This window comes from Verrucomicrobiota bacterium, from assembly GCA_016871535.1.
Classification (GTDB): Bacteria; Verrucomicrobiota; Verrucomicrobiia; order Limisphaerales; family SIBE01; genus VHCZ01.
Map to the genome: position 1 here is coordinate 1 of VHCZ01000008.1, position 57,671 is coordinate 57,671.

Genomic DNA, 57,671 nt, shown 5'->3' on the forward strand with positions numbered 1-57,671 from the left:
GAAAACCACGCTGGAAGAGCAGCTCAAAGCTCTGTTCCGCCAGGTCCGAAAACAGTCCACACTATGATGAGTCAGCCGAACCAAAACTCAGATCCCCTTCGGTAAGCTTTTCCCATGAGTCAACGCGCGTCCAACAACAGCGCCCAATCACCTGCATCGGGCGCGTGTGGAGAAAACCATGCGCCTTCGGTCCTCTGCGCCACAGGCGGCAAATCACGCCAGGTGCCCAGGCGCGGATTGAATCAGCGAGCGCAATAGTTTCCGGCAGCGAGCGTGAATTTCGCCGAGCCGCTCTTCGGCAAATACGCCACGTAGCGGCGGCCAGCCTCGGCGAGGAGCAACGTGTTCTCTCCGGCCAGTTCGTCGCGCGGCTCGAGCTGCCACCACGGGAAGCTCGTGAAAAAAGTGACTGGCTCCTTCCGCGATCTGGGTAGGGACGGATTTCACTCCGTCCCTGACTTTTGTCTCCGGTCCGGGCGAAGAGTCAGGGACGCGGCGGAACGCGTCCTTACCAGGGATTGGTTTGCCCAATAGCAGCGGCGTGAGGCTGATGCCGTCGAGCGGCTTCTGGCTCGCCATCGAAATACCCGCAAGGTCCGCAAGCGTCGGCAAGAGATCAATGGCCCCGGCAATTTGCGGCACGCGCGTTCCCGCCGGAATGCGGCCCGGCCAGCGAATGAGAAACGGTGAACGCACGCCGCCTTCGTCGGTCGAGCCTTTGCGGCCTTTCATGCCGCCGTTCCAGCGCCAACTGTTCGGGCCGTTATCGCTGAAATAAATCACGATGGTGTGGTCGGCCAGCTTCAGTTCGTCGAGGCGCTGCAAGATGCGGCCGACGTTCCAGTCGATGTTCTCGCACATCGCAAGCGCGGCGCGCGTGAAGTCCAGATCTTCCTGGCCGGCGTCGTGGCTGCGCTTTTTCAAATCGGCCTTGGCGAATTTCTGGTAGAAGCGATCGGGAACCTGCATGGGCGAGTGCGGCGTGTTGTAAGGCACATAACAGAAGAACGGGCGATCCTTGCTTTTCTCGATGAATTGGATCGCGTGATCGGTCAGGTCGTCCGTGATGTAGCCCTTGCCTTTCGCCGGCTTTCCGTTGTGGTCCATGGGCGGATCGAAATAGCTGCCCCAATGACCGGAGGTGAAGCCGTAGTATTCGTCGAAGCCGCGGGCGTTGGGATGATACGGCCATTGCGTGCCGTTGTGCCATTTGCCAAACGCGCCGGTCGCGTAACCGGCGGCCTTGAACGTGTCGCCGATGGTCCTTTCGTCGAGATCCAGGCGCTCGCCGCCGGTCGAGACGCCGCGCACGCCGCCGCGCGGGTGATAGCGGCCCGTGAAGAATTCCGCGCGCGTCGGCGAACACACCGGACACACATAGAATCGATCGAAGATCGCGCCGGTCCTGGCGAGCGAATCGATGTTCGGCGTGGACAGATTGGAATTGCCGTTCACGCTCAAATCGCCCCAGCCCTGGTCGTCCGCGAGGATGACAACGATGTTCGGGCGGCGAACGGAGGCGGTGGCAGTGGCTGCCTCCGAGCAGACCCCAGTGGCGAGCAAGATACAGAAGAAGGCGAGTTTCGATTTCATGGTAATCTTCGCTGCAGCTTCTCGGTGAATGTGAATCGTTCCCCGGTGTTTTCCTCGAAAAGCAACTCGGAGGCGGCTTCGGCGGCAGCCACCGAAACCAGCGGAGCCTGGGCAGTAGAAGCCACGAAACACACGAACGACACGAAAAGCGATGTGGTTGGAGAGAACGATCTATTCATCTAGCCGGCCTTCCGCCTCAAATCTCCTGCTCTCGTGTGTTTCGCGACAATCCAACAGATTTTTGCTTTCCTGGCAAACTTTCAGGCACAGACCTTGAACTTGAAACCTTAAACTTTGAACTCCCAGCGCGGCAGCGCGGCATTCAATCGGGCTCTCGCTTTTCTGCGGCGTCAGGCGCGCTGGGTGAGGCAGCCCTTCCGGAAACGAGGTAGCTCTTCCCCGCAGAAACTCTGGGGTCTCGGATCCGCCGGCAGAAATAAGATGGAAAACGGCGTCGGTCCTTGGAGCGATTGGCTCCGAAGCCAGCGGCTCATCTGGCTACGTCGAAATTGTTGACGCTTCTTGATCGGGCTTATTGGGGTCCGCTTCGATCCGAGATGGCACATCTGGTAAGCGCCGTTTTGGTTGCCAGGGCTATTTCGAGAGTCGGCCTCCAAAACACCACGGAAGCACGGTTGAGCCACCGAGACTTCGGCGCGGTGGTGTTATCGTCGGCCTCGCTCAAGGCCCGCCGCACCACATGCGGGAGGTTCACGTCGAGCCGCCGCTTGAGAACACATCCGGTCGCGCCGCTCCTTAACGTGTCGATGATCGCGCCCACGCCGATTTGATCGGACACGAGCACGACCGGCACGCGGGGACATTTCTTGCGGGCGATGGCCAGCGCCGTGAAACCGCCCAGGCCGGGGATTCCGTAATCGGAAAGGATCAAATCCGGCGGGTGATGTTCGCTCTCATAAACGTAGCGCCGGCGGGTTTGCACGCGCTTGAAGCGAAACGCCAGCCCGCCGCCGCGCAACGCCGCCAGAATCAAGTCCACGTCCCGCGCGACATCCTCCACGAACAAAATCCGAATCGCCTTTTTCATAATCTGCTTCGGTCTATTTGAATTCGTGCGTGCTGACTCATTGCTCGGGCTCGCGCTTTGGCATGGGAAAGCGCCGAAAGAAGCAAACTGGCCAGCACAGCGATGATCGCGATCACGACCAACAGTTCGATCAGCGTAAAGCCTAACCGACAGCTCCGTTTCATGCGCATGGCATTACTCAGATCACGACTCCTCCGGCAACTCAGGAAATGAGTAATCCCTCAGCCAGAATGATTCAGACCGATGGGGAGCGCACGCGCCCTCGCGTGCTGTGGTCGGCGCCCTCGCCGACCACAATGGTGCCATCGAGCAAGTCACCATCGAAGGGACCATCTGACGCGGTCCTTCCGACTGGCGAGGCGCCAGTCGGAACACGCGAGGGCGCGTGCGCTCCCCAGAGTTCCAACTGGATCGTTCCGGCTCTGTGAAGGAGTACGGGGTCATGGCGCCTTCGTTTCGATCAGCGTCAACAGCGCGATTCGACTTCGCACTTGCTCCAGGTTAAGGTGATCGGCATGGCCAGACCCGATTCCGATCCCGTGGATTCGGACAAATCGCTCCGCCAGTTCTTCGATCACCTGAGCGTGGAGCGAGCGGCGTCGGTTTACACGCAGCGGAATTATCGCCAGGCGCTGGCCGAATTCTGCCGGTGGTTCCAGGAAGAGCGCCAGGCGCCGCCGTCCTGGCCGAGCCTCCAACGCGATGATTTTCGAGCTTACCTCCGATTCCTGGGCCGGAATAACCTGAGCCGGGCCGCGATTCAACTGCGATTCTCCGCGCTGCGTTCCTTCTACAAATTCCTGGTGCGCCGCGGCGGGGCGGAGACTTCGCCGATCAAAAACATCGCGCTGCCGAAATTGGAAAAACGGCTGCCCCGATTCCTGACCGCGTCGCAGATGCTGGATTTGCTCAAGGCGCCGCTCCTGGAACTTGATCTGTTGAAGCGAGCTTCGGATCAGCCCGTCGCTGAGACCCCGTTTCTCCGCGACGTGGCGCTGCTGGAAACGATTTACTCGTGCGGCCTGCGCGTCAGCGAACTGTGCGGGCTGCGGGCCGAGGACATCGATTGGGCCGGACAAGTCGTTCGCGTGCGCGGCAAAGGCAAGAAAGAGCGCGTCATCCCGATTGGCAAACCCGCGCTGACCGCGATCCAGCTTTACTGGAAGCAGCTTTCCGTGCCGCCGATCGGGGCGGTGCCGGTCTTTCTGACCGATGAGGAGAAGTTGAAGCCAATGTATCCGAGATTAGTCCAGCTTCGCCTCAAGCGTTATTTGGAGATTGCCAAACTGGATCCGGGTTTGACGCCGCACAAACTCCGCCACAGCTACGCCACGCATATGCTGGATGCCGGCGCGGACTTGCGCAGTGTGCAGGAATTGCTCGGTCATGCGCACCTGGTGACGACGCAGGTCTATACGCACGTGACGACCGAACGCCTGAAGAAAGCCTACGACGAGGCGCATCCCCGGGCCTGAGCGGCGCCGATGGTGTGTTTTCATTCGAGGCGAAGGCCCGAAGGGCGCCGAAGGGCCGGGGGATTCATGGGAAGCCCCCACGGTTCCCAACCATGCACACGGCCCATGAACCGAGCACTGCGCGGACCGCAGCCTTTAGGCTGCTTCCGGCCGCGCTCTGGAGTTCGGCGTTGAAGCGGCCTAAAGGCCACGGTCCGAGCCGGCGATTCATGGGAAGCCAAGACGGTTGTTGGATCGCTCGTTGAGACCGAGTAACTACACGGTGCAGTGTCCAGCTCTTACTGTAAGGCTGTCCGGTGCCGGCACGAAACTCTTTCTCCGTTCCCTCCGTTGTCTCCTGTTATTTAACTCGAACCGCCGTTCTCAATGCGGCACGCCGTGGGCGTGTTGCCAGGCGTGAAGGACGTGGCCAACGATCTCGTCCAGTCCCACACCGTGCTTCACTTGCGCGAACACGAATGGCCCGCTGCCGCGCATCTTTTTGGAATCGCGTTCCATCACGCCCAGGTCTGCGCCCACGGCGCTGGCCAGATCCGTCTTGTTGATGACGAGAAGGTCGGACTGCGTGATGCCCGGCCCCCCTTTGCGCGGAATCTTGTCCCCGCCCGCCACGTCGATCACGTAGATGGTGTAATCGGCGAGTTCGCGGCTGAAGCACGCCGCCAGGTTATCGCCGCCGGATTCGAGCAGGAGGACGTCCGGACGGAACTTCTGATGCAGTTCCTCCAAGGCCAGCAAGTTGGCCGAGATGTCCTCGCGAATGGCCGTGTGCGGACAACCGCCGGTTTCAACGGCGCGAATTCGCTGGGCGTCCAGGGCTTGATGCCGAATCAGGAATTCGCCGTCCTCCTTGGTGAAGATGTCGTTGGTCACAGCGGCGATGTTCAAGCGGTCGCGCAGCTTGAGGCAGAGTTGGAGCATGAGCGCGGTTTTTCCGCTTCCGACCGGGCCGCCGACGCCAACGGTGAACGCCCTCCGATGAAAATCGCGGTCCAGCGGCAGGTCCCGCTCATGAAAATGGCCGGGATGATCCGGGTGTTCGGGAGGATGGCCCTTGCCATGGTGGTCTCCGAAATGAAGCAGTAGAGTGGATTTCATTTTAGTCCTGTGACACGGAATTAGTCAGCTTTGAAAGAGTCGCGAATAAAGTCGATCCTGCGTTCCTTGCCAAAGATCGAGCAGTGGTGAAGTCTGGGCAATATCATCGAGCGCAAGCCGCTCGCATTGCGTGCGGATGGCTTCGGCGTGGGACGAAAGCTGAAGCTGGATCGCCTGTGCGTCCATGGGGCCGACGACGTTCAGCCGCACGGCTGCGGCGAGCAATGAGCGCAGGTGGCTGAAGAAGAAAAGCCGCGTGGCGAGTTCGCGGTTGAGGCCAAGCCGGTTTGTCACGGCGCCAAATACAGGGGCGTAGTGGAAGTAACGTAGGGCAGGCTTCCAGCCTGCCCAATTGAGCGAAGGGTCGTTGGAAGTCGTTTGAGACTGCAGGGCAGACATCCTCGAAACCGGCTGAGTGGGCATCTTTGTTCCGTCGTTCTGGCGGCAAGATGCCGCCAGAACCGGCAGGCTGGAAGCCTGCCCTACGTTCACGATCCGCTCGACCGCAGTGAAGAAGGCTTTGCCCTGCAGACGGCTTGCGCGGTTGGCGACGTGATTCGTCGTGAACGCGTCGCACAGTTCATCAAATTCCTCCAGCCGCTCCGGCTCGGCGTGCGCCGTGGCGACGAAAGGCAGGGAACTGTGGCCGAGCTGGCGCAAACTGGCTTCGAGAAAAGAGACAAGCTCCACACGGTTCCGCACTTCGCCATGCTGCCAGGCCGCTTCCAGTCCCGCGGAATGCGCAAACGAGCCGGTCGGAAAGGCCGAATCCGCCAGTTGCCACACGAGCCAGTCATTCCGTCCCGATGCGGACGTGAGAAAGCGTTGATCGATCGCGGATTGTTGAGTCAATGCCTCCATACTTCGCTGCTACACCAAAACGATTCAATCGATGGGGAGCGCACGCGCCCTCGCGTGCCGAGGTCGGCGCCCTCGCCGACCTCGGGCTTCCGTCCGAAACCGCCATTGCAGGACCTAACCGTTCCAACGACGTATCGACCGGCGAGGCGCCGGTCGATACACGCGAGGGCGCGTGTGCTCCCCAATTTCGATTGCACAGACACGGCTAAGTCAGAAGAGGAAATACCTCTGCGCGAGCGCTAACACGTTGGCCGGTTCGCACGCGAGCAGCTCGCCGTCCGCGCGGACTTCGTAGGTTTCCGGATCCACGGCGATTTCCGGCGTGGCGTTGTTCCATTTCAGATCTTTCTTGCCGATCTTGCGGCAGCCTTTGACGGCTTCGATGCGCTTCGTCAGGCCATAGCTTCGGGCGGTTCCTTTGCTCAGGCAAGACTGGCTGACGAAAGCGATGGAACACGGCCCCGAGGCTCGGCCGAAGCTCCCGAACATCGGGCGCATGAAAACAGGCTGCGGCGTCGGAATCGACGCATTGGGATCGCCCATTTGCGACCAGGCAATGACGCCGCCCTTGATGACCATCTCCGGTTTGGCCCCGAAGAACGCGGGCTTCCACAACACCAGATCAGCCAACTTACCCACTTCGATTGAGCCGATGAGGTGGCTCATGCCGTGGGCGATGGCCGGATTGATGGTGTATTTCGAGAGATACCGTTTGACCCGGAGATTGTCGTTTTCGCCTCGTTCGCCGGGCAAGCGTCCGCGCTGACGCTTCATCTTGTCCGCCGTCTGCCAGGTGCGAGTAATCACCTCGCCGATTCGGCCCATGGCCTGGCTGTCGCTGCTCATCATGCTGATCGCGCCCAGGTCGTGCAGGATGTCCTCGGCAGCGATGGTTTCGCCGCGGATGCGGCTCTCGGCGAACGCGACGTCTTCGGGCAAGTTCGGATCGAGGTGATGACAGACCATCAGCATGTCGAGATGTTCGTCGATAGTGTTCACCGTGTACGGGCGCGTCGGGTTGGTGGAGCTGGGCAGCACGTTCGGTTCGCCGCAGATGCGGATGATGTCCGGCGCGTGCCCGCCGCCTGCGCCCTCCGAATGATACGTATGGATGGTGCGCCCCTTGAAGGCGGCAATCGTGCCTTCGACAAATGTGGATTCGTTCAAGGTGTCCGTGTGGATGGTCACCTGGACGTCGTGTTCGTCCGCGACGCCCAGGCAACAATCGATTGCCGCCGGCGTCGTGCCCCAATCTTCGTGCAACTTCAGACCGATGGCGCCGGCTTCGATTTGTTCGGGGAGACCGGCGGGCAAGGCGGTGTTGCCTTTGCCGGTGAACCCGAAATTGAGCGGCAAATCGTCCACGGCTTGCAGCATCATCCGGAGATTGAACGAACCGGGCGTACACGTCGTCGCGCACGTGCCGACGGCTGGCCCGGTCCCGCCGCCGACCATTGTGGTCAGTCCGGCTGCGATGGCTTCATGCGCTTGCTGCGGGCAGATGAAGTGAATGTGTGCATCCAGGCCTCCGGCGGTGAGGATCAACCCTTCGCCGGCGATGACTTCAGTAGTGACGCCGACGATCATTCCAGGGGTGACGCCTGACATGACATCCGGGTTGCCGGCTTTGCCGATGCCGCTAATCAAGCCGTTCTTGATGCCGATGTCGGCCTTGTAGATGGCGGTGTGGTCCACGACGAGCGCGTTGGTGATGACGCAATCCAGCGCGTCCTGGTCACCCACGCCGGCGGCCTGGCCCATGCCTTCCCGAATGACTTTGCCGCCTCCGAATTTGCATTCGTCGCCATAAGTGGTGTGGTCCTTTTCAATTTCCAAAACCAGGGAAGTGTCGCCCAACCGGACTTTGTCGCCCGTGGTCGGGCCGAACATTTCGGCGTAATGCCGCCGTTTCATTTTGTGAGGCATGGGACGTTAAATGGGTTAAAAAAGGTTAAATCGTTAAATCGGTGAGATCTGATCGAGCGCACTTAAGCCGGAACGATTCTGTTGGAACTGGAGAGCACACGCGCCCTCGCGTGTGGCGACTGGCGCCTCGCCAGTCGGATCGTCGTTGAAACCATTGCACTGAATGGGATGGTTCAGTTCGATGGAATAGAGTCGGCGAGGGCGCCGACTCCAGCACGCGCGGCGCGTGCGCTCCCCATCTGATCTGAATCTCCGACGGTGGACAATTTCATGATTTCGTCGTGGCGAATCCCTTCTGTTTTGCCCGTGCCAATGCGGCCTTTCGACCTGCCTCTGAGATCTGGCCACTGGCAAGATTGTTTCCGCCGCGGATGATTTTTTCGCCGGCGATGTCCACGAGCTTCACCGTTTTGGTTTCGCCGGGCTCGAATCGGACGGCCGTGCCGGCAGGGATATCGAGGCGTTTGCCGTAGGCTTTGGCGCGATCGAACTCCAGAAAGGCGTTCGTCTCAATGAAATGGTAATGGCTGCCGACCTGAATGGGACGATCGCCAAGATTTGTCACGGGCAACTCGACCGTCGCGCGGCCGGCGTTGAGTTCGATTTCCCCTTCGAGTGGAGCGCAAGCGCCGGGGACGGCGAATACTTCCTCCCTACGAACCCACCCACTCCCAGCCCCTCCCAGGAGGGGAGCCACGATTGTCGCGCCTGCTTCAGCTTCCCCTCCTGGGAGGGGTGACGGGGTGGGTTCGTTAAGCGGAAGTTCGTCCTTGAATCTGGACATATCCGGCACAGGCAGAAAACTGCCGTGCAGGGCCAGCGCTAGATTGCCATGTTCGCTTGCGATGGGGTGATGCACGGTGACGAGTTTGGTGCCGTCCGGGAACGTGCCTTCCACCTGCACCTCGTGAATCATTTCCGGCACACCGGACATAACCTGGTTGCGGCCAAGCAACTGCCGGCCCAGGTTCATGAGTTCGGCGACGCGTTTGCCTTCGCGGATGAATTCGAGCAAGACGGCGGCGATCAGCGCAACGGCTTCCGGATGGTTCAGGCGCAGACCGCGGGCGAGGCGTTTCTGTGCGAGAAAACCGGCGTTGTGCAACATCAACTTTTCGATTTCGCGGGGGGATAAGTGCATTTTGTAATGGGTTGAATCGTTAAATGGGTCAAGTGGTTAAATGAGTGGAAGAGATTGAACGGTTTGCGCCAGCCAAATGCACGGCGGCCTTTTGCCCAATTTAGCTTATTTAACTCTCATACCCATTTAACCTTCTCGCGCTTTGTCACCACTTTCTGGCGAAGGGATCATCGCCGAGGAGTTCAGCGACGGGAAGGAGGTGGCGATGAAGTTCGCGTGCGACTTCTTCGACTCGATTTCCAGCGACCCGGAAGACGCCGCCGTCCTGCGCGGGACTGGCGCTGAAAACCACCGTTCCACCGCGAGGGACGGGTTGCCCGGAAACGCTCTCCAGTATTTGGGCCGCGATGCGACGAACGGGCGCGCCGAGAACCAGCAACAGCGCGAAGCAGTTGAAACGGCCCGTGCGATGCCGGCTCTCGAGAGAGCCCTCGGCGGAGTCGAGCAGCAATGAGTCCAGGAAGAGGGGTCTTCCGCGTCGGATGGTTTGTGCGGCGCGCTTCTCAATTCTCTGAACGGCATCGAAATCGGTTGCTTCTCCCTCACCCGAACCCTCTCCCGCTGGGAGAGGGGCAATGGGCGCTGTTTCTGCGAGCGCAGAGGACACGATTTCCTCCCTCAGCGGGGGAGGATCAAGGTGAGGGACAAGCTCTGGCACTCCCCGAGAGGTTCGTTTTTGAATGCTCCAGACTTCATTTCGGCTTTGAAAGCGCTGGAACGCCCAGCGCTCGCCGCGCGCGACGCGGCCAGAACAAAACCAGTCCACAAGCACAAGACCCGCGTCAGGACCAAGGTGAAACTCCTGGCGCTGGCTGTAAGTGGAATGAGCGAACGGCTGCGCCGGGTCGGGCGCAAACACCAAAAACGATCCGGCTTCCAACGTAGCCTGGGTTACGTGACCGCAGGGGCGGCAGCTCGGATTGCGGTAGATTTTTGTCGAGGCTTGCGTGCCGACAAAGCATCGGGCGCTCGCTCCAAGTCGCAGGTCAAGGCGCGTCTGGTCGCCAGCAACCAGGCCGCCGCCGAAACTGCTTGCGAAGGCCCAGACGCTTCGGCCCCGCGTCCGAGGCGTCAAGAGTTTGAGTGGACTCGTGGCGAAGGCGGAAGTGACGGCGCTTTCTCCGGCGACCTGCGTGACTTCGAGCACGGCGTGCCCGGCCGTGCCTCGGTAGATGTCGGTCGGCGCGATCATGGCTCACGGTCGTAAGGATCTCCATGGTTTCGAAAACGACTGCTCACACCGCGTGAAAAAGGTAGGGCGAGTCCGTCTCGGCGAGCCGCTCCGCGCGCTTGAAATACGTTCAGACCGGCTCGCTGAGGACAGGCTCGCCCTACCTGGTTCGCGGGAAAGTGCCCGGGCGCCGGGCACAGCGAAAAGCGCTAACCCATCCCTCATACGGTCAGGTGTTGCTTGACGATGTCGTCATTGAGTTCGGAAACGGGACCGTTAGCGACGATGGAACCGCGGTCCATGATGTAGAAGCTGTCGCCGACCTCCAGGCAGAAATCAAGATATTGCTCGACGAGGAGAATCCCCATTTTCCCTTCAGCGCGGACTTTATCGATCGCTTCTCCGAGAGCTTCCTTGACGCCGCGGTCGAAGCCGTTCGAACGGAGCTTTTTAATTGTCTCGCCGATGTGATCGATAATGTTGGGCTGGATGCCTTCGGTCGGTTCATCCAGGAGCAACACCTTCGGATTCGTCAGCAACGCGCGGCCAATCGCAAGCTGCTGCTGCTGGCCGCCGCTGAGCACGCCGCCCTTGCGCTGGAGCATTTCTTTCAGGACGGGAAACAATTCGAGCACGCGATCCATTTCTCCGTTGATTTTCCTTCCTTGAGCAATAGCGCCGATGCGCAGGTTTTCTCGGACCGTGAGGTTCGGAAAGATGTCGCGTCCCTGCGGCACGTAGCCGAGTCCGTGGCGGGCGCGATGCTCCGGCTTCAGGCCGACGAGTTTGGTGTCGCCGAGCTTCACGGAACCGGAATCGGTTTGAACGACGCCCGCGATGGCTTTGAGGGTGGTTGTTTTGCCGACGCCGTTGCGGCCCATAAGGCAGACGACCTGGCCCGGCGGCACGGTCAGGCTGACGTTGCGCAAGATGCGTGAGCCGTCGTAACTGACGCTGAGGTTGGTGAGGGAGAGCATTTTGTTCAGTAATCAGTAATCAGTGTTTAGTATTCAGTGGTTTGCGGTCGGGTGTTGGCTATGGGGGATTGGTTATTGGCTTTCTGGTCTTTCAATCAGCGGTCGGTGGCAGTCTGCAGTCGGTTGCGGCGGCTCGCCAATTGATGCGGCGCGTCCAGGAATGATCGCCAATCGCCAATTGCCAATGACGGAGCCCGGGGGACTGAAAACTGACCGCTGAATACTGATTACTGATTACCGAATTCACGCGGCCTCCGCCTTCTTCTTCCTCCCCAGATATACCTCAACCACGCGTTCGTCGCTTTGCACCTGGTCCACGGTGCCTTCACAAAGAACGCTGCCCTCGTGGAGCACCGTGACCTTGCGCGCGATTTGGCGGACGAACGTCATGTCGTGCTCGATGACGACCACGCTGTGCTTGGGAACCAGGCTCATGAGCAGTTCGCCGGTGCGCGCGGTTTCTTCGTCGGTCATGCCGGCGGTGGGTTCGTCCACGAGCAGCAACTTCGGGTTCTGGGCGAGCAACATGCCAATTTCGAGCCACTGCTTCTGGCCGTGCGCAAGGTTCCCCGCGATCCAATCCGCTTTGTCCGCGAGGCCGACTGTGTTCAGAATCTCCTGAATTTGATCGCGCTGCGCCGAGGTGACGCGCGAGAACAACGCCGCGAAAACGCCGCGGTTGCCTTGGAGCGAAAGGAGAATGTTCTCGAAAACGGTGTGATCCGTGTAAACGGACGGCGTCTGGAATTTGCGCCCAATGCCCAGCCGGTTGATCTGGTATTCGTTAAGGCGCGTCAGATCCGTATCCTTCTCGAATTCGATTTTGCCGGAATCCGGCTTGCTCCGGCCCGTGATCAGGTCCAGCAAAGTGGTTTTGCCCGCGCCATTCGGGCCGATGACGGTGCGCAACTCGCCGCGGTCCATGTAGAAATTCAGGTCGCGGATGGCTTGAAAGCCATCGAACGTCTTGTTGGCGCCTTCGATTGCGAGGATGAATTCGGGTTTCACGGGAGATCCTCCGTGGCCACCGGCCCGTTGGGCGCCTCGGTTTTCGCTGACAATGCCGGAGAGGAACGCGGCAACCAGCGCTGCTTCAAGGCGCGGAATTGTTCCGGCAGACCGGCGATTCCTTTGGGCGTGAAGAGCGTGACGAACACAAACAAGCCGCCCAGAATGAAGAGCCAGTATTCCGGCCAAGAATGGGTGGTGTAGCTCTTGAGCCAGTTCACGCCCAGAGCGCCCAGAATCGGACCCACGAGCGAGTTGCGCCCTCCCACCGCGACCCAGACCACCGCTTCCAACGATTTGTCGGGGGACATTTCGCTGGGGTTGATAATGCCGACTTGCGGAACGTAAAGCGCGCCGGCGACGCCTGAAATGATGGCGGCGAACACAAAGATGAAGAGCTTGAAATTCGCCGTCGCGTAACCGGAAAAGAGCACGCGATTCTCGCTGTCCCGGATCGCGCGCTGGATTTTGCCGAACCGGGTGGAAGTGATCCAGCGGCACAGAAGATACGTCGCCAGGAGCAGCAGACCCGACGCGATATACAAGGCGCGTTTGGTCCCGGGCGCATTGAGATCGTGGCCGAGCACATCTTTGAAATCGGTGAATCCATTGTTGCCGCCGAACGTGAAGTCGTTGCGAAAAAACATCAGACACGCGGCGTAAGTGAGCGCCTGGGTCAGGATCGAGAAATAGACGCCTTTGATGCGCGCGCGAAAGGCGAGAACGCCGAAGACCAGCGCGACCAGCGCAGGCACCCAGATCACGGCGCCCGCAGCGAAGGTGAAGTTCTGAAATGGAATGAACCAGGGCGGCAACCCGCCGGTTTCCGGAAAACGCTTGTCGAATTCGAGAAACACCATGTAGTCCGGCAGCCGGCTCTTGTAAACGCCGCGCTCGCCGATCATGAGGATCAAGTGCATGCCCATCGCATAACCGCCGAGCGCGAAAAACAGGCATTGCCCCAGGCTGAGGAGGCCGGTGTAACCCCAGAGAATGCCGACGCCCAGCGCCACCACGGCGTAGCACAGGTATTTTCCATACAACGAAATGGCGAAGCTGCTGACGTGGAAAGCGCTTTCCTTGGGCACGAACGCGTTCAGGCAAGGCAGGACGACCAGGCCGATCAAGGCCAGCAGCGTCAGCCAGAGTAGTTCGCGTTTGGGCAGGGGCATTGGATTTGTGATTTATGATTTATGATTTTTTCCAAAGTTCATCACCCCGATTCGCCAATCACCCAATCGCCAATCGCCAATCGCCAATTGCCCATAGCCACTCACAAATCGTAAATCATAAATCATAAATGCCCTCCTACCCTTCCAGACCGCGGGTCCGCGTGACGAACAATCCCGCGGGCCGCCATTGCAGGAACAGGATGATCGCGACCAGCACGGTGATCTTGCCCAGCACGGCGCCCATGAACGGTTGCAGCATTTGATCCGTGGTGCCGACGCCCCAGGAGGCGCAGACCGTTCCCGCCAAGTTGCCCACGCCCCCCAGGACGACGATCATGAAACAATCCACGATGTAGGATTGGCCAAGCTGCGGGCCGATGTTCCCGATCAACGAAAGGCACGCGCCCGCCAGTCCCGCCAACCCGGACCCGAACGCGAAGGTGATCATGTTCATGCGGTCCGTTCGCACGCCGACGCACGCCGCCATGTTGCGGTTTTGCATCACCGCCCGGATTTGCAGGCCGATCGCGGTTTTATTCATCAGCAAATAAGTCGCGACCACGATGAGAACGCCGAAGAGGATCAGGAACACTCGATTGTAAGCGAAGAGAATGTCCCAGGCCTCGTACGTCCCTTTCAGGCAGCCTGGCGAGATCACGGAGACGTTCGCGGCGCCGAAGATGCGGCGGAACGCCTGCTGCAAAATGAGGCTGACACCCCACGTCGCCAGGAGCGATTCCAACGGGCGGGCGTAGAGAAAGCGTATGATGCCGCGCTCCAACATCAGGCCAATCGCTCCCGCGGAAAGGAAACCCGTGACCAGCGCGAGCGGGAAATACCAATCGAAGAAGGCGAGCGGTTGCAGCTTGTCGTCTAGAAAGAAGCGTTGCGTCACGAAAGCCGCGTAGGCGCCGACCATGATCATTTCGCCGTGGGCCATATTGATGATGCCCATCAAACCAAACGTGATCGCCAGCCCCAGCGCCGCCACGAGCAACACCGCGCCGAGGCTGAGGCCGCGAAAGATGCGTCCCACCGTTTCGCCCCAGAACATGTAAGTTTCGATCTTTGCCAGGGAGGCGCCGGCGGCCTTCACGGTCTCGGCGTCGTATTTCTTCGGGTCGGCCTTGGCTTCAGCCAGAATTCTTTTCAGCAAGGTGGGCGCGCTGATCGACCTCAGTTCGCCAAGCGTCTCGATGCCTTTGCGCCGAGTCGGCGCGTCCTCGCTGGCCAACTGCGTGATCGCGACGGCCTCCTGCAACGCTTTGCGCACGACGGGCACGGTTTCCTTCTCCAGGCGCGCTTGAAAGACGGGCACGTAATCCGAGTTCTGCTCGAAGCCGAGGCGATTGGCGGCGTCGCGGCGGAATTTGGGATCCGGATTGGAAAGCGCCATCAAGTCGAGCGTGCGCTTGATGGCGCTGCGCAAGGAACGCGTGGTATCGACCGGCCTCAGGTCTCTCTCCGAAAAGAGCAACGGTTTTCCGGAACCGTCCTTTAGCAATTCTCCGTCCGCGACGCTAATCGCTTTCTGGCGGTTTTGTTCGTCGCCCTGCGGGTCGAGAATGTAAGCGATTTTTGTGTCGTTGGTTTCGTGGACGAAAACGCCGCCCTTGGGCCACGCGGCGAGCGTTTGAGCGATGAGGGGATCGCTCGAACTGACTAGCGATTGCACCAGTCCGATCTGGTTGCCGCCGTCGTCGAAAATGGCCTTGAGCAAGTTCGCGCGTTCGGCGGGATTGGCGTGCGTGAAGCTGGCGGTCAGCAAGAGGAGAAAGGCGAAGATCATGGAGGCTCCCTGTGAACCCACCCACCCCTTCGCTCCTTCCAGGGGAACTGGGACCTGCGACGCCGGACAGAACTCCCCTCCTGGCAGGGGAAGGGGTGGGCTCGTGGGCCGCAAGCAGGTCCGATAGTCACTCAGAGCTTCCTTTGAACCAGACGGTAGGGCGAGCCTGTCCCCAGCGAGCCGAGTCGGACGTGTTCCATGCACGTCGAGCGGCTCGCCGGGACGGATTCGCCCTACCGGGTTCATGAGCCGAGCGCATGGTTCTGAAACCAAGGGAACTTCGCATGAATCACGGTTCGTCCTCGAGGTTTTGGATTCCACCAGTCGCCTCTGCTCCTCGCAACCCTGGGCTTTGGGGCAGAATCCCGTTGGGATTCCAGATGGGATAATTGCGTGCAAGGAGCAGGGTCCTCCCACTTTTGCGAGGCGCCAAAACGCCGCTTCGACGCGGCGGCGCCGGGCGTTTGGCGGGAGGAATTCAAAAGCGGCAGAGGACTGAGGCAGTCCAAGACCCTGTCGCGCGGAGGAGTGTCCCCTCTGGTTCATGGTCCAATTCGCGGTTGTTGTCGTCCGACAAAACAAGGGGTGGGCCGCCTCCGGCCCACCCCTCTCACCAGCACCCATACAGGACCTCGTGGAGCAAGCACAGGATCCATGCACAGAAAAGGGCGCGTTACAGCTTCGGCAAAAACTTCTCGCTCCAGGGTTCGCCCGCAATTGCGCCGAGCGACTTGATGATCTTGAACTGTCCGTTCGGCAGCGTCTCGCCGATGAACACGGGATTCTTCAAGTGATGATTGGCCTGCATGGTCACTTCGCCCGTGGGTGCCTTGAATTTCAGACCCACCATGGCGCCGCGAACTTTGTCCACCTCAAACGAACCCGCCTTCTCGACCGCTTGCTTCCAGAGATACACTCCGATGCGCGAGAGGTTCATCGGGCTGCAAGTCACGCGGCCTTCCTTTTTCACGTCGCCCGGCGCTTTGGTCTTGAGCCAGGCGAAGAAATCCTGAGTGAACTTCTTGTTCTCGGGCGTGTTGACGGTTTGGAAGTAAGTCCAGCAACCCAGGTGGCCGACCAGGTCCTTCGTGGGCAGGCTGCGGAATTCGTCTTCCGAAATGCTGAAGGAGACGACTGGGCAATTCTCCGAAGTCAACCCAGCGTTGGCGAACTCTTTGAAGAACGGCACATTGGTGTCGCCGTTGAGCGTGTTGACGACGCAGGCCTTGCCGCCGGCGGAAAACTTTTTGATGTTGGCCACGATGGTCTGGTAATCCTGATGCCCGAACGGCGTGTACTCTTCATACACGTCGTGCTTGACGGGATCGAAGGCCTCGCCTTCCTCCGGCACCCGGAATCCTTTCGCGCGCAAATATTTTTTGAGCACTTTGTTCGTTGTGCGCGGATACACGTAGTCCGAGCCCAGGAGGTAGAACTTCTTCCGGCCATCCGCGATCAAGAAATCCACGGCAGGAGTGGCCTGCTGATTGATCGCCTCCGCGGTGTAGAAGATGTTCTTCGACTGTTCTTCCCCTTCGTACTGCACCGGGTAAAAGAGCAAGCCGTTGTTCCGCTCGAAGACGGGCAGCACGGACTTGCGGCTCACCGAGGTCCAGCAGCCGAATACCACCGCGACTTTGTCTTTGACGAGCAGTTGTTCGGCTTTCTCAGCGAAGAGCGGCCAGTTCGAGGCGGGGTCCACGACGACCGGTTCGATTTTGTGGCTTTTTCCGCCGATTTTGATGCCGCCGGAGCTGTTGATTTCATCGAAGGTGAAGAGCAACACGTCTTTCAGGGACGTTTCGCTGATCGCCATCGTGCCGCTGAGCGAGTGCAGCACGCCGACTTTGACGGTCTCGGCTGCCGTGGCGGTGTATGAGAGCGCCGCCAGGGCGAGCAGTTTGTTGAGTGTGTTTTTCATGGGCGATTTCGAGTTCAGTGGAGTGGTTTTGAAGTTTGTTTTGTTGCCAATCAATAGAGGTAAGTGACACCGACGCCGACCACGACCCGGTCTTTCTTCCCGTCGAAGCCGCCCGTGTAAGTCGTGTGGTCGTAACGAATTTCCGGTTGGATTTTCACATTGGGCGCCGGTCTCCAGTTGAGGGTCAGCGCGACGCTGGCGATATCTCCGTCGGCATCCGGCGACGTGACGGCGCTGCCCACGCGGCTGGCGCCGGGAAAGGCAATGCCTTTGATGCCGCCCCCGTCCTTGTCGTCCAGGTACTCCCCGCGCAGCGCAAGGCCAACCTTCGGCGTGAAATCGTACCAGGCCCAACCGCCCGCGGACCACAGGTCCGCCGACGCGCCAACCGAGGGATCGAACACGAAATAGTCGAACTCGAACCCGGTGTGGAATTGCTCGGTGATATCCATGCCGCCGATCACCGAACCGCCTTTGACGCTCATGGTCGTGGATTCGTCGCCGCCGAAGCCGATGAGGTTCATCCATGCTTTGGAGCACGGCTTGATTCCGATGCTGCCGATGACGGTCTTGCCGTTGTTCCCGTCGATGGGACCGGCGTACATGCCGTTTTGCACCCGCACTTTCACATCGAGCCAGTCCGTGAACGTGTAACCGGCCTGAACGCCTGCGGCCGGGCCGTTCCCGGTGAAGAACCATTGATAACCTTGGGAGAAATTCGGATTCGCCGCGCCACCGTCGCCGGATTCCCAGTTCAGCAACGAGATCAACTGGCCGGCCTTGATGTTAAGTCCCGTTCCGATGGGTGCGTTCAATTCGACGTAAGCCTCGCGCACGGCTTCGAAGCCCGCGGTGGGCGAGCCGGTGTTCAACACCGGCGAGTCTTCGCCCCAGATGAGGGACGCGCGGTAACCGGCGCCCCAGGTGTCACCGCTGCGCTCCGCAGCCGGGCTGGCCAGCGTGAGTTTGACCTTGTTCAGCGAAAATGAATTGTGCGTGGTGTTCCAGAGATATCCGTTGCCCTTGCGATCGGACGGCTCGGTGAAGTTGTAGAAATAGGAGGCCTGGACGAAGCCGCTGACCGTGATTTCGGACAGCGCTTTGATGGGGGTCGCGGAGCTATCCGCGGCGCTGGGCAGAATGCCTTCCTTTTTCGCGACCGTTTCCAGCGCGTCCAATCGCTTGCGAAGATCCTGGTTTTCTTGTTCCAGTTTCTCAAATCGGCCCGGATCCTGGGCCAGAGCCGTGATCGGCCCGGCGGCGAGCAGGGCGCCGCCGAGGCAGGCCCCGATTCTCACCGGGTTCGAGAGGGAACGTTTGAATGGAGTGGGTTTGGTTTTTTTTCTCATGAATGATGGGATTGATGACTATTGGCTGACGTGCGCATCCGGATGCATGACGCGTTACTCGCAGCCGACATGCCGAAGAATCGGATGGACGCGGAAGTGGCCGGCAAAAAAGTCATGCTTTCGATGAAGACCATTCATCGAAGCGGTCCGGACACGGCGGCGGAATGGAATTTGGCAGGAGAATTCTTCCGAAAAAACCAGCGCGCGCACCGAACAAAGGGAGCAAACGCGCGGCCCACGCCGTCTAATGGAATCGAAGCGTGACCAGGAAAACGCACGCTGGTCAAATCGGAGCAGAGGCGGTTCGGACATCGGAGAAGCCCTTGACCAGAACGATCCAGATGCTAACAAAAGCAAACGAAGGAAACGAAGATCAGGAAACAAGACCTTCGCTTCTCCGATCAGGCTCACTGACCTGTCCCCATCGCAGCAGGGATTCTACGTGTTCGATCCGTTTGTGAAGGTGTCCATTCACAGCATGTGCCATGCTTTCTGCCATTACCTGGCTCGTGGCGATCGGTTGTGTTTCAGGCCGCGGCTTCCAGGTGCGCTTCCCCAATGTTTGAAAAGTTGTCGCAGCCAATTAAGTCGGCTCGCTGCTACCGCAGGATCACGACGCGGTAGAAGCGCGTCGGACGCTGATCGAATCGCGCGGGATCTGTAACCACCACTTCCCGCGGTCCATCGCTGATGGACACGTTCTCCAAAAGCGTCCACGCCGGCGGCGCGATCCCATCTGAATATTCCACGCGATAGCTCCTCCCAGGTTGAGCCGCGAAGCGGATGCCGGCTGCTCCTCCGCTGAACGCCGCCGCATCAACTCGGAAACGGCTGAAAGCATCGCGTGGATTGGTGCCGCTCAGGAACTCCGAGAAATTGCTCATGCCGTCCTGATCCGCGTCGGCTGTCGCATCTGCCGCCGACGTGGGGTCGAAGCCGTTGAGGGCTTCCCAGACGTTGTCCATGCCGTCCCGGTCCGCATCGCCGGGCAGAATGCGGTTCGGCGCGGCGGGCGTCGGCGAACCGGGAAAGCGCACGGTCTGCGAAGCGCCGTCGGGATATCGCCCCTCAGAGACGCCATCCAATTGAACGACGAAATCGATGCTGTCGATGATTTGCGCGCTCGGATTGAGCAGGCGGATCGTCTCGCCAAAACGGTCGAGTTGAAAGGCGGTGTAAGCCGGACCACGATTTCGCGTGCCGTCGGTACTGAAGCGCACGAAGGCCTTCGCATCGATGAACGTGAGTGAAGGCAGCCGGTTGTTGGTCGCGCCTCGCAGCGATGGATCATCCGTCAGCACCCAGCGTTCGAGGCTGACGGGCAAGGCGGCGGGATTGTACACCTCGACGAAGTCATTGGTTCCGCCGCCGCCGGCCAGCCATTCATTCAGCCGCAATTCGTTTCCCGAATCGAGCGCCGCCGGCTGCGCGTTGGCCTGACCGGGCGTAGGCGCGGAGAGCAAAACCCATTGCTGGCTCACGCGCCCCACGGAGCGATCGGCGACTTGCAGGCCGTACTCAATGCGATCGACGACGCGGTCAAGTGAGTCGCGGATGCTCAGCACGGCGCCGTCGTCGTTGAGCGGCGCGGGGAAGGAATGCGCATTGGGCGGCACAGTGAAGCGGGCGGGCGCGGGTCCGAAATAAACTATCATTCGTTCACCGGCTCGCATCTGTGCTTCGGGGCGCAGCGCCCATCGAACAAGGGGTCCCGCCGGGGACTCGGCGCCAAGCGAGAATCCAGCCAGAGCCATCGATCCTCCGGAAACATTCTCGAGCTCCACCCAATCCGGTCCGGTCGAGGAACGGGCGAGGAATTCAGAAATGCGCAGCCGTGTTCCCAATTCCGCCAGATAATTGCTCGCGCCGCGCGTGGCGCTGAATTGGAGCGGCTGAAACGTTCCCGTGCCATCGGGCAGCCGGCCAAAGGTAATGCCAGTCGCCTGCGCGCCATACGTGACCCGATCCAACTCCTGGCCGTTCGGAGCGAGCAAGGCGATCAGGCCGGCGGATGCAGGCAACTTCAGCTCCAAATGATCCGGTCCGGAGTTTTCATCGGCGCGAAACACCGCAAAGCCGCCCGCCCCGATGAACACCGGCGAAGCGATGCGGGCCAACGCATTGCTGGTGACAATCGCGCAGCCTTGCAGCGCGACCGGGAGCGAACTCGAATTATGAAGTTCGATCCAGTCGTCCCCGCCGTCCGGGTTCGCCAGGAATTCGTTGATCTTCAGTCCGCTCAAACCGCCGAGCGCCACCGGTTCGTTGGGGCCCGCGGGCGTCGGTTCACACAAGGTCAAACGACCATTCACGATGCCGGCGGTGTAGCCATCGGGCACGGCGCCGTACCAGACGACATCGACGCGATTCGTTGCGCCGTCAAAGAGCGCGACCGTCTCGCCGTCGCGGTTCAAACCGAACGAAGCTTTAAGAGGACCGCCTGAAGCGCCCTGGTTGCAGTCGATCCGCAGATAGTCGCCTGCGGCGATAGAGGCGCCTGCCGGGAACACGTATTGCCGCGGATCGGAGTTATCGGTGAGCGACCAGCCGCCGATTTGCACGGCCGTGGCTCCGGGATTGTGCAGTTCGAGCCAATCGCGGTCGGTGCCCGGCTGAAGTTCGTTGATCTGGATCCGCGGCGGCGCGGCCAGCGCATTCGCGTCGCCCGGCGAACCGCCTGGAGCACTGGCTTTCCAATTGGACGGATCATCCGGTTCGCGTTGCGCATCGACCACTTCAATCGAAGCGCCAGTGCCATCCGCGACCACCGGCCAGGGATGCGCGTCGCGAAACTCCACCGCCGTGATAGTCCGGCCCGAAAGGTCGCGCAGCACGATGCGCTCGCCTCCGTTGTCCAGGGAACCGGAGAACCAGCCCGCGACGCTCAGGCCCGGATAGCGGCGTTGAAAGTCCGCAGGCCGGGCGTCGTTGGCGAGAACCAGTCTCCCGCCCGGCTTCAGTTCGGGGAACGGCGTGGGAAACCTAAATCCGATTCCGCCAAAACTGCACCCGCTCAAATCGACCGCCAGGCCGCCCGTATTCTCCAGTTCGAGATATTCGTAGGCGTCGCCGCCCGGGGGATTGTACATGACTTCGGTGATCCGAACCGGATTGCCGGGCTGGGTGCTTTCGAACTCGAGATCGAGGACCGCGCTCCAGTTCGTGCCGGCCAGTGAGCGCGCCAGCAGATGGAGCGGGCCGGTTACGGTGATCGGCGCGCGGTATTCCATGGCCGCGTCGCTGGCCACGCTCGTGAAGGGCATACGCGGATCAATGCCGTTCGTCGTGTAGAGGATCGCTCCATCGAGATTCTTGAGTGCAAGTTGATAGCCGGCCGGAACGCGTCCGCCAAATTGACTCGCGACCGGCGCATTGGATGAAGCGAGGAATCCGGCCTTGATGAACATGTTGGTCAGATATCGCCTTCGGCCCGTGATCCAGGTCCCGATCACATCGCTGAAGCCGGAGATCGAGTTGGTCACCTGAGCTTTCATTCCATTGTAGTGGGCGCGAATCCTGGCGTCCGTCAGTGGTCCGTCATTGTAGAAGGCGCGATGGATCCGATCCGCAAAGAGCAGTTTGAACTCCGGCGATTTCTTCAGCGAGTTGAACATCGCCTGGTAATCCGTCGTGCCCCACGGCGGGCTCAAAGTGGACAGCGTGGTCGCAATGGTATCATAGCTCACGGAATGAGCGGTGAAAGCGAACTCGGCGTCCCAGGGATAAAACCGGAACTTCGAGCCCGGTTTCCTTTCGCGGGCCGCGCGAGTGTTGTTGTGCGGCCAATCGTCGTTGTCCGCCCAGATCAGCGGCAGCAGATAGTCGATGAAATTCGCCAGGTCCATCCGCGTCGCCACATCCAGGTAGTTGGAGCGAATCGTCAGATCTGGAAAGCGGACCGCGGTGCGCAACTGGCTCCAGGCCGCGGTGTCGCCACGGATCGCGGCGTTGCTGGGTCCGAGCACGTCCCAGAGTTTGCCCCCGCCATGGTACGCCTGGAGAAAATCGTCATCTACGCGTTCGGTAGGGTTGTACAGCCCCTTATAGACGCCGTTCAGGAAGAGATGGACGAACGTGCCGTGGCACGCCGCAAGCCCGACGTCCAGGCTCAACGCGCGGATGAATTCGTCTTTGATGAACGGATTCGAGTGATCGTTCATCCCGGCGCGAACGTGAAGGGTGTTGAACGATTCTAACGTCGAAGTAGGAAAGACCGGATAGTTCAATCGACCGGGGCCATAATCGCCGCGAAAATAAAGGCGATAGGAATACTTGGTTTGCGGCAGACTGCTGCCGCGGTAGGTGTAGAGGCCGCGGATATAATCGCCGCCCGCCACGCGAATGCCCGCGTCGAGCTGGAATCCGCCGTTGTCCTCTGGGCGAATCCATTCGACGGAGACGGGCCGTTCCCAGGCCGCGCCGTGCTTGGTCGTGTTGCGCGGATTAAACTCCATGATCCCGGTGCGGCCATACAGGTTATTGGTCGCGGTGACGAGAGACAGCACGGGCAGGAGCCGTCGGTTGGCCGCCTGGTTCATCAAGTAAGTGTGGGTCCGCACGCGCGAGGGAAGTTGGTCGGAGGCGAAGGCCGCCGCGCGAACGATGCGGGTGGTCGTGATCTGAATCGGCGAAACATACACCACGCCGTTGGTGGGCGCGGGCGGGCTGCCATCGAGCGTATATTTAATCTCGGCGCCCGGCGTGCGGCTGGCCAGGCTGAGATTGAACGGAGCGCTGAAAAAGCCGCGTTCCACGCTGAAGTGGACTTCATCCACTTTGCCCGTGACGGTACTCACGCCATTTGCCACGCCGGGCGTCGCCACGGCAAAGTAGCTCCAGGCTTCGGCGGTTGTGCCGGCCTGACGTCCATAGGAATGATTCGGGGATTGCTCCGGATACGTCAGTTCATCCACGACCGCTCTGGGCAACTCCGCGCCGAAAAGCTGGAGCGTATCGCCGTTGGGGTTCAATTTGAAATTCGTGTGGAACCGCTGACCTGGCGCAGGCTCGCGGCGATCCTTGCCTGAAGCCCAGACCACCAGAAACCCGCCGGCGGGGATGGTCGTCGGTGGAAACACCCATTGGCCTTCCTCTTCGCGATCCACGCTGAGCGACCAACCGCCGATATTGACCGGTTGCGCACCGCGATTGTGCAACTCAATCCAGTCCTCCGGATCTTTCTCCTCGTCCGTGATACCGGTCTGGTTTTCGGCCATGATTTCGCTGATGACAACGCCGGCGGCGGGCAACACCGGATTGATGCGGTATTTCCAGGAAAAGCCCGTGAACGCGACCGACACCGCGTCGTCTGACACAATTCCGTGGTTCGGACTCCACGACAAAGTCACCTCGCCCGCCGGCGCTGAGGCAAACATAAACCGATACGGCCCTGCGCCGACGCCGGCGACGTTCGTGGCGCGAACTCCGTTGAGAAGCAGGTCCCTGGCATCGATGCCATCGACCGGGAGGGTGAAACTGATCTCCACTTCGCCCAGCCTGCGCAAAGTGGTTTCTGGAACGGGAAAGATATGGGTCAACGCGGGCCCGGCGGGATTGATCAACTGGTAAGCCCACCTCGAACCGGGAACACCGGCGTCGAAACGCTGCGGCGGATTGCCCAGGTCGGTAATGGAATGAAGCGCGCCCCAGGCAATGTCCACCGGCCCGAACGGCGGTTGCGGAAATGAGAAGGTGTAACTGGCCCCTCCGCCGGAGACGTTGGCCGAGGGAATCCCGTTGATCAGAAAGTCTCCCGCGCGAACCCCGGTCACCGGTTCGCTGAAGGTCACTGAGACAGACGTGAGTTCGTTGACGACCCCCGGCTCCGGAACGACCCCGGTGATCGTCGGCGGCACCGGCACGCTCTCGGTCGAAGTCAATTCCGCGTCGAAAACCAGATCGGAACTTGTAATCGCGCCATTGAGCACAAGCACCGCCAGCGTGTTCTCCCCCGCAACGAGGTACTTGGACGGAGCGGGCAGATCGAAGGCCGCCTCGAAAGGTTCAATCGAAGTCGTGGCCACGCTCGTCCGCGTCAACCCGGCGTCGCTGGCCGGCGCGTTGGTGGACGCGACGCGGACCCCGTTGATCCAGGCGATGAACCCGTCATCGACCACCGTCCGAAGCTGCAAACTGGCGAGGGCCGTGGGGTCGGGGACGTTGAAGGATTTTCGGAGGTAGAGCGTCGTGTAACTGCCCTGCATGCCCGTCAGGTCCGTGCCACGAAAGGACGGTTCGCCGTAGGCGAACGGCGCGTTGCCTTGGGTCCACGTAGAATCGGCGAAAGCGCGCTGGCGCCAGGCAGAAGTGTTGCCCGGAGACGGATCCGCCGTGCCCCGAAAATATTTCCAGGGCGCGCCCAACGGGAAAAGGGTATCCGCGTTTGCGGGTGCGAGGGGGAGGAAAAACAAGGTGATCGCGGTGACGCGCCCGATGGCAGCAGGTAAGAGCGGCATAAGTCGGCGGGATTTGAGCACGATTCCGGAAGTCACTCATTCTGAGCCGCCTCCTTGCCCTTCTTGCTTTCGGCAATGATCTTTTGCTCCAGCTCGCGCGGCATCTCCTCGTAATGATCGAAATCTTCGGTGTGAAACGCGCGCCCGCCGGTGAGCGAACGCAACGTCGTGGAGTAATGATAAAGCTCCATCGCCGGCACATGCGCCTTGACAATCTGATAGGCTCCCACCGCGTCCATGCCCAAGATTTTTCCCCGGCGGCTGGAAAGATCGCCCATCACCTTGCCCATGCAATCCTCGGGCATCTTGATCTCGATCACGTGGATGGGTTCCAAAAGGCACGCTTTGGCTGCGGCGAACGCTTCCTTGAACGCGTAATAGCCGGCGGTCTGGAACGCCACGTCCTTGGAGTCCACCGGGTGCATTTTGCCATCGTAGAAATCAATCTTCACGTCCACCACCCGGTATCCGGCCAGAATGCCCTCGGTGCAGGCGCGCATGACGCCCTTTTCTACGGAGGGCACGAAGGCGCGGTCCACGTTCTGGCCCGTGAGAGTCTGAGTGAATTCGACGCCGGTGTTGCGCGGCTTCGGCTCAATGCGCATCCAGACTTCCGCGAACTGGCCGGCGCCGCCCGTCTGTTTCTTGTGACGGTATTTGGACTCGCCCTTGTTCTTGATCGTTTCACGGAACCGAATCTTCGGCGCCACCAATTCAATATCGACCTTGTAGCGCCGTTTCAGGCGGTCCGAAACCACTTGAAGATGCAACTCGCCCTGAGCCGAGATTACGGTCTGGTGCAGCTCGGAATCGACGTGATAGATGAACGTCGGATCTTCCTCGTGCAACGCGGACAAACCCTGCGCGATCTTGTCTTCGTCGCCTTTGGAGTTGAGCTTGAGCGCGGCATGGATGTTCGGCTTCGGATAAGTCACCTTGGGCAGGGAAACAAATTTCTTGGCCTCGCACAACGTGTCGCCGGTGTGTGTGTTTTTCAATTTGATGAAGGCGCCGATATCGCCGGCGGTCAAGTTGTTGACCATGGCGCGATTCTTCCCGTTCAGGATGTAAATCTGGCCGATTTTCTCCGACGCCTTGCGCGAGGTGTTGTACAGGTCCATCCCGAAGCGCACCGTGCCGGAGTAAGCCCGGACATAAGACAATTCGCCAAATTGCGCTTCGCTGATCGTTTTGAAGACATACACCACCGGGTCGGGATTCGTCAGCGAAATCTCCACCTCGGCGTCATTGATGTCGAGACCCTTGACCGTTTTGCGGTCCACGGGTGAAGAACCGTATTTGGCAATGAAATCCATGAGGCGCGCGACGCCGACATTCGTTTCGGCGGCGGTGCAGAACAGGGGAATGAACGTCTGCTTCTGAACGGCTGTGTGCACCCCGGCACGCATTTCGTCTTCGGACAATCCGCCCTGGTCGAAAAATTTTTCCAGGAGCGCGTCATCGGATTCCGCGATGTGCTCGATGAGTTCCTGGTGGAGCTGCTTGACGCGCTCCTCCCATTTGCCGGTGGCGAGGGCCTCCTGGAATTTGCCGCTGCCGTCGGTCTGGTAGGTGATGATTTCGTTGCGCATCACGTCGAGCACCTGATTGAAGCCAGGGCCGGGATTGACGGGAAGGGTCATGGGAAAAACGCGGTCGCCAAACCGTTTTCGCGCTTGTTCGAGCACCATGTCGAAATTGGCGTTCTCTTTATCGACCGCATTGATGACGATCATTTTTGGGATGCCATTGGCGGTGGCAGATTCCCAGACTTGATCCGTGCCCACGAGCACGCCGTGATTGGCGTGGATCACCACGAGGGCGAAGTCCGCGACCCGGAGCGCGCCCAGGCTTTCGCTGATGAAATCGAGGTAGCCCGGCGTGTCGATGAAGTTGAATTTCTTCCCCTGCCACTCCAGATGCAGGAGCGAGGCATGGATGGAAATCTGCCGTTTGTGCTCGTCCTCGTGGTAGTCGGAGACCGTGCTGCCATTGGCGATGCTGCCGAGCCGGTTGATCACGCCCGCGCAGGCGAGCATGCACTCGCTGAGCATGGTCTTGCCCGCGGTGGCGTGTCCGATGATGGCGAAATTGCGAATGTCCGCAGAAGGGTACTCTTTCATAGGTCGTTAAGTGTGGCTCCTTGAACTAACCGGTTTTTCCAACGCGGCGCTGTTCCGCTCCTGATCTGACTCGTAATCCTGATCCTGATCTGACTCGTAGTCTCTAACTGGGAGGCAGGATTAAGAGCCTGTCTGAAAAATGGGTGGAACGGGCTACCAGCCCGTGTTTGGCGGCAACCTGCCGCCAAAAGGCCCGGCGGGCTGGTAGCCCGCCGCAACAGGCCGGTGGCCTGTTCCACCCAGAAGACGATTTTCAGACAGGCTCTAAGATGAAGATTAGGATTACGAGTGGGAGTCTGCGAGACGGCTTGCCGTACCCTCTCCCCTCGCCTGCGAGAGGAGAGGGTTAAGTGGGGGGCGGTATCGCTCGCTTCCGATTCTGCCGAGGCGAATGTCGTCGCGTATGGTGATGCGATGGTCATGACCTGGGGGTCGGGCGAAATGTACGATGGAGACACTTTCTTCCGCAAGAACGAAGAACGAGGTCCCAGCAATCACAGTTTGACTTCGGTAGGACGAACCTGTCCCAGCGAGCCGCCTCCAAGGTGGTCCGGTGTTCCCAATACGTCGGACACGGCTCGCCGGGATGGACTCGTCCTGCCGTGGAAAACATTCGACGTCATGGAAGCAGTCCGGCTGAGCCGAACGATTTCCGTTTTCAGGATGGGTCCCTCTGGAACATGCGCCGCCACGGCGGCGAATGGAACGGATTATCCGGCTTTGCCGGGCTCGGCGACGATTCCGGCCGGCGCCCGTTCCGTTCGCATCCGCGTGATCCCCATTGACGACACCGCGGTGGAGCCTCCGGAAACCGTCATTCTGACGCTGCAAAGCGATCCCGGCTACGCGATTGGCGGAGTCGGCAGCGCCGCCGTGACCATCCTCGACAACGACGTGGGCTTGCCCTTCCCATAACTCTCAGAGTGTGTTTGAAAGATTGTGGCAGCCGACATGAGGAGGCTCATTTCCTCCTGATTGTTGAGGAAATCAGAGCCTCGTTACCTGGGCTGCTACAGCAAACGGCGTTTTCTACTAGCGGGCATGCGCCGCGGCGAGCGCCGCCACGGCCCAGCTTGTAGCGCAGACGGAGATGAACTGGTCCCTGTCGTGCGGGAAACCGGCGTCGAAGAACGTTTGCACCGGTTTGGATCGTGTCTTCACGTGCCACGTGCCGTCCTCCAATTGCGTATCGAGCAGGAACCGAACGCCGCGCTGATAGACGGAGTGATCGACCGGCATTCCCGTTTCGCGCAACACGAACAAGGTCTGTCCTGTGGCGTAGGCGTCGCTCTTCATCTCGGCGAGCTGCGCCCACCCGCCGTCGGGCTGCTGGCCTTCTTGCACCGCGACGCGCGCCGTTTCGATCTGCTCGCGGTCTGCACCCAGCAAGTGCAAGCCCCAGAACCGCGAATTCCGATCTTCCTGAGTCTTGGGGCGGTTTTCGACAAGCCACCGCTTGGCTTTGGCAACGGCTCCTTCTGCGGCGGAGGCGTCGCTCGTCGAAAGGAATCTTTGCATGTAATAAGCCACAATTGTCGTGGCGGTGAAGGCCGAGTCCTCCAAAGGCGGGCGGACGGTGTTGCTCCAGAAGCGGCCATCCTCCGCTTGCGTTTTCAGGAGATACGCGATCATGGCCGCGGTCGTGTCGTCGCGGTCCCAATTCGCCAGGTGCAACGCCCAGAGACCGTAACCGACGGTCATGGATTTGCCGCCGATGCCGGTCCCGTCCCTGAGATCGCCGGCGCGGGAGCGGAAAGACTCATGCGTAAAGCGGGCTTGCGCTCGGAAAAGATTCTCGTCGATTTTGAATCCATGCTGGCGCGCGATCACCATGGCTTGCATGGGGAGGGTTTGATGGTGGCACGAAAAACAGGCGCGCTTTTCCGAGTAAATGGCGGCGCTTTTCTCCAAAGTCCGCAAACCGGCTTCGACAGCCTTGCCAATCTGCGGCTGTTCAGCGGCCGAATCCCCGGCCCGCGAGGCCGGCACGCCAGCCAGGAGCGCGAAGGCCAAGAATATCCGCCGGAGATCAGGTTCAAAGCCGCAGGTCGAGAGAATGGGTTTCATAGGAAGTGTTCAGTCACGGCTGATCGAATCTCGCGAAAGGAGCGCGGGCAGCCTGCCCGCGCTCTTCTCGAAACCTTCAGCAACACGCGGGCAAGCTGCCCGGGCTCCTGCTTGAACCAGCCGTATGTCGATCAACGGGTTCACGCCAGAATCTCGCTCACCACGCGCGCGCGGCTCACGGGCGAGTCCGTGAGCGTTTCTTCGCGGCCATGGTGCGGATAAGCCAGTTTGTCGTGGTCGAGGCCGAGCTGGTGAAGGATCGTGGCGTGGAGGTCCGGCACGCTCACCCGCTCCTCGACCGCCCGGTAACCCACCTCGTCGGTCGCGCCGTGAACCTGGCCCGCTTTGAATCCGCCGCCCGCCAGGAAAAGGCTGAACGCATTGCGATTGTGGTCGCGGCCCGTTCCATTTTGCGAGACGGGCAAACGCCCGAATTCACCGGCCCAGATCACAATGGTCGAGTCGAGCAATCCGCGCGCTTTGAGATCCTGGATCAGCGCCGCCGACGGCAGATCGGTCATGCGGCAGATTTCCTCGAGTTCTGTTTTGACGTTCTTGTGGCTGTCCCACGGCTGGAACTGCGGTTTTACCGGCGGGAAAATCTGAACGAACCGGACGCCGGCTTCGACCAGCCGCCGCGCCATCAGACAACGCAATCCGTAGCCTGCCGTCACTGGGTTATCGATGCCGTAAAACTTCCGGGTGGCCTCGGACTCGCGGGCCAGATCCAACGTTCCTTCCGCCGCCAACTGCATGCGGGCGGCGAGTTCGTAATTCTGGATGCGCGCTTCGAGTTCGGATTCGTAGGAGTATTGTGCGCGGTGCGCTTGATTCAGCTTCGCGAGCAGGTCGAGCTTGTCGCGCTGCACTTCTGAAGGAACCGGAACCGCGGGGTGCAAATTCAGGACGGGCGCGCCTTTGGTGCTGACTTCGGTGCCGCGATACCGGGCGGGCAGCCAGCCGTTTTGCCAGAGCAGCGTGCCGCTCGTGTTGTAGCCATCGGGATCCCGCAGGACGATATAGGCTGGCAGATTCTGGTTCTCGGTGCCGAGCGCATAGCTGATCCAGGAGCCGAGCGCGGGCCGTCCGGGAAAGATCTTGCCCGTGTTGAACATCACGAGCGCTTCGGTGTGATTGTTGTGTTCGGTGTGCATCGAGCGCACCAGCGTGATGTCATCCGCCAGCGCGCCAATGTGAGGAATCACTTCGGAAAGCTCCATCCCGCACTGGCCTTGGCGGTGGAAAGCGAACGGTGTCCCCATCAATTTGTTCGCCTCGCTCCCTTTCTGGAACATTTCGACTTTGACGCTGTGGACCTTGCCGTCGTGCTGTTTCAGGTCCGGTTTCGGATCGAACAAATCCATCTGGCTGGGCCCGCCGTTCTGCATCAGCAGGATGACCGCGTTGGCCCTGGCCGGGAAATGCGGGCGCAAACGCCGCGGGTCCGGGCCGTGGGCTGGCGAAACCGATGAGGCTTGCGCGTGTAGAAGGAATCTCAACGCCAGCGCGCCGAACCCCAGGCTTGAGACCTGGAGCATTTGCCGGCGCGACAGGCCGGCGTGAAGGAATGGAGGCGTTCTTTGCATAATCGACCAAGTCTATTCGGACGCGCCAGAATTCGCCGGCATTTTCCAAGCCTGCTGACGTCGGAGCAGGCTAAAGCTCTGAAGGTCGCGTTCCCGGCGCCGCGAAGCGGGGCGCGAGGCAGCGCTCACTTTCCATCGACAACCTGCACGTCAGCGGCCTTCTTTAGCTTCTCGACGTAGGCCGGCAGGTCTTTTTCGACTTCCTGTTTGAGCAATCCTTGCTTGATCCGTTCCACGACGCGCGAAAACTCCATCGTCCGGGTCGGAATCCGTTCCAGCGCTTTGATGATGTGGTAACCGTAACGCGTCGTGACCAGGTCGCTGGTCTGATTGGGCGCCAGCGAAAACGCCGCCGCTTCGAATTCAGGCACGACAGAGCGAGAGCGATCGTCCCGCGCGCGGGCGATGGTGTATTCTCCGCCCCGGTCCTTCGAGGGGGTGTCTTCGGAGAATTCCTTGACCAGCGTGGCGAAATCATCCCCTTTCTTGGCGCGATCCAGGATTTTCTCGGCGAGACGGCGCTTATCCAGTTTCTGGTCCGCAGGCAAATCCTGTCCGGTCTTTGGGTCCTGCGTGGAAAACAAAATGTGGCTGACGCGAGCCAGTTCCGGTTCTTGAAACAACTCCGGACTCTTGTCGTAGAACTCGCGCGCCTGGGATTCTGTGACCACTTTCTTCGCCCGGATCTCGCGGTCGATGACGGACTCCACGATCGCCTGTTCGAGCATTTGCGCGCGGTATTGTTCGGGGGTCATTCCCACAGCGAGGAGTTGGCGGTTGAAGGACTCTTCCGACGGCGCTTGCTTCTTCTGCGCGGCCACGAGCTCTTCGACGAGCCCTTTGGCTTTGGTCCGGTCTGCCTCTGTGGCACGGCTCAACACCAGTTGCGTCGTGACGAGTTTGTCCAGAATGTCGGCCTCGATTTTCTTGCGCATCGCATCGGGAACCAGCTTCCCGGCGGCCGCCTGGGTCGCTTTGAACGCCACGTACAAATCGTCCACCTGGCTTTGCCGCACTTCCACGCCCTTTCCTTTGGCGAGAATCCGGTCCGCAAAGAGGTTGGTGGCGGAAACGGAGAACAGAGGTTTGGGGGGAGCCTGAGGGGCGGGATCCGCGGCCTGGACGGAGGAGAAGCTTTCAGCCAGCACGAGTGCCGCCAAAAGGACCGTCGCACATTTCTGGGAAGCTCCCACGGCCAGCAAGCCGTACGCGCTGGCCATGAACTGGTAAGGACGCGTTTCACCGCGTCCCTGAAATGGTCTTTCCGGTCGCAGAGTAAAGTCAGGGAAGGAGTGGAATCCGTTCCTACCGGGTTCATGGGAAGCTTCCACGGCCTCCCACCCGCGCGCACGGGCCTTGAACCCATCGCGGTGCTGCTGCGCCGCCGCATCGACGGAAGACCGGCTGCGCGGCAACGCGGCCCTACCGTGTTCTTGGAAAGGAGTCATGTTCGATGCGATCAAAGTTTCACCACGCGCACGTTGCTGATATCGGCATCCCTCCGCACTTCCTCCAGCAACTCTTGCGGCGGAATGCTGTCCAGGTTCAAAACCGTCAGGGCTTGCCCGCCGACTTTTTCACGGCCCAGGCTCATGCTCGCGATGTTGACCTGATATTTGCCCATGAGCGTGCCGATGTATCCGACAATACCGGGCCGGTCTTTGTTCGTCATCAGGAACAGCACACCTGAAGGGACGATTTCCACCGGCTGGCTGTTCAACCGCACGATGCGCGGCTGGCTGTGCGAGCCGTAAAATGTTCCGCCCGCCGAAATCTTCTGGTCCCCCGAAAAGGCCGCCACGTGCAGCCATTCGCTGTAATCCGTTTCCTCGTTGGATTTGATTTCCTCCACGAGCAGGCCGAGCGACAGCGCCAGAGTCCGCACGTTCACCTGGTTGACGTCCTTTCCTCCGGCCGATTCCAGGAAACCTTTCAAGACCGAGCGCGTGATCGGGTCGCCCGGCAACGCCGTGGCTTTGCCTCCGTACGTGACGACGAGCCGGTCGTTCCGCTTCGGCGCCAGTTGCGCGAGCAGGCGTCCGAGCTTTTCGCCCAGGTGCAAATAGGGTCTCACCTGCGCGTAGGTCTTGGCATCGAGATTGGGGAGATTCACGGCGTTGCGCACGGCGCCGCTCAGCAGAAAATCCGTGATCGCCTCCGCCACTTCAATCCCAACGTTGTCCTGCGCTTCCTCGGTGCTCGCGCCGAGGTGAGGCGTCATGATCACCTGAGCCAGGTTGCGCAACGGAAAATCCTTGGGAGGCGGCTCGGCTTCGTAAACGTCCAGCGCCGCCCCTGCGACCTGGCCGCTTTGAATTGCCGCGCCCAAGTCCGTCTCGTTGATGATCCCGCCCCGCGCGCAATTCAGCACGCGGACGCCTTTCTTCATTTTCGCGAACGCCGCGGCGTCGATCATGCCTTTGGTCTCATCGGACATCGGCATGTGAACCGTGATGAAATCCGACCGGGCGTAAAGCTCATCCAGTTCGACCATTTCCACCTGCAAAGCTTTCGCGCGGGACAAAGCCAGATAAGGGTCGAAGGCGAGAACCCGCATGCCGAACGCCATGGCCCGGCGCGCGACTTCGCTTCCGATGCGGCCCATGCCCAGAATGCCCAGCGTCTTGTTGCACAGTTCGACGCCCTGGAACGCTTTTCGATTCCACTCGCCGGCCTTCATCGAGGCGTGCGCCTGGGGAATCTTTCGCGCCAACGCCATGAGCATGGAAAACGTCAGTTCCGCCGTCGAAATCGTGTTCCCGCCCGGCGTGTTCATGACCACGATCCCGCGCTGAGTCGCCGCTTCGACATCGACGTTATCGACGCCCACGCCGGCGCGCCCGACGACGCGGAGCTTCGGGGCCGCTTCCATCACTGTGCGTGTGATCTTGGTCTCGGAACGCACGACCATGGCGGCGACCTCCGCGACCCACGAAAGCAAGTCGGGTTCGAGCAGCCGCTTCGGCAGCACGTTCACTTCAAACTCAGAACGCTGCTGAAAATACGCGATCCCTTTCGGTGAAATCGGGTCGCAAATCAGAACCTTCATATCAAATGAGGTGCGGAGTGTAAGAAAAGCGACCGGCAGGGTCAAATCGCATTGCAGAGCGGGCGGCATGTGCGCGTGTCGGTTTTGCGTCGCCATTTGCGAGCGAAGTAGCGCAGGCTTTCGAGCCTGCGGGTTCACGGAGCTTTCCAGCTCCGTTTCGCGAGCTGCGCCCCCCGGGGACTGGAAAGTCCCCCAAACCGGCAGGCTGGAAAGCCTGCCCTACAAAATGAGACGCGCCCAGATGCGCCACGCCCTCGCTGATTGCAAGGCGCGGGAGGAGCCATTAGCATCGCGGCCTTGCAGCCGAACGATCAACCGAATTGCGCGTGAGCCCCTCGCCTCCCAGCACGCCCTCTGCCCTCACGCCCTGGTACCGCATCCTTTATGTCCAGGTGCTGATCGCGGTGCTCATCGGGATCCTGGTCGGGTTTGCGTTCCCGGAGTTCGGCAAATCGTTGAAGCCGCTGGGGGACGGATTCATCAAACTGGTCAAGATGTTGATCACGCCGCTCATCTTCTGCACGGTCGTTCATGGCGTGGCGTCGATGAGCGATTTGAAAAAACTGGGGCGCGTCGGGATCAAAGCGCTGGTTTATTTCGAGGTCGTCTCGACGTTGGCGCTGGTGATCGGCCTGGTGGTGGTGAACGTCCTCAAGCCGGGCGTCGGCTTCAATATCGATCCCGCGACTCTCGATCCGCAAATCGGCCGGGCCTACGCGCAAAAGGCGCACTCGATGGGGGTGGTTTCCTTTTTCCTCAATATCATTCCGAACACGCTGTTCGACGCTTTCGTAACGGGCGATCTGCTCCAGGCGCTGCTGGTCTCGGGCCTGACCGCGTTCGCGATCACCTTCATGGGCGAGCGCGGCAAGCCCGTGTTGCACGCCCTCGAGTATGCGTCGCAAATCCTTTTCGGAATCATGCGCATCGTCGTGGCGGTAGCTCCGCTCGGCGCGCTCGGGGCGATGGCGTTCACGATTGGCAGCTACGGACTGGGCGCCTTGAATCGGCTGGTGATGTTGATGGTCTGTTTTTACGCGACGGCGGCGCTCTTTGTTTTCATCGTCCTCGGAGCGATCGCCGCCGCGAGCGGATTCTCGATTTTGCGTTTTCTGGCTTACATCACCGAGGAACTGATGCTCGTGCTCGGCACCAGTTCTTCGGAAACCGCCTTGCCAGGGATGCTTCAAAAAATGCGGCGTCTCGGTTGCGCGGAATCGACCGTGGGACTGGTGATTCCAACGGGCTACAGCTTCAACCCGGACGGCACGAGCATCTACATGACGATGGCGGCAGTCTTTCTGGCGCAAGCCACCAACACGCCGCTCACGCTGGGGCAGCAGCTCACCTTGCTGTTCGTGGCGATGATTTCTTCCAAAGGCGCGAGCGGTGTGACCGGCGCGGGGTTCATCGCGCTCGCGGCGACGCTCGCGGTGATCCCTACGGTGCCGATCGCTTCGCTGGCGATCCTCGTCGGCATCGACCGATTCATGAGCGAATGCCGCGCGCTGGTGAACCTGATCGGCAATGGCGTCGCGACGGTCGCTATCAGCCGGTGGGAGCGGGAAGTGTCGGTGGAAACCTTGAACAAGAACTTGGCTGAATCGCACCCAGATGCTCAGCCTCATTCGTAGCGGCGAGCTGTTCGCGCCAAGGCGAGGCAAATGAAATTCGTGAAAGGCCTTCTCGTTCCGGTTTGCCTGATCGGCCTCAGCCTCTTCTTGAGTTGCCAGACTGCGCCGCGCACGGAAGGAACCAGATCGCCGAGCAAGCAGACTTCCCAGGAACCTGACGGTAGGGCGAGCCTGTCCCCAGCGAGCCGGTCCGGACGTGTTCCACGCACGGGCAGCGGCTCGCCGGGACGGACTCGCCCTACCCTGGACCGCGTCGCCGTTGCGCCGGATGCGCGGGGTTTCATGCTCGCAAAGTCACGCCGAGCCTTTCATCCCTGGGGCATGAACTACGGCAACGCGGGCCGTTTGATGGAAGATTTCTGGGATCGCGACTGGGACACGCTGGCTGGAGATTTCCGCGAGCTGAAGGCGCTCGGCGCAAATGTCGTGCGCGTCCACCTTCAGTTCGGAAAGTTCATGAAGGCAGCGGACCGTCCAGATGTCCATGCCTTGACGCAATTCCGCCGGCTGCTGCGGCTCGCGGAAAGCACGGGAATTTATCTCGATGTTACCGGGTTGGCGTGTTACCGGCCGAGCGATGTGCCGGCGTGGTTCGACGCGCTCGAAGAGACGGCGCGTTGGGCGGCGCAGGCGAAATTCTGGGAGGCGGCCGCCGAGATTGGGGCGTCGAGCCCGGCGGTGTTTTGCTACGATTTGATCAACGAACCGATTTCACCCGGCCAACGCCGCGAGCCGGGAAAATGGCGATCGGGCAGCTTGTTCGGCGGTTACGACTTCCTGCAATACATCGCGCTGGATCCCGGCGGCCGCACGCGTGAACACATCGCGAGTCAATGGATCGAACGCATGACCGCGGCGATTCGCAAACACGACCGGCAGGCCTTGATCACGGTCGGACTTCTCCCGTGGTCGCGGCAGTGGAAGCATCTGTCCGGTTTCGTGCCTGAAAGAACCGCTTCGCAACTGGATTTCATCAGCGTGCACATTTATCCGAACCGCGACCTTCCGGACGAGGCGATGGAATCGCTCCGCATCTGCAGCGCGGGCAAACCGGTCGTGATCGAGGAAACCTTCCCGCTTCAGTGCGACGTGGACCAACTGGAGAAATTCCTGCGCGCGTCCCGCGAGATCGCTTGCGGGTGGATCGGCCATTATGACGGCGACACCCCGGAGCAATTGGATGGATTGGAACGCGCGGGGAAGCTCGGCATTTCGCAAAGCATCTACCGCTCATGGATGAGAATGTTCGTTCGCCTCAAACCCGAGTTCGCCCCCGATCCATAAGGCGTGACTGTGCAATTCCGCGCCACCCAACGTCCATTGGTAAATGGTCCCACCGGATCTCCGGTTGATCATGGGAAAGGATTCGCCACTCACGCGCATCTGAACGCAATCAGGGTCCACGTCGAGGTGTTTGCGAACCAGATCGGCATCGCCGAGCGCCGAGGCCATAAAGATATCTGTTTTGCAGCCCCGGCGAACCAGGCAACGCACGACGTCTTGCCGATCCCGAATCATGTATTGCGCAGGTGTGGATTCGTGATCGACATCCAGAGCATCGATGTCCGCGCCGCGATCCAGCAGAAACTCGGCAATCTCAACGGTGCTGGCGAAGTGCAGCGGCGTCTGGCCGTCGCCGCCGCGGGCGTGGACCAGATCAGGATTCGTCGAGACGAGCTCGCGCAGAACGCGGCGGCGTCTCTCTCCAGGGCCTGCCGGCAGATTTCGATGGGGCTCATGCAACCGATTGATTCAAGGCCGGGCTGTGGCGCTCAGACTGGTTGGAGTGCTCGCGGGACTATTCGTCAAGCTGGCCTTCAGCCGGGCGGAGAAAGCGTGAGCACGGCGAATCGCTTCCGCGATGTCGCTGGCCGTGATCTGGAGTCCCAACTCAATCCGATCCTTTCGCGCGTCCCGGTCTCCCTGATCGCTGGCGAGGATCAACCATTTGTAAGCTTCCACCAGGTCTTTCGCCACGGCTTTGCCCTCGACATGCGAGCGGGCGAGATTGTATTGCGCGAAGGGATGGCCTTGCTCCGCCGCTTTGCGGAACCAGGCGATAGCTTCCTTCGCGTCTTGAGGCACGCCCTGGCCTCGGGCATACAGCACACCCAGATTCGATTGGGCGGAGATGTTCCCCTTGTCGGCGGCTTGGCGATACCAGTGCGCCGCTTGCGCGAAATCTTGTTCAACGCCGTTGCCGCTCGCGTAGAGTGCCGCCAGGTTGTAGGCGGCGTCGGAATGCCCTTGCTCCGCCGCTTTGCGCGCCCATTGGGCCGCCGACTTCATGTCCTGAGTCACTCCGAGGCCTGCGGCGCAAAGGCTCGCCAACTTGAATTGAGCTTCGGCCAATCCTTGCTCGGCGGCCTGGGCCAGCCAATGGGCCGCTTGAACGGCGTCGTTGGTCACACCGTTTCCAGTCAGGTACATCACGCCGAGATTGTGTTTCGCGCCCGGATTGCCGAGATCGGCGGCCTGCCGGAAAAATTTTGCGGCGTCCGCGGCATTCCTGGGAACGCCATCGCCCTGGAAATGGCGGACGCCTTCGTTGTACAGCCTCATCGATTCCGCGGAATTCAGCGCGGTTTCGCTGGGCGGCGGGTTCGTCTGTCGAAGTGGCGGCGATGGCGGCGAAGTGCTTTGCAGCGACCGGCCGAAACTGCCAACTTCGGAGGGAGCGTCGTTGGTGCTCGTTTGCCGACCGGAGTTAGCGCTCGAAAGAGCGACCGGAGTCGTGTGGGGCCGCTTATCGCAACTCGACAGGACGAACGGGCCGAGCACCAAGGCATAAAAGACAGACGATCTCGCAGTCCACGAGGCAACTTGTGATTTGGCCGGTCGCACGGGACGACACTAACCACTCGCGCCGATGGCTCAAGTCTTTGGTTAATGTCAAAGTGAAGTGAGAATTCCTTTCCGCGCGGGGACAGGACCACACCCTACAATCAAACGGCTCGGACGAGTTCGAATTGGCCAGCGTCGTTCAGCTTTGCCTGGACAGCGCGACGATGTAGCGGTGAATGCGCGCGGCTTCGTCCGTGAGCGAAAGCTGGGAGTAGATCTGGTGCAAGTTGGAGCAAACGCGAACCAGAATGCGCCGGGGACTCACTGGCGCCAGATAAGCCTCCTGGAATCCGTAGCTTGTGTGCAGGAGATACTTGATGCAATCGGCTTTAGTGAGCAGTTTGCCCCGGTTGAACGCATCGATGTACAGCTCGCCTGTGGAAGTGGATTGATAGCGCACGAGGAAGTGTCCCGGCATGCCGATGCCCACGACGGGCAAGCGAAGCCGCCGCGTGACAAACAGGTAAACGAGACAGAGGCTGATCGGATTGCCCGTGCGGCGATCCACCACGCGGTTCAGATAGCTGTTATCCGGGTCGTAATAATTCTCTTCATTGCCGCAATATTCCAACTCGGAGAACAAGAACCGGTTGATCGTGGCCAGAATCGCATCCGGCTCCGCGCCAAAATCAATCCGCTCCCTCAGGTCGCTGACGTAACTGTCAAACAAGGCCGCGTAGGCGGCGGTGTTGATTTCCGGGTATTGGGTCTGGGCCAGGAGCCACGCGCCTTCTTCCAAATCCAGGTCTTCGCCTTGTGTCACGCAAAAGGACAGGAAGCGGTTGTCGGTGACCTGGCTCTTGAGGTAATGAACGATCTCCTGCACGCGGCGCCGCAGCAGGGGATCGCTGCTCAACGTGTGCGGCCGCAGCCAGTCGTTGGCCGATTCGCCGAAAGACAGAATCTTGCTTCGGATAGCTTGATAGACAGCCGGGTCGTCGTCCGCGAGCAATTTCACCAACGCTGTCTTCTGGCTCTCCGACAAAGGCCGGGTCGAATCGCTGGTAGCAGAAGGAGCCATGCGGTTCACAGAACAGGAAAGCCTAAAGGGAAAGAAAACTCAAGGACGAAGCCAAGATGATCTGCGTTTCTTCCCATGAACCGGACGGTAGGGCGAGCCTGTCCCCAGCGAGCCGAGTCAGACGTGTTCCAGTCACGTCGAGCGGCTCGCCGGGACGGACTCGCCCTACCCGGTTCATGGGCGTAATGCGCGCACTGGTTCGAGGAAGTCTCATTTGGCGGTATGTAGTCCCGACGTTAGTCGGTTTTCTCCCGCCGGGCCGCCTAAAGGCGCCTAAAGGCGGGACTACATGCGGGCCGTTCAGAGCCACCGGTCCAAAGTGAGAATGGCGGCGCAATTACACTTGAGGTCGAGCGGCGGCTTGAGGCCGCCGGAGCAACTCGTGCCCTTCGGAGCGCGCGACAAAGGTGGCGGCGGTGAGGTCGCCGGCGACGTTGAGTGTCGTGCGGCACATGTCGAGGATGCGGTCCACGCCGAGGATGACGGCGATCAGCGCCGGGTTGACGTTGATCGTGGCGAGGACCAGAACGATGAACGGGATGGATCCCGAGGGCACACCCGCCGTTCCGATGCTTCCCAAAATTGCCAGGTACGCGACCATGATTTGTTGGCCCAGCGAGAGCTCGACCCCGGCCAGTTGCGCGAGAAAGAGCACCGTGATCCCTTCGTAAAGCGCCGTGCCGTTCTGATTCGCCGTCGCGCCGATGGTCAGCACGAAGCTGTTGATTTCGCGGGGCACACCCAGATTCTCCTCCGCCACACGCAAGGCGGTTGGAAGCGTCGCATTGGAAGACGAAGTGGAGAAGGCCGTCAACATGACCACCTTGATGCGCCGGAAGAACTCGAGGGGCGAAATTCGGGAAAGGAACCGAACGGCCAGCGAGTACGTGCCAAACATGTGCAGCGCCAGGCCCACGAGCACTGTCGCCACAAACCAGCCCAGCGCGTAGAGAAGTTCCAGGCCGAATCGAGCCGTGTTCGTGAAGAGCAGGCAGGCGACCGCGAACGGCGCGATCCGCATGATGAGATCGATCAGCTTTGACGAGATCGCGAAGAGCGCTTCGAGCGCGCGCACGAGCGGCGCGGATGTGGCCGTGGGGATCAGGGTGAGGGCAACACCGATCGCTAGCGAAAAAAACATCAAGTGGAGCATGTTGGGCGGGTCGCTCGCCACGGCGGCAATTGGATTGGCCGGGACAAATGTCTTCACGATTTGCAGAACCGCGGACTCGCCAGGGCCTGTTTTCTTCGCAGCCGAAACCTGCTGCGATGCATCGCCGCCATAACGGCTTTGCAGTTCGGCCGCCGTCGCCGGGCTCACTCGTTTGCCCGGTTGCACGGAATTCGCCAGAGCCAGACCGATCGCGACGGAGATCGCCGAAAGGACGAAACAGTAAGCGAACGATTTGACGCCGATTCGGCCCAGTTTGCGCACGTCACCGATTTGAGCAATGCCGACGACCAGCGACGAGAACACGAGCGGAATGACGGTCATGAGCAGCAGCCGCAGGAAAAGTTGGCCAACCGGCTCCGTAATTGAAGCGATGCACCACACGACGCCGGGATGGCTGCCGCCGAGGACGAGATTCGCGGCCAGGCCGAGAGTGACCCCGGCAAAAAGCCCGAACAGAATAGGCGTGTGCCGAGAGCGACTGGAGACTCCCAAAGCGACTTCTGGCTCTGGTGAAGATTCGGCGGCGGGCCCTGGCGCGCTGGGTTCTCTTTCGAGCATGCCGCAGACTACTGGCGCAATATCCGGCGCGTCAATTCTGCCCTGGCGCGCGGCATCGCCGCGCCAGCGCATCTGTCCGCCGCCTCCCGGCAGGGCGGAGCTACGGCTCCGCCTCGACTTGGAAGCGAGCGATTTCAAGGGGCGGCCTCAGGGCGGCGACGAAATTCGGCAGACCGGCAGGTCTGCCCTACCGCGTTTGGTGGAAAGGGCAAGATGCGCCTCCCTGCTGGTCAGCGCATCACTTCGGAGGCCAGGCGCAGGATTCGTTTGCCTGAACGCACGCCGACAATTGACATGAGCGGGGCAAGACGCAGGAAAGAAGCTTCAAAAGCCCAAGAAAACGGGCTGAAAATCGGAGAAATTCAGCAGGGCTTTGCCGGGATTCGCCTGTCCAGGCCGGGCCTCTCTGATTCTCCGAAAAGTCAGCGATCACGGAAGATACAACGGATCATTTACCGAAGCCCTTTGCTCCAGGAGGCAGGAGTTATTCACGCTGTTCACACAATATTCACCTGCGCTGTTTGAGTGCTGGCCCGCGTCGATCGGGGGCAGCCGCGGCCCGCGCCACCGAGTTTTTCACAAGTTGTTCCAGGTGTTTTTCACCGGTTATTGACGTTATTCGACCGGGTATCGAAGTCCCCACTGCGCCCGAATTGCATCCAGCGTGCGCAGGATCGAGAGGGTCTCATGAAGAGGCATGGTCGGACTTTCGAGTTTTCCCTCGCGAAGACACCGCATGACTTCGGCGGCTTCGTAGCAATAGCCGTTTCCCTCGAAGGGGAAATCAAGAGTTTTCTCCGATCCGACCCCAGCGCTGACGTTCAAGGTGATGGGTCGCGCGAAGGGCAGATTCAAACGGAACTGTTTTTCTCGCTGAACCCGGTGATGGCTCTGATCGATCACAAGGGACATCGATTTGGGGCGCCACCAAGGACTGTGAATTCGAATCTGGCCCGCGCTGCCCATGATCAAAGCTTCCTGCGGCATGTTCGTGCGCACGGCGCACCCGATCATGGCCAGTTCGCCTCCGGCGTGCTGCAAGAGCACCGCGGATTCCTCGTCCACCCCTGTTTTTCCTAAACGCGCCAGGCCCGTGATCTTCGTTGGCGACCCGAAAATCATGGACGCGAGTGAAATCGGATAGATGCCGACGTCGAGGAGTGCGCCTCCGCCATCAATGGGATTGAAGAGCCGGCTGGCCGGATCGAACTCGGCGCGAAATCCGAAATCGGCCATCAACATCCGCGGCTCACCGATGACTTTTTCTTGCAACATTTCGCGCAGCCTGACCATCAACGGGAAGAAACGCGTCCACATGGCCTCCATCAAAAACAGTTTGTTGAGGCGCGCGAGCTCCATGACCTCCTCGGCCTGGCGGGTGTTCACCGCGAATGGCTTTTCGCAGAGCACCGCTTTTCCCGCGGAGAGAGCAAGCTGGGCGTTCTCTTTGTGGCTGGAGTGCCTCGTGGCCACGTACACGACATCGACTTGAGGATCGTTCACCAGTTCAGCGTAGCTGGCGTAACGGTTCGGCGCGCCGCACTGTTGACCGAACGACTCAGCCCGTTCCGAAGAGCGCGATCCGACCGCGACGAGTTCGGCGCCCGGCGTCTGCTTCAACGCGGCGGCGAACTTCCGCGCAATTTGTCCGGCGCCCAGAATGCCCCAGCGTACCGAGGCGCTCATGCAAGTTGTCCCGTCGTTGCCGGAGTGCCTCCGCCCCGCCTGTCGGGAAAGAACAAGTCGTCGTCTGCGATATCTGGAATGTGCCGAACAACGATCGCCGCAACGCCATTCGTTGTTTGCATACGGAAGATGTTTGCGCTGCCAGCCAGCGTTGTGAAGCTGGTTAGTTGAGCAAGCGATACCAATTGTCGCGCTGGCGTGGTTCGTAGCCCAAATCCCGGATGAGCCGCTGCATGTCCTGCACGGTCATCCGGAACGTCGTGCCGGCTTGCGAAACCACGTTCTCCTCAATCATGATGCTGCCAAGATCATTTGCGCCGTGCTTCAACGCGATCTGTCCGATCGACAACCCCTGAGTGACCCACGAACTCTGAATGTTCGGGACGTTATCCAGATAGATTCGACTCAGCGCTTGGGTTCGCAAGTAATCATGAGCGCCCACGGTTGGCGCCCGCAGCTTTGTATTCTCAGCCTGGAAGGTCCAACCGATGAACGCGGTGAAGCCCGCCGGATGTAGGGCAGGCATCTTGCCTTCCACCGCGCCAGTGTTCGCGTTGGCATGGGCATTTTCGCCCGGTCTCTCGGTCTGGGCAGGCTGGAAGCCGGGCCTACTCTTATCCTGTTGCGCGCGCACGCGCTCGAGATGCTCGATCCGGTCTTCCGGCGTCTCAACGTGGCCGAACATCATTGTCGCCGTAGAGTTCAGTCCAAGCTTATGAGCCACATCCATGACGCCGAGCCAATCATCGCTCATCGCCTTGAGCGGTGAAATACGCTTGCGGACGCGATCGACGAGGATTTCGCCGCCGCCCCCCGGAATCGAGCCCAAACCCGCTTTCATGAATTGAGAAATGATGTCTTCAAGCGGCAACTGAAAAACCTCGCGAAAGTGGATGAACTCGCTCGGACTGAATCCATGAATGTTGACCTGGGGAAACTTGCCTTTGATGTGCGCCAGCAGATCGAGATACCATTGCATCGTGAGTTTCGGGTGATGCCCGCCCTGCATCAAGACCTGCGTTCCGCCCAGCGCAATGGTTTCTTCGATCTTCTTGTCGAGATCCTCGAGAGTGAGGACGTAGGCGTCGGCGTCCTTTTCGGTGCGGTAAAAGGCGCAGAACTTGCAATAGACGTTGCAGACGTTCGTGTAGTTGATATTGCGGTCGATGATGTAAGTGACGATTTGGTTGCCGCGGCCTTCGTAAGCGCTGGCCTTGGCCAGTTGCCGGCGGCGATCCGCCAACGCGCCGAGTTCCTCCAGGGGCAGATGGTAAAGCCGGAGCGCCTCAGAGGGGTTGATTCGCCCGCCGTCCCAGACCTTCTGCAACACATCATCAATCGTCGTGTCGTAAATCATGGGCAAATCACGGCGGGTCAAGGATCCAACCGATTCGCCTCTGTCTGGTTGACCGACCACGATCCCGCCAGTGAATTATCGTTGTTCCACCGGCGGTGCCAGGCGTCATTCTTGGGATTGATAACGTCGTTGCGGAGCGCGCTCTCGGCGTGGCCGTCGCAGAACATGAGGACCGTGCGGCGATTATGGCGGTTGGAGGGCCATTCGGTGGAAGTCGTTGGATCGATGTTCGCGTCGTACTGCCCCCGGGTAGGCTTGGCGCTGCTGCCGTCACCGGGCTTGCTGTCGCCCAGCATGATCATGTCGGATGGCACTCGGACGGCTGCTTCTTTGACCTCGTAAGTCAGTGTGTCCACGTCCCCTCCCAGGCCTTTGTCCGAGAAGGCGGGAAACGCTCCCCAATCGTTGTAACCAACCGAGAAAAGTGCGGTCTCGCTAATTCCCCAGGGATCTCGGCCGCCGCCGTAGAGGTTAAGCGCTCCAAGGGTTTTGTTGAGATTCGTGCTCCATCGGCTATCGGCCCGCGCCGCAGGACACGCAAAGATCTCCCGGTTGGTTCCGATCTGGGTGAAAAGCCGCGCGGGCCAGACATAACGGACGCCTCCCTGAGCGAACAGAGTGCCGGGATACTTGCCGTTGTCCTGCACGTACATGACGGTCGCGAGGCCCAACTGGCGCATGTTGTTGAGGCAGGAAGTTTGTTTGGCCTTGGACTTCGCCCGCGCCAGCGCCGGCAGCAACATGGCGGCGAGGATCGCGATGATGGCGATGACAACGAGTAGTTCAATGAGTGTGAAAGCGGCGAACCGGCTTCGAGGGCACAGCGATGTGAGCGTTGCTGCCCCAGGCAGGCCGACGGCTTTCTGGAAGGAATTAGGCGCTTTGGAAATCGATTCGGCAGTTATCATGGTCAATCTTTCTCAAAAAAAACGCACGGGATGTCAGGTGTCGAGTTCATGTTAGGCGCGAGGAGGCAGCTTCGCGAGACAATTTTTGAAAACGGTTCTCGACAGGCTGAATGGAAAAAGAGTAAGCACTGGCGGAGTGTTGATGTTTGATCGTCGCGAACCAATCCTGTTTGGCCTGGCCCTGGCTGGTGTGTCGTCAGCGGGGGTGCAATTGCAGGCAGCAGACGCCAGCGGTTATCTGCTTTTCAGCAGAGGGCCGCTGCTGGTGCGCCCGCGGCTGTCCGTGTCTGAGGACTTCACGGACAATCTCTTTTCGCAACCGGATGGCAAAAGTGATCTCATTTCCACGGTCAGTCCGGGTATCAACATCCAGTTTGGTCGGTTGGCCAGGAATTTCGTGACCCTGGACTACGGGTTGAGCCAGCACTTTTATTTGGATCGATCGGATCTGAATTCGGGAGAACACAGCTTCAGTCTTCGCAGCCGCATTCAAGGCGACCGCCTCGCTTTCAGCGGAAGCGACTCGGTCCAATTGCTGTCCAGTCCGATCGGACTCGTGACAGAATACGCGCAGCGATTTGCGGCCACACCGCCAACGCCAGATCCTGGAGGCGGAGCGGCTCCACCGCCCGTTGGAGGAGAACCGCCGGGTACGGTTCAAGGGCCGGAAGTAATCTCTACCGTCGCGGACCGGAGCGTGGATCGGAACAGCTTCTCGGATGGGTATAGCCTTAGCTACGCCATCAGCCCAAAGACCGGGGTCTATTTGCAGGGACAGCATTCGACGACCGACTACGAGCAGGGGATCAGCCTCTATGATATCAACACGCTTCGAGGGACGGTCGGATTTGGATTTCAGGCATTCCCCAAAGTCGGATTCTTGGGAGAGATGTTCTATGGCCAAACAGCAACAACTCCAAACTTCCCCGCTCCGAAGAATCCGCACATCGAATCCATCGGCGGTGGCCTTGGCGCGCGGGGCAATTTCACCGAAAAGCTGTCGGGCTCAGTGCGCGTCGGCTACGAAGCGCGAGAATTCAGTGACAAGACACCGACGCCGAGCTCGCCGGTAGCGGATCTGGCGCTGAGCTATCGAGCAACACAGAAAAGCGCGATCTCCTTCTCATTTGCCCGGCTGCACGATGTTTCGATTCAGTATGGCAAAGAGTCGTACACGGCCAACGTGGCGACAGTCCAGTGGGACCAGATGTTGGGTGCCTCGCACAAATGGCGGACAACGGTAGGCGGACGGTTTGGTATGTTCGACTATGAATCGCCGGACAGCGCAGCCCAACGGCGCTACGATCAGTATTCAGCGTATTTTCGACTGGCATACCAGATACAACTGTGGTTAAGTGCCAGCCTGGGTTACACCTGGGATAGCATTCGAACGGGCTCGGGTGGTGGGTCCGATTACGACGTGAACCGCGCTACGATGGGAATTGCCATTGGTTATTAACATGAAAATCGCCATAGCTCGCTTGCAAGGGCTGACTTTATCTTTGCTTCTGACCTTCTTTGGGACCAGTTGTGCGGGACCGGGACAAGGAGCCGGACGAACGACCGCCTCCGGGGATAGTCTGCCGCCGAACTTGCTCGGGCCAAACCGAGAGCCGGATGAAGCGGACCGGAAGATTGCCGCAGGCGACACGCTGATAATCGACGTTCTCAACGAGAAGGGGCTTTCCGTGGAACGGCGCGTTGAACAAGGCGGAACTATCAGCTTCCCGCTGTTGGGGATCGTGCTCGTGGGCAGCAAAACGACGCGTGAGGTTGCGGAGGAACTCACCAGGAGGCTCGGGGAGAGTTTTCTCATGGATCCGCAAGTGAGCGTTAACGTCAAGGAGTATAGCCTGATGACGGTCAGCGTTCTGGGCGAGGTCGCAGGCAAGACGGGAGCCATCAAACTCCCTGCGGAACGCCGAATGAACATTTTGGAAGCGATCACCGACGCCGGCGGTTTCGCGCCCAACGGAAATCAAAACAAGATCCAGCTTTATCGCAAAGGCCGAAAGTCCGAATTCAAGCTGGAACAGCTTCTGAAACTCACTGATCCCTCAAAGATGATTTGGCTCGAGCCTGGGGATGTGATCTACGTGCCCGAACGAATGTTTTAATCGTGTTGTGAATATGGAAAACGACAATTTAGGCCCGTTCAATCAAACGGCTCAGGAAGACACGATCAATCTGCGCCACTACTGGCACGTCATCCTGGAGCGGCGCTGGCTGATCATGACGGCGTTCATCTCGGTCTTCGTGCTCAGTTTGATATACTTGTTCAAAGCCACGCCGATCTATCGCGCCACGGCGCGTCTTCAAATCGACCCCGAAGCCGAAAACATTCTCCGGGTTGAAGGAATTGCTATGGCGCGGCAGGAGCAGGATTATCTCCAGACTCAGTACAAGAACCTGCTCAGCCGGACCTTGCTTCGGTCGGTGTTCAATCAACTCAACTTGAAGGATGACGAACGTTACGCTCGGGCGTTGGATCCCGTGACTGCTCTGGTGGGTGACCTTCAGGTTGCGCCCATTCGGCTGAGCCGATTAGTGGACATCAGCGCCGAGCATCCAGACCCCAGGCAGGCTGCCCGGATTGTCAACAGTTGGTCCACGAATTTCATGCGGCGCAACCTCGATCAAAAAATCACCAATTCACTGGATGTGGTCCAGCGGTTGAAGGACGAGATCACAAAACAACGCCACGATCTCGAGGCGGCCGAAAAGCTCGTCCAGGAGTACAGTCGAACCAACAAAGTTGTTTCGTTCGACGAGGGCGAGAACATCATTCTCCAGGCGCTAAAGCAGTACACCGACTTGCACGCCAAGGCCACGGCAGAATCTGATGCCGCCCAGAAGGTTGTGGAGGAGGTGGATCGATTCATTAAACAAGGGGTCCCGATCGAGGCGCTGCCCCAGGTGGCGGACAATGCCCCAATCCAGGAACTGAAAAAGGAGTTGGCGCTGGCCAGAGCCGAGTTTGATGCCCTCAAGAAGCGCTATCTCGGCGGAATGGTGGAGTATCGGCAAGCTGAGGAGAAGGCTCATTCGCTCCAGTCCTCCTTGACCCAACAGGCTGCAACCCTCCTCGAAGCTCTCCGTCATCGAGCTCAGATAGCCCAGGCCCATAAGGAAACCGTCGCGAGCCTGCTTGATCAGCAATCCGGCGAGCAGCAAAAGCTCAAAGCACTTCGCGTGCAATACGACATTCTGAAACGCGAGTCCGGGGAAAAGGAGCAGCTCTACAAAGCGGTGCTGGCGAAGATTAACGAGATGGAACTGACGGCCCGGAACAAGATCAATAACATCAATGTCGTTTATGATGCGGACGTGCCGCTCAAGCACGTCAAGCCGCGCACGCTCTTGACTATCTTCCTTGGCATCATTGGCGGGCTGGGTGTTGCTTTGGGCTTGGCCTTTTTTGTCAATTATCTCGACGACTCCATCAAGAGCCAGGATGACGTCGAAACTTATCTTCGTCTGCCCTTCCTGGGCTACGTTCCGAACATCAAAACCAACAGCGTCGTCGAACGCGACCTCCAGGCGCACTCGCATCCTCAGTCAAACGCCGCAGAGGGATTCCGCACCATTCGCGCGACTATCTCCCTCACCCACAAACCCGATCAGTTCCGAACCGTCGCGATTACGAGCACGATTCCGTCCGAAGGCAAATCGCTCGTGGCATCCAATCTCGCGATCGTGACGGCGCAGACCGGGCTGAAAACGCTGCTCGTCGACGCCGACTTGCGGCGCCCTTCCGTCCACAAGGCCTATCGCCTCCATAGCCCGATGGGCTTGTCCTCTTACCTGATGGATGAAGTCAGCCAAATCGAGCCCATCATTCACAAAACCGAAGTGCCCAACCTGGATGTCATCTGCTGCGGTTCAGTGCCGTCGAATCCTTCGGAGTTGATCGGGTCAAAACGGATGATTGAGTTTCTGGACGCGGTGCGTGGAAAGTATGATCGGATCCTGCTGGATTGCCCGCCGATCTCCGCCGTCAGCGACCCGTTGATCATTGCCGCCATGTCCGACGGCGTTTTGTTCGTGACGAAGTTCAACAAGATTCGCCGCGAGCACGCGCGGAAGTCGATCCAACGGGTTCAGAACGCCGGCATCCACATCGTCGGCGTGGTCTTGAACGACATTGATTTCGAGGGGAAGGATTCTTACTACTACTCCTACTACTATTATCAAAACCGCTATTATTCCAGCCATTATCGGTCCGCGGGCGAGCGCGCCAAAGGGAAATCATCCGACACCGGAAAGAGCGCGGAGCGAAACTGAGAAATGACGCGGCTCAGAGGTATTTCGCGAGCAGGACCCGCAGTTGTTTCGCCGTCTTTGCGGGCCAAAGTTTGCGGTCCGTGAGGATCGCGTTCTTGAGAGCGTGATGGCAGGAGCAATCTGGTGACGCCGGAATCGTCGGGAGGACGGTGACGATGATGTTCTTGGCCAGGGCGGCATTTTTCTGGAGGTTGGCCACGACCATTTCCACCGTGACGTGCTCTTCGTCCGTCTTCCAACAATCGTAATCCGTGACCATCGCCAGGGTGGCATAGGCGATTTCGGCTTCACGAGCGCATTTGGCTTCTCCCAAATTCGTCATGCCAATGACCGAGTAACCGGCGCGGCGATTCGTGAGTGATTCGGCGCGCGTGCTGAAGGCGGGGCCTTCCATATTCACGTAAACGCCGCCGTCGTGCGCTCGAACGCCGGCCTGGCGGCACGCTCTGAGGAGCAACCGGCGCAGTTCTTCGCAAATCGGATCCGCAAACGCGATGTGCGCCACAATTCCCCGTCCGAAAAACGTGTGGTCGGCGGATCGCTTGGTCCGGTCCAGGAATTGATCCGGAAGCACGATGTCACAAGGCTTGAGGCGCGCCTGCAACGAGCCGACCGCGCTGACGCTGATAATCCAGGCCACATCCAGGCTTTTCAGGGCCCAGATATTCGCGCGGTGATTCAGTTCACTGGGAAGAATTCTATGGCCTCGTCCGTGCCGAGGCAGGAACACTACGCTGCGTCCGGCGAGTTCCCCGGTCAGCAGGCGATCCGAAGGCGGTCCGAAAGGCGTTTTGGTCGTGACCCACTTCTGCCGGCTCAGGCCCTCAATATGGTAAAGACCGCTGCCGCCGATGATGCCAATGCGATTATTTCCTTTGCGCATTTGAATTGGTTCCGGGTTTCGGAGTTCGACTTTCGTTCGTGGAGTTTTGTTGCGAGAAGCTGGCTTGCCGCGCACTGGATTCAGATTCCCGCAGCTCGTACCAATCGCCCCGGAGCCAATCGGCCAGCAAACCAATCGCGTGCGGGTCCAGGCGGTCCTTGCCAAACGCGGGCATCCGGTCGTTGCGTTTGCCGTAGAATCGCTCGTGCCCCGGATCGCTGATGAACTCAATCAGCCAGTCGCGCGAACCGTAACCGGTCAACTCTGGGCCCGTGGGATCCTCGCCTTGATCATGAAACCGGTGGCATTCGGTGCAGCGCATGTCTTCGCCGGCCATCAGCTTGCGGCCCTCGTTGATCGCAGCCGCGTCTTGCTCGTCTGCGGCCCGCTGCGCTTTCAGGTCGGCCTCGGCCGAAAGGGTCAGGATCACCTTCCGCAGTTTCTCCTTTTCTTCGACGGAAAACCTGGCGACGTCACGCAAGACATACCGCACCATCCTGCCATCCTTTAACTTAGTGCCGCCATAATAATGAAGGCTGACGATACGCGCGGGGTCCATCAACCCCGTTAGCCAATCCCGTCCGGCAAAACCTTTCAAGTCGGACGCAGTCTGCTCCTCTTGGAGTGGGATCCCCGTGCCGTCATGGCCGTCATAGCGGTGGCAACTGGCACAATGCTTGGAGAAGAGTTTCGGCCCCTGTGTTTTTGGATCGTCGCGCAAGAGATTGACGGCGCCGGTTGGCGGGATGCCCGCGGGCGCCTGGGCCAATTCGCGGACGCGTTCCGCGTTTCGTCGAGCCTCCTGAACGGCGACTTGATACGCGGGATCGCGCTCGTCCTGAGTCATGGCGAGATAAGTCAGCAGCGCCACACCCGCGAGCAACGAGATCGACAAGCCCACATTAAAGACGTGACCCAGGTGCCATCGCCCGATGATCGGCATCAAGAAAATGATGCTCATGATCAGGCCGGGAATGACCACCGCTCCCCACACTTCGTAGCCGCCCGGGAAGAATTTCAAAAACTCGAACAAGAACAGGAAATACCATTCGGGTCGCGCGGCCGAATAGGTCTCGGAAGGATCGGCCGGCGCCGCGAGTTCGGCGCCCAAATGTTCACCCGTGTTGAATAGCCAGGGCCTGAGCACCAGGAACAATATCGTGGCCATGACAGCCAGGCAGGCCACGGCGTCTTTGAGCACCTGGTCCGGCCAGAAGTATTCGTCCGGTTTCCTTTTGGGATCTTTGGCCGTGATGCCATGGCGTCGGAACAAAAAAATGTGCCAGACCAGCAACACGATGACTGTGGCGGGCAGCACACCGGCGTGAAGCGCAAAGAAACGCGTCAGCGTGTGATGTCCGTAGTCCGATCCCCCGATGATGAGTTTCTGGAGGGTCGGTCCAACAACCGGGACGATCGCAGCGATGTTGGTGGCGACCTTTGTGGCCCAGTATCCCTTCTGGTCCCAGGGCAACAGGTATCCGGTCAGCGAGAGCGCCAGCACGAGAAGCAACAGCCCGATCCCAAACCAGAAATTGAATTCTCGCGGCGCGCGGTACGCCCCGTCGATCACGACCTGCATCAGGTGCAGCACCAACAGCACGTTCATCACCGAAGCCGTGAAATGATGAATGCCACGCAGCAACCAGCCTCCGGTCATCTCATATTGGATGAAATAGACGCTCTCCCAGGCCGTCTGCGAACTGGGGCTGTAGGCCATCCAGAGAAACAGGCCCGTGACAAATTGAATCGTGAGCGTGAAAACCAGCGTGCTGCCCCAGACATAACGCCAACGCGCGCCGCCGGGAATGTTCTCGTAGAGACTGTAGCGAACGATCCGGCGGTAACCCGTTCGTTGATCCAGCCAGTCGAGAAGCGCTTTCATGCCACCGGAATCTTCTGCCCGTGGCCGGCGACGAAGTTCTGGAACTTCACCCAGATTTCCGATTGGTTGCGAATTTCGACCTCCAACGCGTCCAGCGCGCGCGGGCTGGGGCTCTTGCGATCCGCAATCGTTCCATCCAGCCCAAACCGGCTGTTGTGGCAGGGACAGGTAAAAGCCTTCTGAGCCGAACTGTATTCCACGAAACACCCCGCGTGCGGACACACCACATTCAGAGCAATGACCTCGTTGGCTTCAGTCTTGCGAAGATAAACCGCGCCGATCGGCACGCGCGGAGATTTGTTCCAGGCGTCCGTGCGGTCCGCGACCACAGAAAACTGCCGGGGCGTCCCATCGGACGGCAGCGAGTCGATCGACGCGACGTGGATAAATTCCCTGCGCAGGCCCTGGCGTTGCAGCGGATCCAAGAACACCGTCAGGGCGGCGCCCGTCGGAATCGCGCCCGCCAAGCCGCCGATCACGATGGATCCGGCTTTCTTGACGAAATCCCGCCGCGCGGGTTCAGGAGGTCGCTCTGAGTTTTCCATACGCTCGACGGGGCATACCAATACCTGAGGAGACTCGACAAAGGCAATTCGCAAACCTTCGCAAAACCGAAATTCTGCGTTTCCTTTCGACCCGTTGAGTGTAGGTATTGGTCGGAATGCAAATGCGCCGGATTTTTTTGGATCATCAGTCATCGACCCCGGTGCTTCCGGAAGTGTTCGAGGCGATGAAGCCTTGCTTCACGGAAGCTTTTGGGAATCCGTCGTCGCTGCACCAACTCGGCCTCCAGGCACGGGATGCGCTGGCCAAGGCGCGGGCGCAAGTTGCGGCGTTGATCAATGCCGAGTCGCCTGACGATATCCTTTTCACTTCCGGCGGAACGGAAGCGGCCAACCTCGCCGTCAAAGGCGCCGCCTATGCCAGTCAACGGCGCGGCACGCATGTCGTCCTGACCGAGGTCGAACACCCGGCGGTGGTGAACTCCGTGGAATTTCTGGAAAAACAAGGTTTCACTTGCAGCCGGGTGAAAGTGGACCGGGAAGGCCGCGTGCATCCGGCGGACATTCAAGCGGCGCTGACCGATCAGACCATTTTGATCTGCTTTCAATTGGCCAATCACGACATCGGCACGATTCAGCCGATCCGCGAGATCGGGCAGATCGCCACGGAGCGCGGAATCCCCTTGTTCGTCGATGCCGTGGCGAGCGCAGGGTGGCTGACCATTGATGTGCAAGTGATGGGGATTGGTTTGCTCTCGCTGACACCGCATCGTTTTTACGGGCCGAAAGGCGTGGGCGTCCTTTATCGAAATCGCCAAACGCGGCTCGCGGGGATCATTCATGGTGGAATGCAGGAGGGCGGGCGCAGGGCGGGGACGGAGAATGTCCCCGCAATCGTAGGAGCCGGAGCCGCGGCGGAAATTGCGGCTCGTGAGATGCCTCGACGCATCGCACACACGACGGAGCTTCAAAAGCGGCTTTGGTCGGGCATTCGCACCCGGATTCCGCACGTGACGCTGAACGGACCTGAACCTGGACCACTCAGAATCAGCACGAATCTGAATGTCAGTTTCGAGTTTCTCGAAGGCGAGGCGATCCTGCTGCGGTTGGACATGCTTGGAATCGCCGTGGCCAGCGGCACGAGTTGCATGAGCAAATCCCTGAAAATCTCGCCGGTGCTGGCGGCAATTGGGCTGGAGCACAGCCTGGCGCAAGGGAGCATCATCTTCAGTCTCGGCCAAGGCAATACTACCGACGAGATCGATCAAGTTATCGAGACCTGTGCGTCGGCGGTCGCGAAGCTTCGGGAGATGTCGCCAAGGTGGGAAGAGCGCCGCCGGGGTCCTTGAGAGCGTGTTTTGAAAATGGGTGGAACGGGCTACCAGCCCATTTTCGGCGGCAACTTGCCGCCGAACATTGCGGCAGGCTGGTAGCCTGCCGCAACAGGCCAGTGACCTGTTCCACCCAAAAGGCATTTTCAAAACGCGCTCTGAGCGTCACAGTCTTGCCAAGCGATTGCGCTCCTGACTCAATGGCGCCGACATGAGCGCAGTCGCCCGCCAAACGCCGAGATCACGCCCCCGAGATTTGTTCGTCCTCGTGTCGTTTCTGTCGGTCGGGTCCGTTCTTGCAGGAGACATTCCCCGGGATCGCTCGCTTCAAGTGATATCGGGTCGGACGATGGGGACGACTTTCACGGTCAAATTCTTGACCAGTCTTCCTGCGGCTTCGGAGTCATCCAGGAGGAGAATTCTCCAAAAACCTTCGCACATTGAACCGCTGAACGGCCCCCTCTCCCGTTCCCTCTCCCCCTCCGAGGGGGAGAGGGTGTCCGTAGGACGGGGCGCGTTTGTGAAAGAGGTCGAGTCGGAGATCAATCGATTGCTCGAGAAGATCAACCGGCAGATGTCCACTTATTTGCCCGATTCGGAGCTTTCCCAATTCAATGCGTGCGGGCACACGAATTGGTTTCCGGTGTCTCGAGAAGTCGTGGAAGTCTTCGAGAACGCGCTGGCGCTCAGTGAGGCTTCCCAGGGCGCGTTCGACATCACGGTGGGACCGCTGGTGAACCTTTGGGGATTCGGACCCGAGAAAAGGGCCTGGCAAGTTCCGGAGGCCGACCGCATCGCGCAACTCCTGCGGCACGTGGGCTACAACAAGGTTTTCGCGCAGACGCGCCCTCCCCGCATCCGCAAAACCGCGCCGGAGGTGTATTGCGACCTATCGGCCATTGCCAAAGGGCATGGTGTGGATCGCGTGGCGCAATATCTGGAAGCCATCCGCGTTCAGGATTATTTGGTGCAAATTGGCGGGGAGGTGCGCGCCAAAGGGAAGAATCCGGAAGGACAGACTTGGAACGTCGGCATCCAGGACCCGAGGGACGCCAGCCGAATTTGCCGCCGCGTGCAGCTTCAAAATCAAGCGCTCTCCACGTCCGGGGACTACGTGCAGTCTTTCGAGCAGAACGGCCGGAAGTATTCGCACACGATCGATCCGCGAACCGGGCGTCCGGTCACCCATGCGCTCGCCTCGGTCAGCGTCGTCCATGATTCCTCCGCGATGGCGGATGCGTGGGCCACGGCTTTGAACGTTCTGGGTTCGGAGGCGGGATTCGCGCTGGCCGCGAAAAAAGGACTGCCCGTTTTGATGGTCCTTCGGACTCCAGATGGCTATGTGGAAAAAATGACGCCGGATTTTTTAGAACTGATCGCTGAAGCGCCATGAACCCGTTGAACTTTCCCGCTCCAGAGCTTCCCATGAACCGGACGGTAGGGCGAGCCTGTCCCCAGCGAGCCGGTCCAGACGTATTCCAAGCACGTGGAGCGGCTCGCCGGGACGGACTCGCCCTACCATCGACGCGTTCGTGGGCCGTAGGCACGGCTCGCAGGCCGTGGAAGCTCCCCATCAACCGTCTCTTCGGACCGTGGCCTTTGAGCCGCTGCATCCGCGAACTCCGGAGCGGGGCCGGAAGCAGCCTCAAGGCTGCGGTCCGCACGGTCTTCAGTTCATGGCCCGTGAACAACAGGAGACTCCCCATGAACCACTGGGTAGGGCGAGCCTGTCCCCAGCGAGCCGGTCCAGACGTATTCCAAGCACGTGGAGCGGCTCGCCGGGACGGACTCGCCCTACCATCGACGCGTTCATGGGCCGTAGGCACGGCTCGCAGGCCGTGGAAGCTTCTCCTGAACTCGGTAGGGACGGATTCCACTCCGTCCCTGACTCTACTCTGCATTCGAAAGTGCAGCTTGAGGGACGCGGCGGAACGCGTCCTTACCAGTTCCTGCACCGTGTGCGCAGTTCGGAAGCCGTGCGAGCTCGGGGTGAAACCCACGGCAGCAGACGGCCTTCTGTCAACGTGGCTGCGCTGGTTCCTCTGGATTTGCCTATCCTGTCTGGCCGCCACGACTGTAATCGCCGAGGATGAAATCGAACTTCTCAGCGGCAATCGAATTCAGGGGAAGATTATTGAGCGCACCGCCCAATCGATCAAAATTCAGATCACAGTGGAGAAACGTCCTTTGGTCCGGAGTTATCCGCTCAACCGCGTGCGAGCCATTACTCAAAACGGCCAGCGCCAGATTCTCGTTCCTACAGGCAAAGAGGCCTCGAACTCGGCGCCCGCCGCTGCTTCACGTCCCGCCTCCGTACCGGGGAAACCGCCGCCCATTGATCCCGGTCTGGATTCGCAAATCGACCAGATGGGACGCACGCCGCCGGATTGGTTTGATGCCACGCCGCTGGAATATCCAGACACGCTCGATCTCTCCTGGCCCGAACCGGCGCCGGTCATTTGGAATTACACGCGCAACGTGGACCACTACCTCTGGGACATCATCAGTTCGAATCCCAGGCGCTATCGGAGCGGCGTCCGCTTCATGCACCATGTCCTGAACGTCAATCAGCAAAACGAAGGCGTGCGCGCCCGCGCCATCAATGAACTCGGCCGAATGTATTTTGAATTCTTCCGCGATTACGCGCGGGCGGCGTTTTGGTGGCGTCAGGCCAAAGTGGATCAAAATCCGAAATTCACTCCATCGCCCAGCGCTGCTCACCTGGCGGAGTGTTACTGGCGATTGGGCAGCCGTTCGAGCGCCACGAGCTTGCTCGAACAGCTTCCGCTGACACCCGCTGTCATCAAGGCCTGGGCCGATCTGAAGGAGACCGAGAAAGCGCTCTGCCTTTGCGACGAGGCCCTCAAGCTCGGCCTTCCGCCCAGCCAGATTTACCTGCTGGCCGGGGACGCCTGCCGCGCGGCCCGCGATTTCTCCAAGGCAACCGAGTTTTACCAGAAAGTCCTGGGCGTCCCCAAACCGGCGAAGCCAGATGATGAAATCAAGAGGGACCAGGAACGAGCGGCCGCGACTTTGGAGGTGATTCGCTTGTTCGATACGCTGGACGTGAGCCGGATTCCGGACGGCAGCTATCCCGGAAAAAGCCTGGGCTACTACGGCCACCTCGAAGTGGAAGCCATCGTGAAAGCAAAACGAATCGAGGACCTCAAGGTGACCTACAACCCGGATCGCCAATATTTTCACGCCGTGGATGAATCGATCCGCCGCATCCTGGAGCGGCAAACGGTCAACGGCGTGGATGCCATCAGCGGCGCCACGGTGACTTCCGAAGCCGTCATCCGCGCCGCAGCCAAAGCGCTGGCAAGCGGGATGAGCACGAATGCGGCGGAGCGCCGTTAAAACGTTTCGGAGAACCCCGGTAGGGCGAGTCCGTCCCGGCGAGCCGCTCGACGTGCGTGGAACACGTCCGACTCGGCTCGCTGGGGACAGGCTCGCCCTACCGTCTGGTTCATGGGAAGTTGAATAACGTGAGAGCGCTGTGAGATTAGACCATTTCCTACCCACACTGACCCGGATCAAAGGCCGTCCGCCTCGGCTCGCCAAATGGCCGTCGCGTCTGGCGCAAAAGCTCTTGCCGGCTGAATGGCTTTCACACTGGGAATCCCGCAAAGCCGGCGCGATCCGCCGCGCATTGAAGCGTCTCGGACCGACCTGGCTTTCTTCGCCCGTGCGGCGCGTGATCCAGGGCGTCTGCTTCGTTTTGTTTCTCTGGTTCTTCTTTTACTCCTGCTGGCCGTATCGCGTGCAGCCCGCGCCGGTCTGGAAGGCGTGGA

General features: G+C 60.0%; 43 protein-coding genes and 1 pseudogene (1 of these 44 running past the window's edge). 13 read left to right on the plus strand and 31 right to left on the minus strand.

The genetic code is table 11. From position 1 onward, the window contains the following. Positions 1-213: 213 nt before the first annotated feature. The 4 genes and pseudogenes from FJ398_02210 to FJ398_02225 form a co-directional block, all read right to left on the minus strand. The gene (locus tag FJ398_02210) at positions 214-1,593 is read right to left on the minus strand and encodes an arylsulfatase (GenBank protein MBM3836772.1); all 1,380 of its coding nucleotides are present in this window, start codon (positions 1,591-1,593) and stop codon (positions 214-216) included. After that, entirely contained in the window at positions 1,590-1,772 is a 183-nt protein-coding gene (locus FJ398_02215) for a hypothetical protein (GenBank protein MBM3836773.1), read from the minus strand. The genes FJ398_02210 and FJ398_02215 overlap by 4 nt, the downstream gene beginning before the upstream one ends. A gap of 353 nt (positions 1,773-2,125) precedes the next feature. Continuing rightward, positions 2,126-2,641, minus strand: coding sequence for a response regulator (locus tag FJ398_02220; protein ID MBM3836774.1), 516 nt, complete (start codon positions 2,639-2,641; stop codon positions 2,126-2,128). Between the two features lie 44 nt (positions 2,642-2,685). Further along, positions 2,686-2,805, minus strand: a pseudogene (locus tag FJ398_02225) (prepilin-type N-terminal cleavage/methylation domain-containing protein). A 351-nt stretch (positions 2,806-3,156) separates the two neighbouring features. On the opposite strand from FJ398_02225, the gene FJ398_02230 reads away from it, so the two are divergent. Next, positions 3,157-4,116: a tyrosine recombinase XerC gene (locus tag FJ398_02230; GenBank protein MBM3836775.1), complete on the plus strand. Its 960-nt coding sequence runs from the start codon at positions 3,157-3,159 to the stop codon at positions 4,114-4,116. Between the two features lie 363 nt (positions 4,117-4,479). On the opposite strand, the gene ureG is transcribed toward FJ398_02230, so the two are convergent. The 11 genes from ureG to FJ398_02285 all read right to left on the minus strand — a co-directional run bounded on the left by ureG (position 4,480) and on the right by FJ398_02285 (position 18,529). Continuing rightward, complete coding sequence (ureG, locus tag FJ398_02235; protein MBM3836776.1) at positions 4,480-5,214, minus strand: urease accessory protein UreG; 735 nt, start codon at positions 5,212-5,214, stop codon at positions 4,480-4,482. Positions 5,215-5,238: 24 nt separating this feature from the next. Next, a complete protein-coding gene (locus FJ398_02240; protein MBM3836777.1) occupies positions 5,239-6,075 on the minus strand; it encodes an urease accessory protein UreF in 837 nt (278 codons plus the stop codon). Positions 6,076-6,285: 210 nt separating this feature from the next. Beyond that, entirely contained in the window at positions 6,286-8,001 is a 1,716-nt protein-coding gene (gene ureC, locus FJ398_02245) for an urease subunit alpha (GenBank protein ID MBM3836778.1), read from the minus strand. 268 nt (positions 8,002-8,269) lie between these two features. Then, positions 8,270-9,142: an urease subunit gamma gene (ureA, locus tag FJ398_02250; protein MBM3836779.1), complete on the minus strand. Its 873-nt coding sequence runs from the start codon at positions 9,140-9,142 to the stop codon at positions 8,270-8,272. Positions 9,143-9,287: 145 nt separating this feature from the next. Continuing rightward, positions 9,288-10,334 carry an urease accessory protein UreD gene (locus FJ398_02255; protein MBM3836780.1) on the minus strand — a complete coding sequence of 349 codons (1,047 nt, stop codon included), beginning with the start codon at positions 10,332-10,334 and terminating at the stop codon, positions 9,288-9,290. Between the two features lie 200 nt (positions 10,335-10,534). Next, positions 10,535-11,290 (minus strand): ABC transporter ATP-binding protein, encoded by a 756-nt coding sequence (locus tag FJ398_02260; GenBank protein ID MBM3836781.1) that lies wholly within the window; start codon positions 11,288-11,290, stop codon positions 10,535-10,537. Between the two features lie 243 nt (positions 11,291-11,533). Next, positions 11,534-12,298, minus strand: a complete 765-nt coding sequence (gene urtD / locus FJ398_02265) for an urea ABC transporter ATP-binding protein UrtD (GenBank protein MBM3836782.1) — start codon at positions 12,296-12,298, stop codon at positions 11,534-11,536. Then, complete coding sequence (gene urtC / locus FJ398_02270; protein MBM3836783.1) at positions 12,295-13,470, minus strand: urea ABC transporter permease subunit UrtC; 1,176 nt, start codon at positions 13,468-13,470, stop codon at positions 12,295-12,297. The genes urtD and urtC overlap by 4 nt, the downstream gene beginning before the upstream one ends. Positions 13,471-13,606: 136 nt before the next feature. Next, positions 13,607-15,883, minus strand: a complete 2,277-nt coding sequence (urtB, locus tag FJ398_02275) for an urea ABC transporter permease subunit UrtB (protein MBM3836784.1) — start codon at positions 15,881-15,883, stop codon at positions 13,607-13,609. Between the two features lie 49 nt (positions 15,884-15,932). Next, positions 15,933-17,180, minus strand: coding sequence for an urea ABC transporter substrate-binding protein (gene urtA, locus FJ398_02280; protein MBM3836785.1), 1,248 nt, complete (start codon positions 17,178-17,180; stop codon positions 15,933-15,935). 50 nt (positions 17,181-17,230) lie between these two features. Next, the gene (locus FJ398_02285; GenBank protein MBM3836786.1) at positions 17,231-18,529 is read right to left on the minus strand and encodes a hypothetical protein; all 1,299 of its coding nucleotides are present in this window, start codon (positions 18,527-18,529) and stop codon (positions 17,231-17,233) included. 42 nt (positions 18,530-18,571) lie between these two features. Here FJ398_02285 and FJ398_02290 point away from each other — a divergent pair, with 42 nt between their 5' ends. Then, entirely contained in the window at positions 18,572-18,793 is a 222-nt protein-coding gene (locus FJ398_02290) for a hypothetical protein (GenBank protein MBM3836787.1), read from the plus strand. A 335-nt stretch (positions 18,794-19,128) separates the two neighbouring features. Here FJ398_02290 and FJ398_02295 read toward each other — a convergent pair whose 3' ends face one another. Both FJ398_02295 and FJ398_02300 read right to left on the minus strand, forming a co-directional pair. Beyond that, entirely contained in the window at positions 19,129-24,984 is a 5,856-nt protein-coding gene (locus FJ398_02295) for a hypothetical protein (GenBank protein MBM3836788.1), read from the minus strand. Between the two features lie 32 nt (positions 24,985-25,016). After that, positions 25,017-27,107, minus strand: a complete 2,091-nt coding sequence (locus FJ398_02300; GenBank protein MBM3836789.1) for an elongation factor G — start codon at positions 27,105-27,107, stop codon at positions 25,017-25,019. A 414-nt stretch (positions 27,108-27,521) separates the two neighbouring features. Here FJ398_02300 and FJ398_02305 point away from each other — a divergent pair, with 414 nt between their 5' ends. Beyond that, entirely contained in the window at positions 27,522-28,022 is a 501-nt protein-coding gene (locus FJ398_02305) for a hypothetical protein (protein ID MBM3836790.1), read from the plus strand. A 117-nt stretch (positions 28,023-28,139) separates the two neighbouring features. Here FJ398_02305 and FJ398_02310 read toward each other — a convergent pair whose 3' ends face one another. The 4 genes from FJ398_02310 to FJ398_02325 form a co-directional block, all read right to left on the minus strand. Beyond that, positions 28,140-29,174: a terpene cyclase/mutase family protein gene (locus FJ398_02310; protein ID MBM3836791.1), complete on the minus strand. Its 1,035-nt coding sequence runs from the start codon at positions 29,172-29,174 to the stop codon at positions 28,140-28,142. Between the two features lie 140 nt (positions 29,175-29,314). Further along, a complete protein-coding gene (locus FJ398_02315; GenBank protein ID MBM3836792.1) occupies positions 29,315-30,760 on the minus strand; it encodes a DUF1501 domain-containing protein in 1,446 nt (481 codons plus the stop codon). A gap of 125 nt (positions 30,761-30,885) precedes the next feature. Beyond that, positions 30,886-32,208 (minus strand): hypothetical protein, encoded by a 1,323-nt coding sequence (locus FJ398_02320; GenBank protein ID MBM3836793.1) that lies wholly within the window; start codon positions 32,206-32,208, stop codon positions 30,886-30,888. Positions 32,209-32,219: 11 nt separating this feature from the next. After that, positions 32,220-33,800, minus strand: coding sequence for a phosphoglycerate dehydrogenase (locus FJ398_02325; GenBank protein MBM3836794.1), 1,581 nt, complete (start codon positions 33,798-33,800; stop codon positions 32,220-32,222). A 329-nt stretch (positions 33,801-34,129) separates the two neighbouring features. On the opposite strand from FJ398_02325, the gene FJ398_02330 reads away from it, so the two are divergent. Both FJ398_02330 and FJ398_02335 read left to right on the plus strand, forming a co-directional pair. Further along, on the plus strand, positions 34,130-35,443 hold the full coding sequence (locus FJ398_02330; protein ID MBM3836795.1) for a dicarboxylate/amino acid:cation symporter: 1,314 nt from the start codon (positions 34,130-34,132) through the stop codon (positions 35,441-35,443). A 30-nt stretch (positions 35,444-35,473) separates the two neighbouring features. Further along, positions 35,474-36,727, plus strand: coding sequence for a hypothetical protein (locus FJ398_02335; GenBank protein MBM3836796.1), 1,254 nt, complete (start codon positions 35,474-35,476; stop codon positions 36,725-36,727). Here the strand turns inward: FJ398_02335 and FJ398_02340 are convergent. The 3 genes from FJ398_02340 to FJ398_02350 form a co-directional block, all read right to left on the minus strand. Beyond that, the gene (locus FJ398_02340; protein MBM3836797.1) at positions 36,674-37,186 is read right to left on the minus strand and encodes a hypothetical protein; all 513 of its coding nucleotides are present in this window, start codon (positions 37,184-37,186) and stop codon (positions 36,674-36,676) included. The two genes, FJ398_02335 and FJ398_02340, sit on opposite strands and share 54 nt — an antisense overlap. 9 nt (positions 37,187-37,195) lie before the next feature. Next, positions 37,196-38,005 carry a sel1 repeat family protein gene (locus tag FJ398_02345; protein ID MBM3836798.1) on the minus strand — a complete coding sequence of 270 codons (810 nt, stop codon included), beginning with the start codon at positions 38,003-38,005 and terminating at the stop codon, positions 37,196-37,198. 421 nt (positions 38,006-38,426) lie between these two features. Continuing rightward, entirely contained in the window at positions 38,427-39,308 is an 882-nt protein-coding gene (locus tag FJ398_02350) for a hypothetical protein (GenBank protein ID MBM3836799.1), read from the minus strand. A 56-nt stretch (positions 39,309-39,364) separates the two neighbouring features. Here FJ398_02350 and FJ398_02355 point away from each other — a divergent pair, with 56 nt between their 5' ends. Beyond that, a complete protein-coding gene (locus FJ398_02355; protein MBM3836800.1) occupies positions 39,365-39,631 on the plus strand; it encodes a hypothetical protein in 267 nt (88 codons plus the stop codon). Positions 39,632-39,645: 14 nt separating this feature from the next. Here FJ398_02355 and FJ398_02360 read toward each other — a convergent pair whose 3' ends face one another. From FJ398_02360 to FJ398_02375, 4 genes are all read right to left on the minus strand, one after another. Continuing rightward, the gene (locus FJ398_02360; GenBank protein MBM3836801.1) at positions 39,646-41,040 is read right to left on the minus strand and encodes a dicarboxylate/amino acid:cation symporter; all 1,395 of its coding nucleotides are present in this window, start codon (positions 41,038-41,040) and stop codon (positions 39,646-39,648) included. 615 nt (positions 41,041-41,655) lie between these two features. Continuing rightward, positions 41,656-42,726: a Gfo/Idh/MocA family oxidoreductase gene (locus FJ398_02365; GenBank protein ID MBM3836802.1), complete on the minus strand. Its 1,071-nt coding sequence runs from the start codon at positions 42,724-42,726 to the stop codon at positions 41,656-41,658. A gap of 163 nt (positions 42,727-42,889) precedes the next feature. Next, positions 42,890-44,083, minus strand: coding sequence for a dehypoxanthine futalosine cyclase (gene mqnC / locus FJ398_02370; protein MBM3836803.1), 1,194 nt, complete (start codon positions 44,081-44,083; stop codon positions 42,890-42,892). 17 nt (positions 44,084-44,100) lie between these two features. Beyond that, complete coding sequence (locus FJ398_02375; protein MBM3836804.1) at positions 44,101-44,991, minus strand: DUF1559 domain-containing protein; 891 nt, start codon at positions 44,989-44,991, stop codon at positions 44,101-44,103. Positions 44,992-45,127: 136 nt separating this feature from the next. Between FJ398_02375 and FJ398_02380 the strand changes: the two genes are divergently transcribed. Genes FJ398_02380 through FJ398_02390 form a run of 3 tightly spaced genes read left to right on the plus strand, consistent with a single transcriptional unit; the run spans position 45,128 to position 49,275 of the window. Further along, positions 45,128-46,450 carry a hypothetical protein gene (locus tag FJ398_02380; protein ID MBM3836805.1) on the plus strand — a complete coding sequence of 441 codons (1,323 nt, stop codon included), beginning with the start codon at positions 45,128-45,130 and terminating at the stop codon, positions 46,448-46,450. A 1-nt stretch (position 46,451) separates the two neighbouring features. Further along, positions 46,452-47,108: a polysaccharide export protein gene (locus FJ398_02385; GenBank protein MBM3836806.1), complete on the plus strand. Its 657-nt coding sequence runs from the start codon at positions 46,452-46,454 to the stop codon at positions 47,106-47,108. Positions 47,109-47,115: 7 nt separating this feature from the next. Continuing rightward, positions 47,116-49,275, plus strand: a complete 2,160-nt coding sequence (locus tag FJ398_02390; protein MBM3836807.1) for a polysaccharide biosynthesis tyrosine autokinase — start codon at positions 47,116-47,118, stop codon at positions 49,273-49,275. Positions 49,276-49,288: 13 nt separating this feature from the next. Here the strand turns inward: FJ398_02390 and mtnP are convergent, their stop codons facing one another. Genes mtnP through FJ398_02405 form a run of 3 tightly spaced genes read right to left on the minus strand, consistent with a single transcriptional unit; the run spans position 49,289 to position 52,588 of the window. Then, positions 49,289-50,158, minus strand: a complete 870-nt coding sequence (mtnP, locus tag FJ398_02395) for an S-methyl-5'-thioadenosine phosphorylase (protein MBM3836808.1) — start codon at positions 50,156-50,158, stop codon at positions 49,289-49,291. After that, positions 50,142-52,043: a menaquinol-cytochrome C reductase gene (locus tag FJ398_02400; protein ID MBM3836809.1), complete on the minus strand. Its 1,902-nt coding sequence runs from the start codon at positions 52,041-52,043 to the stop codon at positions 50,142-50,144. The genes mtnP and FJ398_02400 overlap by 17 nt, the downstream gene beginning before the upstream one ends. Further along, entirely contained in the window at positions 52,040-52,588 is a 549-nt protein-coding gene (locus tag FJ398_02405; GenBank protein MBM3836810.1) for a Rieske 2Fe-2S domain-containing protein, read from the minus strand. Before FJ398_02405 ends, FJ398_02400 begins: the two co-directional genes overlap by 4 nt. Positions 52,589-52,704: 116 nt before the next feature. Between FJ398_02405 and FJ398_02410 the strand changes: the two genes are divergently transcribed. The 4 genes from FJ398_02410 to FJ398_02425 all read left to right on the plus strand — a co-directional run. Continuing rightward, positions 52,705-53,895 (plus strand): aminotransferase class V-fold PLP-dependent enzyme, encoded by a 1,191-nt coding sequence (locus FJ398_02410; GenBank protein MBM3836811.1) that lies wholly within the window; start codon positions 52,705-52,707, stop codon positions 53,893-53,895. 193 nt (positions 53,896-54,088) lie between these two features. Beyond that, positions 54,089-55,270, plus strand: coding sequence for an FAD:protein FMN transferase (locus FJ398_02415; protein ID MBM3836812.1), 1,182 nt, complete (start codon positions 54,089-54,091; stop codon positions 55,268-55,270). Further along, positions 55,267-57,237: an FMN-binding protein gene (locus FJ398_02420; GenBank protein ID MBM3836813.1), complete on the plus strand. Its 1,971-nt coding sequence runs from the start codon at positions 55,267-55,269 to the stop codon at positions 57,235-57,237. Before FJ398_02415 ends, FJ398_02420 begins: the two co-directional genes overlap by 4 nt. 139 nt (positions 57,238-57,376) lie before the next feature. Further along, positions 57,377-57,671, plus strand: part of the annotated coding region (locus FJ398_02425; protein MBM3836814.1) for a 4Fe-4S binding protein (this coding region is incomplete at its 3' end). 1,601 nt of the annotated region lie beyond the right edge of the window; 295 of its 1,896 annotated nt are in view.

What these genes read in the sequence shown, in the direction of transcription:
- FJ398_02210 (MBM3836772.1), bottom strand. Translation starts at nt 1,593, where the DNA reads ATGAAATCGAAACTCGCCTTCTTCTGTATCTTGCTCGCCACTGGGGTC.
- FJ398_02215 (MBM3836773.1), bottom strand. Translation starts at nt 1,772, where the DNA reads ATGAATAGATCGTTCTCTCCAACCACATCGCTTTTCGTGTCGTTCGTG.
- FJ398_02220 (MBM3836774.1), bottom strand. Translation starts at nt 2,641, where the DNA reads ATGAAAAAGGCGATTCGGATTTTGTTCGTGGAGGATGTCGCGCGGGAC.
- FJ398_02230 (MBM3836775.1), top strand. Translation starts at nt 3,157, where the DNA reads ATGGCCAGACCCGATTCCGATCCCGTGGATTCGGACAAATCGCTCCGC.
- ureG (MBM3836776.1), bottom strand. Translation starts at nt 5,214, where the DNA reads ATGAAATCCACTCTACTGCTTCATTTCGGAGACCACCATGGCAAGGGC.
- FJ398_02240 (MBM3836777.1), bottom strand. Translation starts at nt 6,075, where the DNA reads ATGGAGGCATTGACTCAACAATCCGCGATCGATCAACGCTTTCTCACG.
- ureC (MBM3836778.1), bottom strand. Translation starts at nt 8,001, where the DNA reads ATGCCTCACAAAATGAAACGGCGGCATTACGCCGAAATGTTCGGCCCG.
- ureA (MBM3836779.1), bottom strand. Translation starts at nt 9,142, where the DNA reads ATGCACTTATCCCCCCGCGAAATCGAAAAGTTGATGTTGCACAACGCC.
- FJ398_02255 (MBM3836780.1), bottom strand. Translation starts at nt 10,334, where the DNA reads ATGATCGCGCCGACCGACATCTACCGAGGCACGGCCGGGCACGCCGTG.
- FJ398_02260 (MBM3836781.1), bottom strand. Translation starts at nt 11,290, where the DNA reads ATGCTCTCCCTCACCAACCTCAGCGTCAGTTACGACGGCTCACGCATC.
- urtC (MBM3836783.1), bottom strand. Translation starts at nt 13,470, where the DNA reads ATGCCCCTGCCCAAACGCGAACTACTCTGGCTGACGCTGCTGGCCTTG.
- urtB (MBM3836784.1), bottom strand. Translation starts at nt 15,883, where the DNA reads ATGGGTGCTGGTGAGAGGGGTGGGCCGGAGGCGGCCCACCCCTTGTTT.
- urtA (MBM3836785.1), bottom strand. Translation starts at nt 17,180, where the DNA reads ATGAAAAACACACTCAACAAACTGCTCGCCCTGGCGGCGCTCTCATAC.
- FJ398_02285 (MBM3836786.1), bottom strand. Translation starts at nt 18,529, where the DNA reads ATGAGAAAAAAAACCAAACCCACTCCATTCAAACGTTCCCTCTCGAAC.
- FJ398_02290 (MBM3836787.1), top strand. Translation starts at nt 18,572, where the DNA reads ATGCATGACGCGTTACTCGCAGCCGACATGCCGAAGAATCGGATGGAC.
- FJ398_02295 (MBM3836788.1), bottom strand. Translation starts at nt 24,984, where the DNA reads ATGCCGCTCTTACCTGCTGCCATCGGGCGCGTCACCGCGATCACCTTG.
- FJ398_02300 (MBM3836789.1), bottom strand. Translation starts at nt 27,107, where the DNA reads ATGAAAGAGTACCCTTCTGCGGACATTCGCAATTTCGCCATCATCGGA.
- FJ398_02305 (MBM3836790.1), top strand. Translation starts at nt 27,522, where the DNA reads ATGGTCATGACCTGGGGGTCGGGCGAAATGTACGATGGAGACACTTTC.
- FJ398_02310 (MBM3836791.1), bottom strand. Translation starts at nt 29,174, where the DNA reads ATGAAACCCATTCTCTCGACCTGCGGCTTTGAACCTGATCTCCGGCGG.
- FJ398_02315 (MBM3836792.1), bottom strand. Translation starts at nt 30,760, where the DNA reads ATGCAAAGAACGCCTCCATTCCTTCACGCCGGCCTGTCGCGCCGGCAA.
- FJ398_02320 (MBM3836793.1), bottom strand. Translation starts at nt 32,208, where the DNA reads ATGACTCCTTTCCAAGAACACGGTAGGGCCGCGTTGCCGCGCAGCCGG.
- FJ398_02335 (MBM3836796.1), top strand. Translation starts at nt 35,474, where the DNA reads ATGAAATTCGTGAAAGGCCTTCTCGTTCCGGTTTGCCTGATCGGCCTC.
- FJ398_02345 (MBM3836798.1), bottom strand. Translation starts at nt 38,005, where the DNA reads ATGAGGCTGTACAACGAAGGCGTCCGCCATTTCCAGGGCGATGGCGTT.
- FJ398_02350 (MBM3836799.1), bottom strand. Translation starts at nt 39,308, where the DNA reads ATGGCTCCTTCTGCTACCAGCGATTCGACCCGGCCTTTGTCGGAGAGC.
- FJ398_02355 (MBM3836800.1), top strand. Translation starts at nt 39,365, where the DNA reads ATGATCTGCGTTTCTTCCCATGAACCGGACGGTAGGGCGAGCCTGTCC.
- FJ398_02360 (MBM3836801.1), bottom strand. Translation starts at nt 41,040, where the DNA reads ATGCTCGAAAGAGAACCCAGCGCGCCAGGGCCCGCCGCCGAATCTTCA.
- FJ398_02365 (MBM3836802.1), bottom strand. Translation starts at nt 42,726, where the DNA reads ATGAGCGCCTCGGTACGCTGGGGCATTCTGGGCGCCGGACAAATTGCG.
- mqnC (MBM3836803.1), bottom strand. Translation starts at nt 44,083, where the DNA reads ATGATTTACGACACGACGATTGATGATGTGTTGCAGAAGGTCTGGGAC.
- FJ398_02375 (MBM3836804.1), bottom strand. Translation starts at nt 44,991, where the DNA reads ATGATAACTGCCGAATCGATTTCCAAAGCGCCTAATTCCTTCCAGAAA.
- FJ398_02385 (MBM3836806.1), top strand. Translation starts at nt 46,452, where the DNA reads ATGAAAATCGCCATAGCTCGCTTGCAAGGGCTGACTTTATCTTTGCTT.
- mtnP (MBM3836808.1), bottom strand. Translation starts at nt 50,158, where the DNA reads ATGCGCAAAGGAAATAATCGCATTGGCATCATCGGCGGCAGCGGTCTT.
- FJ398_02400 (MBM3836809.1), bottom strand. Translation starts at nt 52,043, where the DNA reads ATGAAAGCGCTTCTCGACTGGCTGGATCAACGAACGGGTTACCGCCGG.
- FJ398_02405 (MBM3836810.1), bottom strand. Translation starts at nt 52,588, where the DNA reads ATGGAAAACTCAGAGCGACCTCCTGAACCCGCGCGGCGGGATTTCGTC.
- FJ398_02410 (MBM3836811.1), top strand. Translation starts at nt 52,705, where the DNA reads ATGCAAATGCGCCGGATTTTTTTGGATCATCAGTCATCGACCCCGGTG.
- FJ398_02415 (MBM3836812.1), top strand. Translation starts at nt 54,089, where the DNA reads ATGAGCGCAGTCGCCCGCCAAACGCCGAGATCACGCCCCCGAGATTTG.
- FJ398_02420 (MBM3836813.1), top strand. Translation starts at nt 55,267, where the DNA reads ATGAACCCGTTGAACTTTCCCGCTCCAGAGCTTCCCATGAACCGGACG.